General features: G+C 48.6%; 51 protein-coding genes (2 of these 51 cut by a window edge). 30 read left to right on the plus strand and 21 right to left on the minus strand.

Features of this window, described 5'->3' with window-relative positions:
* Window positions 1–1,361: the 5' portion of an MGH1-like glycoside hydrolase domain-containing protein gene (locus tag C5O22_RS04595; protein ID WP_132780153.1), read on the minus strand. The gene continues 61 nt to the left of window position 1, outside the view; the window shows 1,361 of its 1,422 coding nt (coding positions 1–1,361); its start codon is at window positions 1,359–1,361; the stop codon falls past the left edge of the window.
* 125 nt (window positions 1,362–1,486) lie between these two features.
* Between C5O22_RS04595 and C5O22_RS04600 the strand changes: the two genes are divergently transcribed.
* Window positions 1,487–3,880, plus strand: a complete 2,394-nt coding sequence (locus C5O22_RS04600) for an asparaginase domain-containing protein (protein WP_132780025.1) — start codon at window positions 1,487–1,489, stop codon at window positions 3,878–3,880.
* Window positions 3,881–3,990: 110 nt separating this feature from the next.
* Here C5O22_RS04600 and C5O22_RS04605 read toward each other — a convergent pair whose 3' ends face one another.
* Together C5O22_RS04605 and C5O22_RS04610 are read right to left on the minus strand one after the other, a co-directional pair.
* On the minus strand, window positions 3,991–4,737 hold the full coding sequence (locus C5O22_RS04605) for a histidine phosphatase family protein (protein WP_165910402.1): 747 nt from the start codon (window positions 4,735–4,737) through the stop codon (window positions 3,991–3,993).
* A gap of 20 nt (window positions 4,738–4,757) precedes the next feature.
* On the minus strand, window positions 4,758–6,587 hold the full coding sequence (locus C5O22_RS04610; protein WP_132780027.1) for a hypothetical protein: 1,830 nt from the start codon (window positions 6,585–6,587) through the stop codon (window positions 4,758–4,760).
* Between the two features lie 68 nt (window positions 6,588–6,655).
* Here C5O22_RS04610 and C5O22_RS04615 point away from each other — a divergent pair, with 68 nt between their 5' ends.
* From C5O22_RS04615 to C5O22_RS04625, 3 genes are read left to right on the plus strand one after another with little or no spacing between them, the layout of a single operon-like run.
* Window positions 6,656–8,134 (plus strand): tetratricopeptide repeat protein, encoded by a 1,479-nt coding sequence (locus tag C5O22_RS04615; RefSeq protein ID WP_132780028.1) that lies wholly within the window; start codon window positions 6,656–6,658, stop codon window positions 8,132–8,134.
* Between the two features lie 40 nt (window positions 8,135–8,174).
* On the plus strand, window positions 8,175–9,176 hold the full coding sequence (locus C5O22_RS04620; protein ID WP_132780029.1) for a DHH family phosphoesterase: 1,002 nt from the start codon (window positions 8,175–8,177) through the stop codon (window positions 9,174–9,176).
* Entirely contained in the window at window positions 9,173–10,354 is a 1,182-nt protein-coding gene (locus C5O22_RS04625; protein ID WP_132780030.1) for a TraB/GumN family protein, read from the plus strand. The genes C5O22_RS04620 and C5O22_RS04625 overlap by 4 nt, the downstream gene beginning before the upstream one ends.
* A 359-nt stretch (window positions 10,355–10,713) precedes the next feature.
* Here the strand turns inward: C5O22_RS04625 and C5O22_RS04630 are convergent, their stop codons facing one another.
* On the minus strand, window positions 10,714–11,406 hold the full coding sequence (locus C5O22_RS04630; protein ID WP_132780031.1) for a hypothetical protein: 693 nt from the start codon (window positions 11,404–11,406) through the stop codon (window positions 10,714–10,716).
* A 435-nt stretch (window positions 11,407–11,841) separates the two neighbouring features.
* On the opposite strand from C5O22_RS04630, the gene C5O22_RS04635 reads away from it, so the two are divergent.
* From C5O22_RS04635 to C5O22_RS04645, 3 genes are all read left to right on the plus strand, one after another.
* Window positions 11,842–13,065: a hypothetical protein gene (locus C5O22_RS04635; protein ID WP_132780032.1), complete on the plus strand. Its 1,224-nt coding sequence runs from the start codon at window positions 11,842–11,844 to the stop codon at window positions 13,063–13,065.
* 159 nt (window positions 13,066–13,224) lie between these two features.
* Window positions 13,225–14,631: a TrpB-like pyridoxal phosphate-dependent enzyme gene (locus tag C5O22_RS04640; RefSeq protein ID WP_132780033.1), complete on the plus strand. Its 1,407-nt coding sequence runs from the start codon at window positions 13,225–13,227 to the stop codon at window positions 14,629–14,631.
* Between the two features lie 9 nt (window positions 14,632–14,640).
* Window positions 14,641–15,483: a TrmH family RNA methyltransferase gene (locus C5O22_RS04645; RefSeq protein WP_132780034.1), complete on the plus strand. Its 843-nt coding sequence runs from the start codon at window positions 14,641–14,643 to the stop codon at window positions 15,481–15,483.
* Window positions 15,484–15,531: 48 nt separating this feature from the next.
* Here C5O22_RS04645 and C5O22_RS04650 read toward each other — a convergent pair whose 3' ends face one another.
* The 4 genes from C5O22_RS04650 to C5O22_RS04665 are packed head-to-tail and all read right to left on the minus strand — an operon-like array spanning window position 15,532 to window position 18,111.
* Window positions 15,532–15,984: a YbjN domain-containing protein gene (locus C5O22_RS04650; protein WP_132780035.1), complete on the minus strand. Its 453-nt coding sequence runs from the start codon at window positions 15,982–15,984 to the stop codon at window positions 15,532–15,534.
* 55 nt (window positions 15,985–16,039) lie between these two features.
* Window positions 16,040–16,417, minus strand: a complete 378-nt coding sequence (locus tag C5O22_RS04655) for a response regulator (RefSeq protein ID WP_132780036.1) — start codon at window positions 16,415–16,417, stop codon at window positions 16,040–16,042.
* A 22-nt stretch (window positions 16,418–16,439) separates the two neighbouring features.
* Complete coding sequence (locus C5O22_RS04660; protein ID WP_132780037.1) at window positions 16,440–17,363, minus strand: ParB/RepB/Spo0J family partition protein; 924 nt, start codon at window positions 17,361–17,363, stop codon at window positions 16,440–16,442.
* Entirely contained in the window at window positions 17,353–18,111 is a 759-nt protein-coding gene (locus tag C5O22_RS04665) for a ParA family protein (RefSeq protein ID WP_132780038.1), read from the minus strand. Before C5O22_RS04665 ends, C5O22_RS04660 begins: the two co-directional genes overlap by 11 nt.
* Window positions 18,112–18,198: 87 nt before the next feature.
* On the opposite strand from C5O22_RS04665, the gene C5O22_RS04670 reads away from it, so the two are divergent.
* The 6 genes from C5O22_RS04670 to C5O22_RS04695 all read left to right on the plus strand — a co-directional run bounded on the left by C5O22_RS04670 (window position 18,199) and on the right by C5O22_RS04695 (window position 22,121).
* Entirely contained in the window at window positions 18,199–18,717 is a 519-nt protein-coding gene (locus C5O22_RS04670; protein WP_132780039.1) for a gamma carbonic anhydrase family protein, read from the plus strand.
* A 7-nt stretch (window positions 18,718–18,724) separates the two neighbouring features.
* A complete protein-coding gene (locus tag C5O22_RS04675) occupies window positions 18,725–19,081 on the plus strand; it encodes a hypothetical protein (protein WP_132780040.1) in 357 nt (118 codons plus the stop codon).
* Window positions 19,068–20,003 (plus strand): Cof-type HAD-IIB family hydrolase, encoded by a 936-nt coding sequence (locus C5O22_RS04680; RefSeq protein ID WP_132780041.1) that lies wholly within the window; start codon window positions 19,068–19,070, stop codon window positions 20,001–20,003. The genes C5O22_RS04675 and C5O22_RS04680 overlap by 14 nt, the downstream gene beginning before the upstream one ends.
* Window positions 19,993–20,931: a CBS domain-containing protein gene (locus tag C5O22_RS04685; protein ID WP_132780042.1), complete on the plus strand. Its 939-nt coding sequence runs from the start codon at window positions 19,993–19,995 to the stop codon at window positions 20,929–20,931. The genes C5O22_RS04680 and C5O22_RS04685 overlap by 11 nt, the downstream gene beginning before the upstream one ends.
* Window positions 20,928–21,272: a DRTGG domain-containing protein gene (locus C5O22_RS04690; protein ID WP_132780043.1), complete on the plus strand. Its 345-nt coding sequence runs from the start codon at window positions 20,928–20,930 to the stop codon at window positions 21,270–21,272. The genes C5O22_RS04685 and C5O22_RS04690 overlap by 4 nt, the downstream gene beginning before the upstream one ends.
* 132 nt (window positions 21,273–21,404) lie before the next feature.
* On the plus strand, window positions 21,405–22,121 hold the full coding sequence (locus tag C5O22_RS04695) for a PHP domain-containing protein (RefSeq protein ID WP_132780044.1): 717 nt from the start codon (window positions 21,405–21,407) through the stop codon (window positions 22,119–22,121).
* 93 nt (window positions 22,122–22,214) lie between these two features.
* On the opposite strand, the gene C5O22_RS13470 is transcribed toward C5O22_RS04695, so the two are convergent.
* Complete coding sequence (locus tag C5O22_RS13470) at window positions 22,215–22,793, minus strand: GerMN domain-containing protein (protein WP_165910403.1); 579 nt, start codon at window positions 22,791–22,793, stop codon at window positions 22,215–22,217.
* A gap of 500 nt (window positions 22,794–23,293) precedes the next feature.
* Here C5O22_RS13470 and C5O22_RS04705 point away from each other — a divergent pair, with 500 nt between their 5' ends.
* From C5O22_RS04705 to C5O22_RS04735, 7 genes are all read left to right on the plus strand, one after another.
* The gene (locus C5O22_RS04705; RefSeq protein ID WP_243692867.1) at window positions 23,294–24,079 is read left to right on the plus strand and encodes an ABC transporter permease; all 786 of its coding nucleotides are present in this window, start codon (window positions 23,294–23,296) and stop codon (window positions 24,077–24,079) included.
* A complete protein-coding gene (locus C5O22_RS04710; RefSeq protein WP_132780046.1) occupies window positions 24,076–24,855 on the plus strand; it encodes an ABC transporter ATP-binding protein in 780 nt (259 codons plus the stop codon). The genes C5O22_RS04705 and C5O22_RS04710 overlap by 4 nt, the downstream gene beginning before the upstream one ends.
* A gap of 6 nt (window positions 24,856–24,861) precedes the next feature.
* Entirely contained in the window at window positions 24,862–25,989 is a 1,128-nt protein-coding gene (locus C5O22_RS04715; RefSeq protein WP_132780047.1) for an MlaD family protein, read from the plus strand.
* Window positions 25,990–26,135: 146 nt separating this feature from the next.
* On the plus strand, window positions 26,136–27,062 hold the full coding sequence (locus C5O22_RS04720; RefSeq protein ID WP_165910404.1) for a tetratricopeptide repeat protein: 927 nt from the start codon (window positions 26,136–26,138) through the stop codon (window positions 27,060–27,062).
* A gap of 24 nt (window positions 27,063–27,086) precedes the next feature.
* A complete protein-coding gene (locus C5O22_RS04725) occupies window positions 27,087–27,878 on the plus strand; it encodes an MlaE family ABC transporter permease (RefSeq protein ID WP_132780049.1) in 792 nt (263 codons plus the stop codon).
* A gap of 3 nt (window positions 27,879–27,881) precedes the next feature.
* On the plus strand, window positions 27,882–28,652 hold the full coding sequence (locus C5O22_RS04730) for an ABC transporter ATP-binding protein (RefSeq protein ID WP_132780050.1): 771 nt from the start codon (window positions 27,882–27,884) through the stop codon (window positions 28,650–28,652).
* A complete protein-coding gene (locus C5O22_RS04735; RefSeq protein WP_132780051.1) occupies window positions 28,649–30,037 on the plus strand; it encodes an MlaD family protein in 1,389 nt (462 codons plus the stop codon). Before C5O22_RS04730 ends, C5O22_RS04735 begins: the two co-directional genes overlap by 4 nt.
* 96 nt (window positions 30,038–30,133) lie before the next feature.
* Here the strand turns inward: C5O22_RS04735 and C5O22_RS04740 are convergent, their stop codons facing one another.
* The 3 genes from C5O22_RS04740 to xylB all read right to left on the minus strand — a co-directional run bounded on the left by C5O22_RS04740 (window position 30,134) and on the right by xylB (window position 35,028).
* Window positions 30,134–31,957, minus strand: a complete 1,824-nt coding sequence (locus C5O22_RS04740; protein WP_132780052.1) for an ABC transporter ATP-binding protein — start codon at window positions 31,955–31,957, stop codon at window positions 30,134–30,136.
* Window positions 31,958–32,049: 92 nt separating this feature from the next.
* Window positions 32,050–33,396, minus strand: a complete 1,347-nt coding sequence (gene xylA, locus C5O22_RS04745; RefSeq protein WP_132780053.1) for a xylose isomerase — start codon at window positions 33,394–33,396, stop codon at window positions 32,050–32,052.
* A 144-nt stretch (window positions 33,397–33,540) separates the two neighbouring features.
* Window positions 33,541–35,028 carry a xylulokinase gene (xylB, locus tag C5O22_RS04750; protein ID WP_132780054.1) on the minus strand — a complete coding sequence of 496 codons (1,488 nt, stop codon included), beginning with the start codon at window positions 35,026–35,028 and terminating at the stop codon, window positions 33,541–33,543.
* Window positions 35,029–35,129: 101 nt separating this feature from the next.
* Here xylB and C5O22_RS04755 point away from each other — a divergent pair, with 101 nt between their 5' ends.
* Window positions 35,130–35,969, plus strand: a complete 840-nt coding sequence (locus C5O22_RS04755; RefSeq protein WP_132780055.1) for an AraC family transcriptional regulator — start codon at window positions 35,130–35,132, stop codon at window positions 35,967–35,969.
* A gap of 183 nt (window positions 35,970–36,152) precedes the next feature.
* Here the strand turns inward: C5O22_RS04755 and C5O22_RS04760 are convergent, their stop codons facing one another.
* The 3 genes from C5O22_RS04760 to C5O22_RS04770 form a co-directional block, all read right to left on the minus strand.
* Window positions 36,153–36,542: a TrkA C-terminal domain-containing protein gene (locus tag C5O22_RS04760; RefSeq protein WP_165910405.1), complete on the minus strand. Its 390-nt coding sequence runs from the start codon at window positions 36,540–36,542 to the stop codon at window positions 36,153–36,155.
* Window positions 36,518–36,694 (minus strand): heparan-alpha-glucosaminide N-acetyltransferase domain-containing protein, encoded by a 177-nt coding sequence (locus tag C5O22_RS04765; RefSeq protein WP_207895347.1) that lies wholly within the window; start codon window positions 36,692–36,694, stop codon window positions 36,518–36,520. The genes C5O22_RS04760 and C5O22_RS04765 overlap by 25 nt, the downstream gene beginning before the upstream one ends.
* Window positions 36,695–36,882: 188 nt before the next feature.
* Entirely contained in the window at window positions 36,883–37,530 is a 648-nt protein-coding gene (locus C5O22_RS04770; RefSeq protein ID WP_132780058.1) for a peroxiredoxin, read from the minus strand.
* A 193-nt stretch (window positions 37,531–37,723) separates the two neighbouring features.
* Here C5O22_RS04770 and C5O22_RS04775 point away from each other — a divergent pair, with 193 nt between their 5' ends.
* The 4 genes from C5O22_RS04775 to C5O22_RS04790 are packed head-to-tail and all read left to right on the plus strand — an operon-like array spanning window position 37,724 to window position 42,140.
* Window positions 37,724–39,409, plus strand: coding sequence for a sigma-54 interaction domain-containing protein (locus C5O22_RS04775; RefSeq protein ID WP_165910406.1), 1,686 nt, complete (start codon window positions 37,724–37,726; stop codon window positions 39,407–39,409).
* Window positions 39,387–40,691 (plus strand): TrkH family potassium uptake protein, encoded by a 1,305-nt coding sequence (locus C5O22_RS04780; protein ID WP_132780059.1) that lies wholly within the window; start codon window positions 39,387–39,389, stop codon window positions 40,689–40,691. Before C5O22_RS04775 ends, C5O22_RS04780 begins: the two co-directional genes overlap by 23 nt.
* Window positions 40,692–40,701: 10 nt before the next feature.
* Window positions 40,702–41,415 carry a potassium channel family protein gene (locus C5O22_RS04785; protein ID WP_132780060.1) on the plus strand — a complete coding sequence of 238 codons (714 nt, stop codon included), beginning with the start codon at window positions 40,702–40,704 and terminating at the stop codon, window positions 41,413–41,415.
* An 11-nt stretch (window positions 41,416–41,426) separates the two neighbouring features.
* Window positions 41,427–42,140 carry a GNAT family protein gene (locus C5O22_RS04790; protein ID WP_132780061.1) on the plus strand — a complete coding sequence of 238 codons (714 nt, stop codon included), beginning with the start codon at window positions 41,427–41,429 and terminating at the stop codon, window positions 42,138–42,140.
* 130 nt (window positions 42,141–42,270) lie between these two features.
* On the opposite strand, the gene C5O22_RS04795 is transcribed toward C5O22_RS04790, so the two are convergent.
* A complete protein-coding gene (locus C5O22_RS04795; RefSeq protein ID WP_132780062.1) occupies window positions 42,271–43,596 on the minus strand; it encodes a cyclic nucleotide-binding domain-containing protein in 1,326 nt (441 codons plus the stop codon).
* Window positions 43,597–43,676: 80 nt separating this feature from the next.
* Between C5O22_RS04795 and glgX the strand changes: the two genes are divergently transcribed.
* Window positions 43,677–45,830 carry a glycogen debranching protein GlgX gene (gene glgX / locus C5O22_RS04800; protein ID WP_132780063.1) on the plus strand — a complete coding sequence of 718 codons (2,154 nt, stop codon included), beginning with the start codon at window positions 43,677–43,679 and terminating at the stop codon, window positions 45,828–45,830.
* Between the two features lie 32 nt (window positions 45,831–45,862).
* Here the strand turns inward: glgX and C5O22_RS04805 are convergent, their stop codons facing one another.
* Both C5O22_RS04805 and C5O22_RS04810 read right to left on the minus strand, forming a co-directional pair.
* On the minus strand, window positions 45,863–47,866 hold the full coding sequence (locus C5O22_RS04805; RefSeq protein ID WP_132780064.1) for a sensor histidine kinase: 2,004 nt from the start codon (window positions 47,864–47,866) through the stop codon (window positions 45,863–45,865).
* Window positions 47,863–48,978 carry an ABC transporter substrate-binding protein gene (locus tag C5O22_RS04810; protein WP_132780065.1) on the minus strand — a complete coding sequence of 372 codons (1,116 nt, stop codon included), beginning with the start codon at window positions 48,976–48,978 and terminating at the stop codon, window positions 47,863–47,865. Before C5O22_RS04810 ends, C5O22_RS04805 begins: the two co-directional genes overlap by 4 nt.
* Window positions 48,979–49,088: 110 nt before the next feature.
* On the opposite strand from C5O22_RS04810, the gene C5O22_RS04815 reads away from it, so the two are divergent.
* The 3 genes from C5O22_RS04815 (at window position 49,089) to C5O22_RS04825 (ending at window position 52,095) form a co-directional block, all read left to right on the plus strand.
* Entirely contained in the window at window positions 49,089–49,895 is an 807-nt protein-coding gene (locus tag C5O22_RS04815; protein WP_132780066.1) for an ABC transporter ATP-binding protein, read from the plus strand.
* A 134-nt stretch (window positions 49,896–50,029) separates the two neighbouring features.
* On the plus strand, window positions 50,030–50,677 hold the full coding sequence (locus C5O22_RS04820; RefSeq protein ID WP_132780067.1) for a 5' nucleotidase, NT5C type: 648 nt from the start codon (window positions 50,030–50,032) through the stop codon (window positions 50,675–50,677).
* A 20-nt stretch (window positions 50,678–50,697) separates the two neighbouring features.
* On the plus strand, window positions 50,698–52,095 hold the full coding sequence (locus tag C5O22_RS04825) for a B12-binding domain-containing radical SAM protein (protein WP_132780068.1): 1,398 nt from the start codon (window positions 50,698–50,700) through the stop codon (window positions 52,093–52,095).
* A gap of 106 nt (window positions 52,096–52,201) precedes the next feature.
* Here C5O22_RS04825 and C5O22_RS04830 read toward each other — a convergent pair whose 3' ends face one another.
* On the minus strand, window positions 52,202–52,945 hold the full coding sequence (locus C5O22_RS04830) for a methylenetetrahydrofolate reductase (RefSeq protein WP_132780069.1): 744 nt from the start codon (window positions 52,943–52,945) through the stop codon (window positions 52,202–52,204).
* 82 nt (window positions 52,946–53,027) lie between these two features.
* Window positions 53,028–53,825, minus strand: coding sequence for an acyl-[acyl-carrier-protein] thioesterase (locus C5O22_RS04835; protein ID WP_132780070.1), 798 nt, complete (start codon window positions 53,823–53,825; stop codon window positions 53,028–53,030).
* 86 nt (window positions 53,826–53,911) lie between these two features.
* Between C5O22_RS04835 and metH the strand changes: the two genes are divergently transcribed.
* Complete coding sequence (gene metH, locus C5O22_RS04840; RefSeq protein ID WP_132780071.1) at window positions 53,912–57,640, plus strand: methionine synthase; 3,729 nt, start codon at window positions 53,912–53,914, stop codon at window positions 57,638–57,640.
* Between the two features lie 2 nt (window positions 57,641–57,642).
* On the opposite strand, the gene C5O22_RS04845 is transcribed toward metH, so the two are convergent.
* A protein-coding gene (locus C5O22_RS04845; RefSeq protein ID WP_132780072.1) for a zinc finger Ran-binding domain-containing protein crosses the window boundary here: on the minus strand, window positions 57,643–57,671 show its end. The gene runs 424 nt beyond the window's last position; only the last 29 of its 453 coding nucleotides appear in the window; the start codon falls outside the window, past its right edge; the stop codon is at window positions 57,643–57,645.

A 57,671-nucleotide genomic window follows, 5' to 3' on the forward strand; every position in this document is an offset into this window, starting at 1 on the left:
TTCCCTAAAATGTTGATAGTAAAATAATAAAGTTTTTCACTTTCCATGTGGATTTCCCAACCCCGACCACTTTTATTAGAAAGGATGGTGATCATGTTTCGTTTTAAGGAAAGATTTTCTATTCCCATGATTTCCAGGTTGGGAATATACCAATCTACCGTTTTGCGGGGCAAAGAAATCTCGAGTCCAATAACATTTTCGATGGTAAGACAAATGGTAGACAGGGCGGCAAAGGCAAGATAGTTGGGCCGGGGGAAAAAGGACTTTCCTTCCCACATGGCAGGCCCTTCCTTCTTGGGGAGATAGGCTTCCCAGAGATTCCCCTTGTGATGATTACCATCGGGGTTCATGGAATCCAGTACAAAATACAGATGCCGGATGCTACATTCCCGGGCAAGATCCCAGCGCTGATACTTCTGGAGCCCCTTTATCACCATAAAGGTAAGGTAGGGGAACACGCTGCCCCGGTAACCATTTCCCCGTTCTTCAAAGGATGGCTCATTTAAAGCCACTGTGGGAAAGGGATGGGGACTCCCAAAAAAGGTGGGGTCCGTAAGTTTTTCAATAAGCTTTTCCGCCTTATCGTCATTGGGTAATTCGGCGAGCAAGGGCCAGTAACCCGCGATGGTCTTTACTTTTATTCGCTGCTCATTCTTATCCAGATCATAATAAAACCCATCATCCCCATCCCACATAAGAGAATTGATCCGGGTCTTAAGCCCAAAGTACTGCCGCTTATACTGAAAGCTCGCCTCCTTATCATTCAAGATATCCGCCAGGGCCGACATGTACAGGGCATTTACCGCCATCATGGTATTAAAATCTACCAGGTAATAGGCTTCTTGACGGGGAGCATTTTCCATGAGGGTTGCCGACAGGGGTACGGCATACAAACCATTGGGTTGCTTAAACCGGCTATCGATCCATTCCATGTATCGATGGAGAACGGGGACCACTTCCTTAACTCGCTTTTTGTTAGCCGACTTGTGGTACAGGTTAAACTCGGCCCAGGCAAAGAGGGGAAGCCCCAGACCCTCGGGATTTTCAGGAGCAGTGACCGGCGTCCCCGTCATGATGTCATAGGCACAGCGAATTGCCCCCGACGGTTCTTGCCGTTCATAAAAAATATCAAGGGTGGGATGGGCCTGGAAAACCCGATTCGAATAGACCAGAAAAAAAGAGGAAAAAATGGCCTCATGCTGTTCCACCACCGTACTGGAAGGGTAGGCAAAAAATTTTCCTTTAATCGGACTCTTTTCTACCTCCCGCCAGGAGTCCTGTATCCATGCCCAGGTTCTATCATAAATATCTACAAAATCCTGATCATAAAAATGAATTCTTGGAAAATCCCTTTTAAGCACAAATTCTCCCTTATACATAACCCTACAAAATTAGCCTATGCGGCCAGAAATGTCAAATATGGTATTGACAGGCCTGGAACGGGAACGCATAGTATTTTATCCACCTTAGAGAAGGAAGGGCGGGCGTGTTAAAATCTTACATTTTTTTAGAAGTCCGGGTATTGCTCCTTTCCGGAGTAAAGGCTTTCTGTCCTTGCACGTATCAAGCCGATGGGGTTCCCCAATCGTGTCCTGTTTGCCGGGGAGAAACGGGGGCCATCCCCCAACTGAATCCTCTGGCAGCCCAAAAAGCATATACCATCGCACGTTCTCTGGGATGCACCCTTATCCCAGCGCCTCGGTACGAAAAAAACACCACCACCCCTGAGCTGCCCCCTACCTATCATCTCTCGCAACTGTCCTTAAAGATTGGGACCGACGGCTTCATGGATATAGTATTTCATCGTCGCAAAAAACGAATTCGGATCACTGAAATCCGCATCGAAGAAGACGCGGGTCGCCTGACCCATTCGGGCGGAGAAACCCGGATGGATTATTCTACCGCCGGGATGCCAAGCCTTCGGATCCGTACCGAAGCGGACTTTGAAATTGGAGAAGAAGCGGAGGTTTTCCTTTCCGATCTGCGGTGCCGAATTCAGTATCTGGAACTGATATCGGGGGTTCCCGTGGAAAGCGTGATTCGCTGTAACGCCCATGTGGCCCTCGCCCCGTATCCCGAGTATCCCCGTTCATTTGTTAAACTGCGCAACCTGAACTCCTTTAATTTTGTACGAAAGGCTATCAATGTAGAACTAAGCAGGCAAGAAGAGATTATCACCAATGGTGGCACGGTGCTTCCCGAAAGCCGCCTCTGGAATGAAACAAAGAACGCCACCGAATCCTTCCAGAAGAGAAAACAGGAAGCCAAAGCACGTTTCGTGGCCCTTGAAGGGATTCCCCCCTATACCCCGGGTCCGGAAGTTCTGCAGGTCCTGGAAAATCTTACCGTAGAACTCCCTGAAAGCAGACGGAATCGCTTTATAGAACAGTATGGGCTTTCCCTTCCTCTGGCAGAATTCATTTGTGACGAAAAAAGTCGGGCCGATTATTTTGAAGCGGTTACTGCCCTGGGAGTGGAGCCCCGGGACCTTGCCCAGTGGATGAGTTCGTACATCGTAAAAGAATTCCGCCGACTCGGCACCACACCCTTTGAATCGGCCCTCACCCCCGAGCGTTTAGCCAGCATTTTTAAAATGCTCCGAGAAAAACGGATTCACGGGGGCATAGCAAAACAGACCATTACGGCGGTTTTAGAAGAAAAAAAGGACCCCGAAGCTATCATTGGTGAGCGGGGATGGGAACAACTTACCGATAAAGAAATCATTAGCACTATTGTAGATAAGGTTATTCAGGATAATCCTCAAGAAGTTCGACGGGTTCGGGAAGGAGACGCAAGACCCATTCGGTTCCTAACGGGGCGCATCATGCGCGAATCGGGGGGGCTTGCGGAGCCAACCCTTGTTAAGGAAATCCTCAAAGAAAAATTATCCGTCTCATTAGTGTACGTTCTTTCCATGGGGGGGGCCATTTCAGGGAAAACCAGTGAAGACGGCACTGTGGAAAGCGGGGACGAACGAATTCTGCGGGAACTATTGAGTGATAAAATCAGGGACTCCCGCATCCGTTTTGAATCAATCCAGGTGGGACGGATCCTCTCAGAAGAGATAATCCCTTCCGACTGGGCGGCCCTTATCACCACCATTTCAGAACGAATCAATTCCGGAACCGCCAATGGGATAGTGGTGGCCCATGGGACCGATACCCTTCCCTATACGGCGGCTCTTTTGTACTGGCTCTTTGCGGATGCGGGAGTCCCGATTGTTCTGGCCGCATCTTCTACTTCGCCGGACCGCTCACCCGAAGCGGCCCAAACCATGGGAAAGGCTATCCAGCTCGCCATGGAGAAAGAACGGGGGGTGTATGTGGTCTACGGCGGGACGGTCCTTTCACCCCTCAACCTGAAGTTTGAACGAATTGGTTCCGATGGATTTCGCAACTGGAACATGCGGAGCCCCATCTTCAGTGGTTCATCATTGCTTACCGGCCCCCTTGAAGCCGATCAGTACGTTATCACCCAGCTGCTGGAAGAAGCGGTTAATTCCATGTGCATTATCAAAATTTACCCTGGTCTTCGTTCAGATTATCTTACCGTACTGATGGACCAGGGGGTACGAACTTTCTTTTTGGAACTCTACGATACAGGTACTGCGGGTTTCCGGGAAGGGCCCTATTCTTTACGGCGGGCCCTTACTATCGGCCGAAAAAAACAGGTTCGTTTTTATTGTACCAGTCAGCAGGAAGGGCTGGTTGATTTTTCAGGATACAGTACCTCCCGAGAATTGTGGAAAGAAGGGGCGGTCCCCATGGGCGCATACACGACCGAATCAGTGGTAGCCCGGTATCTTGCGGCAAGCATCATCGCCGACAGCGACGAAGAACGGGCAGAACTTATGGAACAGGCAGGACCCGAACTCCTGTAAGAAAAGTAGAGACATCCTTGATCCGTCACAAAAGGCCCCTCATACCGATCTTTCTAAAAGCAGAAATGTTTGAGGACAACTCGTACAAAACCCTTTCTTCTTTTAGGTACTTATTCGAGGGGGCTGTCAAGCTCCAGCCACGAGAGGAGCGCAAAAGAAGGGCTCACCGGTTCTATCCGGCAACGATACAGACCTACATTATGGATCGGTAAAAGGGGAAACCAGGAACGATATCCAAAGGTCACCTTGACGAGCCATTGGAGCATTCCCCCATGGGTGATACAGATAAGGGCCCGAGGAAGAAGGGCCGCGGAAGAATCTTGAGAATCCGCCCCCACTTTTCCCTGCGCCACAGCGCTGAGGTGGGCCCACACCGCGAGGGCCCGGTTATAGAGGGAATCGATCTTTTCTGCCCCAGGCACCCCTTCCCAACTCATATGGCGAAATTGCTCCCATTGCTCCTTTTCTTCTTCCTTTATTCGGCGTATCTGTTGTCCCGTCCAGATTCCCACATCCAGTTCCATAAGGGCATCCAGCACCTCCGGCGGATTAAACCTACAGGTCTCAGAAATAATTTCCGCCGTTTGTCGGGCCCGAGCAAGGGGAGAGGTAAAAACCCGCACCCGTTCCGGCGTCTTATACCAGGGATACTTTTCAAAAGAAGCGGCCCGCCGACGGGCCTGTTCTCGACCTCGCTGAGTAAGAGAATAGTCGCGCCGTCCCTGAAAAATTCCCTCCTGGTTCCCTTCGCTTTCTCCATGCCGAATAAAAAGACACTCCACCGGTTCTAAAAGACCGGCAAACCAATGGCCATCTACCACCATTTGGGGCGAGGTAACACCTGAGGAATTCACCATTAGTTCCTTCAATTTCAATTTTAATAATAAATCCGAATATATTCGGTATTTGTCCGGTGTTTCATTTTCACAAGAAGGGTCTGTTCCGATTCTGAATAGGCCCATCCAGAAGAATCATAGCGTTCAAAACGGGGATCGGTACGATAATCGATGTTATACAGCTGAAGCTTCGTAAAGGACCTGATACCCCGAATAAGCATATAATGGGTTTCTCCTTCGGGAAAATTTACCGCTATGGAGAGTACATTCCCTTCGTAGCTGGCCCGCAGGCTCCCGCCACCAGTCCAGGCCCAGATTCCCCCTACAGGGAGCCCCGGGAAGGCAACCCGTCGTGGATAGTACACATCCTGATCCACCACATAGGGATAGAGACGGGCATACCGCAGTTGGCCCTCTCCTCCGCTCAGGGACATCTCTCCAGAAGCAGGAAGCGGAAACACGGCGGCTATAAAAGAACCTATCTTACTATTTTTTAATACGGAGGCTAAAATACTGGAACCTATATCTGACCATTCTCGCAAACCAGAACTATTTCCATAATTAACAAGGGCCTTGCCAAGGCGACAGTTAAAAAGGATGTCTATCTTTTTGTCCCTTTCGGCAAATACCATGTCAGTTCCCACTTTTACAAGAGCGCCGGCCACAACAAAACGGGCCTGATCAAGCAAGCGCTCGAAGGGATTTTCCCCTCCTGCTTCAAATAGAACACGATTCATATCACCATCAGCAAAGGTTTTCCAATCTACCCATCCTTCAAGAATTCCGCAAGCAAGGGGAAGAGTAATAGAGGGGGGATCTATACTTTTGGCAATGGTAGCCACATCAGAAAGAAGAGCCCGGTTCCCCCGCAGGGCAAGTTGATACACAACGCGCTCTTCTGATAAGAGGTCCGACGATTTTTCGTTTGCAAGCCGGGAAATTTTACTTAAATAGTCCCGTTCATAGGCTGAAAGGGAACGCAAACCTGCATCCAGACGTCCCAAGAATGCACTAGAACGGTAGGTCCTTGCAGTTCCTTCAAGAAACAGGGGCGATATGGTGGCAACCGCTTGCCGATATGTACCGCGTTGCACCGATTCGGTAACGTACGCCAGTACGGTATCCTCATCAGGATTTTCTCCCATCATCCGTTCCCACTGGGTCATCCAGCTATTTACTACCTGGCCCCGCAGGGCGTTAAAAAGATTTTTATCTATCCCTTCTGCTATCGTGAATTCTTGCGGATTAAATCCCTTCCGTTCCGGCAACACCCCATAAAGCGCCAGGGGATCATTTCGTCGAAGGCTCAGTAATCGCTTGCCATAGTCAACCGCTCCCCTGCTAAACACATAGGTTTTTTCACCCTGTTTCACCAGCATGGTGCCCCGTTCACCCGAAACGAGATGGGCTGAACGAATTACCCTAAAGGGGATACGAACCTCCGTATACCCTTCAGGTAAGGTCCCTTGAATAGAAAGAGAAGGAACTCCACTGGAATACACACTCTTAAATCGAATTTCTCCGCCCCTGGTAAGGCCGATTCGAACGTCATCCTCTCCAAGGGTCATGGTTGTTGCCACAAGATCCTGTAATTTTCCCTGTCCATCAAAGCCTTCAAAGCCCTGGTCGGGAAACAAAAGGAATTCTACTCCCCCAAAAACCACCTTTATTCCTTTTTCCAGGAAAAAGGAGACATTTTTGCCCGTCTTTTTCAGTTCCCCCAAGTCTCGATAGTTACCAGAGACCACCATGGCCCCCACCAGGTGAGTAAAGGAGGTATGTTTCACAAATTGAATGAACACAAGACTGATAAAAATGAGTATATAGAGACTGGTAATTCCCAGGACTCTTAAAAAAACATTTCGTTTCATTTATACTACCATCCCTTACTCTTTAAGTTTCACCACAATGTACCGACAAGCTAGTAAAAGGAATTAGTATGGCAGAAGCAAAGAAATTTCAAGACCAGCAAAATAAAGGGATACCCCAAAAAGTAAGAAACACTATGAGAGGTTGTTGCCCCGGCATACCTCTCATCATAATAACCCTCGGAGGGTTTGTTCTGTTTTCCTGCGGGACTACTCCTCCCGAGAGAATACCAGAAAAACCGGAGAAACCACCGGTAGAAGTTCCCAGGGGGCCCCGGAGTAGCAAGGAGGTCCTCCAGGATGTATACCAGGCTCTGGAAAAGGGAGATTTTAAAAAAGCCCTCGCCCTCTTTAAGGAGCTTCCCGAGGAAGAACAAAAAAGCAGGGATATCCAACTGCTACAGGCCAATATTCTTATCTCTGCCGCCCAGTATTCAGAAGCCCGCGAGGTTCTTTCTACCCTATTGAGCCAAAATGCTTCCGATCGGGATGCGCTATACAGTATAGCGATGCTCGAACGAGCAACGGGAAACACCAAGGAAGAAAAGAATCGTTTAGAACAGATAGTTAAGGTAGATCCTGCCTTTGCAGCGGCCTACGCAGAACTGGGAAACCTCGCGTATGAAACCAAAACGTACAAACTGGCAGAGACCTACTATGATAAAGCCCTGAGCCTCGATCCGAAAAACGGAGATGCTTTGGTAGGGAAAGGACGGGTCCGTCGGTACTATCGAGACTACAAGGCCGCGGAAACAGCTTTCAATACGGCCATAGAGGCGTACCCCACCTGGTACAATCCGTTCTTAGAACGGGCCCGATTATACCGAGAAACGGGATTCCTTCTTGAAGCCCAGCGGGATATCGAAGTAGCGGAAAGGCTGTTACCCAACGACTACTGGATCCTCATGGATAAGGGAAATATTTTCCTCGACCAGGGCAAAAAGCAAGAAGCCCTCGCAGCCTATGAAAGGGCGGCATTCTTAAAACCGGATTATTTCTTAGCCTATGTGTACATTGCGGGAATAAAAGATGAATTTGATGACTATGCGGGTGCGGAAAGGGCATACGAAAAACTTGCCCAGTTAAAACCCGAGTATTATTTTGCCTTTGAGGGCCTTGGCATACTCCGCATGAGAGATGGTCGTTGGGAGCAGGCCCGGGATGCCTTCCTTGCGGCTTATAAACAGTCCCCTTCTCACACCAACTATGCTCTCCTGGGGGCCCTCTGCTGGTTACGATCCACAAATACAAAGGGGGCAAAGGAATTTCTGGCAACCCTTTTACCCACCATTCCCCGGGAATCGATTGAATGGTATATGGTTCGCCTGTACCATGACCAGAGTGGGGATACCGACATTGCCGTGCGCATTGATAAACAAACTAACCTCGACACAAAAGCCCGAATGCTCTATTATCTTGCCCAGTATTATGCAATAAAGGGGACCCATTCATTGGCCCAGAAATTCCACCTCATGGTACGCGAAATGAATCGCCGTAGTATTATAGAGTGGCGACTGAATGAATGGGCCCTGGGAGCATATGGATTGTAAAACGGGGAGCTCTAAGTAAAGGAATGCCACGGTATTCATAATGGCACGGGTAGCTTCTTTTGCAACTCTTTTACGGCTCATCGATACAGAAACAAATAAGGGCGCCATTCCGCTTATAATTCAACCCCATGACTTTCCCGATCATGATGCGGTGGCAAGCGCCTTTGGATTACAGCGGCTCTTAGAGGTTCACGGCTATGCGACCCAAATTCTCCATCGCGGAGAACTCCGCAGCCATTCTCTTGTATCGATGATTCACTCCTTTCACATTCCTTTGATCCAGATACAAAAAGAGAAACAGGAATCCATCACCGTAAATTCCCCCTGTATTATCATCGATGGAAGTCCTAATAACGCCAATGCCCGTCCCCTTACCAAAAATCTTCTTGGCGTGATAGATCACCACCCTAACCCGGGAATCCTCGGTTGTTCCTTTCAGGATATTCGCACCAGTTACGGAGCTTGTTCGAGTATTATTGCCGACTACTGGGATGAAGCAGGAACCGTTCCGGATCGGGATACCGCTACAACACTCTTGTTAGGTATCCAGATTGATACAGATTTCCTTTCCCGCCGGGTAAGTCCCGCGGACCTTAACGCCCATCACCGGCTTTTTTTCCGCGCAGACTGGCAATTTGCTACCCGCCTTGCCCGTTCTTCCCTTTCGATTCAAGATTTACCCACCTTTTCCCGGGCCATTCAACAGGCAAGAATCCAGCGGGGCCTTTTTTTTACGGTCCTTTCGGAAGATTGCAGCCAGGAGCTTATCTCCATCATGGCTGACTTTTTCTTGCGATTTAAAGAAATACGGCTCAGTGTAATCACAGAAACAGGCGGTGAAACCTGTCACATTTCAGTCCGGAGTCGGAGCCCCGAAATATCCGCTGCGGCGCTCATAAAACGAGCCCTGGCAGGAATCGGAGAAGGCGGGGGCCATGACCATATGGCAGGGGGAACAATCTATACTTCTCTTTACCCAGGAGAGGAACAATTATTCAAACGGTTTCTAGAAGCCCTGGAAACCATCGAGGAGAATCAATGAATCAAGAAACGCAGGTAAAACTGATGTTGCAAGATCGGGAATTCCTGTTATTGGGAACCGCCCATGTTTCTCAGCAAAGTATTCAGGAAGTACGGGAAGCCATCGAAAGCTACCAACCAGATCGGGTATGTGTAGAACTTGATGAAGGCCGCTACCACGCCATGATGCACCCCGATCAATGGTCAGGGCTCGATCTTATCAGGGTATTCAAAGAAGGGAAGGGCTTTCTCCTTTTAGCAAATCTCATTCTTTCAAGCTTTCAACGGCGGCTCGGAGAACAGCTGGGAATAAAACCGGGAGATGAAATGCGGGCCGCCATCGAAGCGGCTCAGGAACGGGGCATTCCCTTTTCCCTCTGTGATCGGGAAGTACAACAGACACTGAAACGCGCCTGGGCCCGCTGTGGGTTCTGGAGCAAAAACAAGCTTTTGGCGAGCCTTATTGCCAGCGCCTTTACCAGCGAAAACCTGGAAGCAGAGGATATCGAACGGCTTAAACAACAAAACGAACTGGGGGGCATGATGGAGGAACTGGCCGAATACCTTCCCGAAATAAAAGAAACCCTCATCGATGAGCGGGACCAGTATCTGGCGGCTAAAATTTGGGCAAGCCCCGGGAAAAAGGTGCTGGCCATCCTGGGGGCAGGACATCTTGCGGGAGTTCAAACCCATCTAGAAAAAATTGCACAGGGAAACAAATCCGTAGATATCGCAGAACTAGAACGGCTTCCACCCCCTGGCTGGAGTAACAAAATACTGCCCTGGCTTATCCCTGCTGCAATCATTCTGCTCCTTCTTGCAGGGTTCTTCCGTTCTGGAACATCCGCCAGTCTTGATATGTTATTCCGCTGGCTCCTGTTAAATGGTTCCCTGGCCGCCCTAGGAACCGTCATTGCCCTTGGGCACCCCCTGGCAGTACTCGTGTCTTTCGTGGGGGCCCCTATTGCCACGTTAAATCCCTTTATTGGGGTGGGACTTTTTTCCGGGGTCGTACAGGCGTTTCTTCGGCGGCCCCGGGTCCAGGACATGGAAAATTTACACCGGGACTTAGGGAGCCTTCGGGGTTTTTACCGCAATCGCATCAGCCGGGCCCTCCTGGTGTTTTTCCTTTCCTCCCTCGGCGGAGCCCTGGGGAATTTTATTGCCCTGCCGTATTTAGGAAGTCTTCTGTTCCGGTAAAAACCTGCAGAAAATGAAAACAGGCTAAGCATTCATAACGTTTCCAGAAACCCGGAGGTCGCTAAAAAAACTAACAACCAAGACTTCTGCAAAGCTGGCGGCCAGTAGAACCTGCTGACCGCCGATTTTTTATAAAGCTAGCAGCCAGCGAAAGCTGTGGGCGGCCGCTTTTATAAAGTTGGCTCCGGCAAAAGGTGTCGCTCGCTGATTTTACCAAACCGGCACATGGTAAAAGGTGTCGGCCACCGTATTTTTTATACAGGTAGAAAAAGGGGGCCTACACAATTCACCGCAAGGGTTCAGGTGGAGCGGCAGGGCGCCCACACCATTCACCGCGGGGGTTCAGCTGAAACGGCTCTTTACCGCAACCCCCGGCGGAGGGCTTCTTTGTAGAGGGCCCGTACAATGCCTTCCAATTCACCGGCCCCCACAAGACTCATAATCTGCTCCTGAAGGGGGAAATCCTTTCGTACAAGCCCTATATTCAGGTTGCGCACTAAAAGTTCCTTACCTCCCGGGCCCTCTATTTCCTGGAGGAACCAGCCCCCTTCAGCCCCCCCAAGGGTCCCATCGGAATTTACAAAGGACCAGCGGATACACACTTTGTTCTCCGCCGGAAAAGACTCTATCCGGTAATACATCTCATATTCAGAAGGATACACGTATCCCAGAATTTTTACCTCGTATCGGTGCCGAACCCTATATTCAGAGGGAGACCGCTCTAGCACCTGGATTTTTGCCAGACGAGGCATAAAACCTACCTGCCCTTCAAAATCCAAATAAACAGTAAGAAAGGCTTCCAGTGAAAGAGGGAGTCGAGCTTGGATATCCTGGTAGGTTTCTATCCAGGTAACTCCATTTACTTTTTCACGGGTTTTTAATTCAAATCGGAAGGCCTTTGCTTTTTCGGTAAGCTGTACCCCTTTTTCGGGGAAAGCCCAGGGGTCCTGAGGAAGCTGAAACGTAAAAGGGAGCACCGATTCAGCAAACCCAGGAATTCCACGGACAAAAATCAGAGAACAAAAAATGAAAATAAAAAAGTGTTTCCTCATATCTTTTTTATAGCACAAAAAAGGTAATTTTACCTTCTTTTTACCCATTGTTAACTCCTTCGCTTTTATTTTACAGCCCATCTTTTCATGATAGAGAACATATTCCGAGACCAGCGTCGCTGGCTTACCATTTTATAGGTTACTTTTATGAGTAACCTCCGGGAGGAATCCATGAAAAAGTCAAGATTATTTCAAAAGGGCATACTACTCGGTATGCTGTTTGTTTTTTCTTGTACCCACACAGAACCCCGTAATAAAGGGACCCATAATCAGGAAGGAAATTATCAAGGCGGGCCTTCGCCAGCCTTGGGGAATGGCACTCCTCCGGCCCCACCAGAAGGAGGTTTTTCAGGGACCAAGCCACCAGATGGGTTCGGCAAACAACCACCAATGGCACAAGGAAATCCGGGAGGTGCCCCCGGCACACCGGGCCCCATGCCACAGCAAATAGCAGACAAGAACACCATAATAAAACTTATAACAGCCGTTCTTACGGTTACTACAAAAGATTATTATCTCGAAAATACAACCATCACTTCATCAAAAGCAAATACGTCGGCCCTCTATTTTCGGAATAGCAGTAAGGGAATCCTCAGAAACCTGAACCTTCAGAAAATCGGGGGAAATACTACCTCTGAGGAGGGGAGTAATTTTTTTGGGTTGAACGCAGTGTTGTTAGGAACAGAGGAATCCGAAGTTCAGGTTGAAAATTCCCAGATTTTCAGCAATGCCGATGGGGCAAATGCAGTATTTGCCACCGGTATTGGCACCAAAATCTCCCTCAAAGGAGTTAAAGTTGAAACAACCATGAATTCTTCCCGCGGGGTAGATGCCACAGAAGGGGGGTATATTGAAGGAACTGGCCTTGTTATTTCAACCAGAGGTGCCCATAGTGCGGGTATCGCCACAGATCGGGGTAGGGGAATCATTCAGATAAGCGAATCGGTAGTAGAAACCCGTGGAGAAGGATCGCCGGGAATATATTCTACCGGTACTATCGAAGTGAAGAATTCTCGGCTCGTAGCCTATGGTTCAGAAGGAGCCGTGGTAGAAGGGAAGAATTCTATCAAGCTTGAGGAGGTAGAGCTTATAGGACACAAAAAAGCCGGCGTAATGCTGTATCAAAGTTTTTCTGGAGATGCGGAACAAGGTATTGCCCAATTCTCTATGATTGGGGGACAGTTAGAAGCAAAGGAAGGGCCCCTCTTTTATGTTACTAATACCGAAGCACAGGTATATCTGGAGAATGTACAACTAACAGGAACCTCTGGCATCCTTATCAAGGCAGGATCTGATCGGTGGGGGATCCCAGGTAAAAATGGAGGAAACGTCATCATGACTGTCAAGGATCAAGAAATGGAAGGTCTCATAATAGCAGAAAAGGGAAGTAGTATCCTTATAAGGCTTACCGGGAAAAGCCAGTTCAAAGGGTCCATCCAGGGGGCTGCTATAGATCTTGAAGCATCAAGCCTTTGGGAAGTTACCGGAGATTCGGAGGTACGCTATTTTGGATCCATCAATTCCTTCACGGATCTTCAATCTCGTATCCAAAATAAAGGATATACAATCAAGTATGATGCACTGGATACCCATAACAAATACCTTGCAGGCAAAACATACCAACTCGCTGGTGGTGGCACCTTAACACCTAACAAATAACAATTTTTGAGGGGACTGGTAAAAGGGATCGGCCCTTCAGTCCCCATTTTCCGCGGAATATCATGTCTGTCTACAAAACAATATGGGGATATATTTTTCTTGCCATTTCTTACCGGTCATGATAGGATGACTCTGTTTATAGAAACAGGAGGACTATTCATGGCTAGTATCGATAATAAACCCGTCAAGTCTATCCGGGTTGTTTTAGAAGAATCGGAAATGCCCCGCCAGTGGTACAATTTAGCCGCCGACTTTAAGACGCCCCTTTTACCGCCCCTCGGTCCAGATGGGAAACCGGTAAAACCCGAGATGATGGCCGCCATTTTCCCCATGAACTTAATAGAACAGGAAATGTCAACCCAACGCTGGATTGATATTCCTGAACCAGTTCTGGAGATCCTCGCCCGCTGGCGCCCCAGTCCCCTGCATCGCGCGGTTGCCCTAGAACGGGCTTTGGGCACCCCTGCGCGGATTTATTTTAAGAACGAAAGCGTATCCCCTGCGGGAAGCCACAAACCAAACACTGCCGTCGCCCAGGCCTACTATAACAAAGTGGCCGGAGTAAAGCGGCTTACCACTGAAACAGGGGCAGGGCAATGGGGAAGCGCCCTTTCTTTTGCCTGTTCCCTTATGGGGCTGGAATGTAAGGTATACATGGTAAAGGTAAGTTTTGAACAAAAACCCTTCCGAAAGCTTATGATGCAAACCTGGGGCGGAGTCTGCGTTCCCAGTCCTAGTCCTTTTACCGAAGCAGGTCGGGCCGTATTAGCCAAAGACCCCAATTGTCCTGGTTCCCTCGCCATTGCTATCAGTGAAGCCGTAGAAGAAGCGGTAAGCGACAAAAGCGGCTCTACCAAGTATGCCCTCGGATCGGTTTTAAACCACGTGATGCTCCATCAGACCATCATTGGGCAGGAAGCTAAAAAACAACTGGCCAAGATCGGGGAACGCACACCAGACACGGTCATCGCCTGCGTGGGTGGGGGATCCAACTTTGCGGGGCTAGCTTTTCCTTTTGTCAAGGATAAGATAGAAGGAGCTAATATCAATATTATTGCCGTAGAACCCGCCTCGTGTCCCAGCCTAACAAAGGGCGTTTTCGCCTACGATCTTGGAGACATGTCAGGCATGACACCCCTTCTCCCGATGCATACCCTGGGGCACGAATTTATCGCCCCCGCCATCCACGCTGGAGGGCTCCGATATCATGGGATGGCCCCCTTAGTTTCTAAGGCGGTCCTCGAAGGCCTCGTAGAAGCCCGGGCGGTCCATCAGCTTGAATGCTATCAGGCCGCAGTAACCTTCGCTCGAACGGAGGGAATTATTGCCGCCCCAGAATCGAGCCATGCCATTGCCATGGCAATTCGGGAAGCCCTTAAAGCCAAAGAGGAAGGGAAAGAACGGGTAATCCTTTTTAACCTTTCTGGACATGGCCTCATGGACTTAGCAGGATACGACAAGTATTTGAGCGGCCAATTACAGGATTATGAGTTTACCAACGAAGAATTACAGGAATCCCTGAAGTGTATAGCAGGATTCCCTAAACCAGAAGAGGTACGACTGTAGGAGCAGGGGATGCCCTCATCACCCTATGAGGGTATCGCCAGGCCCGGAGGAGAACAGCCTTTCTCCCTTCCTGACCGGGATCTGCGACGGGAAGGGCTTCTTGTCGCAGAGGGACGACTCCTGGTAGAACGGGTTTTGGAACGATACCAAAGGGACAGGGCCCCCAGAGAATGGGGACCTATTGCTTTGTATTGCATCCCCTCCGCAGAAGAGGAGGCTCGGCGGCTGGTGTCGCGGCAGGGGATTCCCCCTCAGGCGTGCCCGATTATTGTCCTTTCTGAACAAGAGCTCAGCACAGCCACAGGCTACCCCTTTCATCGGGGAATGCTCCTTTTGGCCCGGCGGCCCGCTATTGCCTCCCTTGAAACGGAAAGAGATCTCCCTCCACAGGCCCAGCGTCTGGTATACCTGCCGCATACCATTGATGCGGAAAATCTCGGTACCATAGCCCGCACCGCCGCTGCCCTGGGATGGGATGGCCTTTTACTGGGCCCCTCAGGAGCAGATCCTCTGGGCCGCCGGGCCCTCCGTTGCTCCATGGGGGCAACCCTTGTCCTTCCCATCTGGTATGTATCGGAGCCTTCAAGACTTTCTTTCTTTAGTCAAGCGGACTGGTCCATAATCGGCGCATCCCTTGAAGAAGGAGCCCTTCTTCCTTCAGACCTACAAGGGTTACCTCGCCTTATCCTTGTACTGGGGAACGAACGCCATGGACTACCGCCCGATATCCGGTCCCTTTGTCAGGGGGTAGTCGCTATTCCCCAGAAACGGACCCTTCTAGAGGGAATAGGCTCCCTTAATGTAGCGGCTGCCGCAGCAATTCTCCTGTGGGAAGGAATCAAAAAAGAGTAAAAATTCAGAAAAGAGGAACTTTACAGTTCCTCGATTACGGAGATTTGATTAATAAATAAATTCACTCCGCCAACTTACAAACACATCCCGGCAAATTTTTATGAAACTCCGTAGCCGTTCCTGGGTTACCCCTCCGGTTAAACACAGATCCGACTCCAGACAGAGGGCATCTTCATCATCAATATACGAACGGGAAAATTTATGGTCCCGGTTCCAGGCGTTTACCTCTTCCACTGAAACATCTACATCACTAAAAGCCACATAAAAAAGAATTACCGTATTATCATCTTCTAAAAAGAGGTACGTTTTATACCCGTCCTGTTTCCAGAGGATATCTCCATCCTCATCAAGCTGGACCGCATACCCTTCATTTTTCATGAAGTCCATAAGCTGTTCTTTAGTGGTACTCGAAATTATCGAGCCATACTTGGTACTCTGAGCCACTACCAAACTAAGAGAAAACACAGCCATCAATACCACCATCACCCACCGCTTATTCATTTTCTCTCCTCCATCCTACGTTGATTAAACAAGAAGATTCTTGTTTGATTAAATTTTAATTGCAGGTACCCCGCAATGCAACTTCTACGGCTTTAAGAAGTTCTTCTACCGTAAACGGCTTAGATAAAATACAGTGGGCCCCAAACTGGAGAGCCAGGTGTTTAAAAGGACTCGTATCGGTTCGGACCTTCCCTGACATAATAATAACCGGGATACCTGGGTGTTTTTCTTTGAGTTCCATAAGGAACTCCATGCCCCCCTGACCCGGAAGAATGATATCCAGCAAAATAAGATCTATTGGTTGAGTTTCAAGAATATGATAGGCCTCGGAGGTTGTCTGAGCCCGATAGGTGGTGTAATTTTTTTTAGCTAAAATAGCCTCTACCACTTCTAAAATAGTGGTATCGTCATCTATAACCAGTACGGAACTCATGAAGCCCTCCTCCTGCGGTTGTTCACCGACGGCCCTGGGTAAAAATATATAGCAATCGTTCCAGATCTTCCATCGAATAATATTCTATTTTAACAGCACCTCTTTTTAGATCTCCCTGAATAGAGACCTTCGTCCCTAAAGCATCAATAAGTCGTTGCTCTATAGCAGCAAGCTCGGGATCCCGGGATTGTCCTTCTTGTTTTTTTCCCGCCGTTCCGGAAAGATTTTTGGGCTGTGCCGCTCTGCTCCCCCGGTTTAACTCCTGGGCAAGTCTTTCTGCCTCCCGCACCGAAAGGCCCTTTTCCACTATTTTTTCATAGAGGACCCGCTGATCCGCAGGATTGATTACCGAAAGGATCGCCCGACCGTGACCGCTGGTCAGAACCCCTGTGGCAAGAGCCTGTTGCATATCCTCCGGCAATTTGAGGAGCCGCAACGCATTGGCCACGGTGGAACGATTCTTACCAACCCGGTTTGCAACCTCATCCTGAGAAAGCCCCGTTATTTCCATCAGTTTTTTGTACGCCAGGGCTTCTTCAATAGGGTTAAGATCCGAACGCTGAACATTTTCTACCAGGGCAACTTCAAGGCGTCGTTCATCAGAGTAATTTCTGACAATCACCGGGACATCCCGCAGCCCCACAAGGCGGGCAGCCCGTAAGCGCCGCTCACCGGCCACGAGGAGATAGTTTCCCTCAGGGGTTTGCTCTACAATCAGGGGCTGGATAATGCCGTGTTCCCGGATGGAAGCCGCCAGTTCCTGCAACGCTTCTTCATCAAACACCTTTCGAGGCTGGCCAGGATTCGCCTGTATTTTTTCTATCGGGACGCGAACTTCACCGCCCTCACCAGTAAGGGACCGGGATACACCTGTCTCTTGTTTTGGCTCTTCTTCCAAAGCCAACAGGGCATCGAGCCCTTTCCCCAGACCATGCTTAACAGCCACGGGCCAGTACCTCCTCGGCTAAACTTTTATAACTGCGGGCACCCACACACAGGGCATCATACTGGGAAATCGGGAGCCCATGGGAGGGGGCCTCCGACAATCGGACATTCCGGGGAATAATGGTCCTGAAAACGCGATCCTTAAAATAACCCGTCACCTGTTTTACTACATCCTGGGCCAATTTTGTTCGAGAGTCATACATCGTAAAAAAGATACCCCCAATTTCAAGGTGAGGGTTAATGGATTTCTGGATCCGCTTAATAGTCTGCAAAAGCAGAGAGAGCCCTTCGAGGGCAAAATATTCACACTGAAGGGGGATAAGTACCGAATCGGCGGCAACCATTCCATTCAGGGTAAGAATACCCAGCGAAGGAGGGCAATCGATCAAAATGAAATCATACTTTTCCCGCACCGGCTCCAGGGCTCGTTTTAAGAAAAAGTCCCGCCCTTCCTGATCCACCAGTTCAATGGCCGCCCCAGAAAGATTAATAGAAGAAGGGATCACATACAAATTTCGGACAATGGTTTCCTGAATCACCTGGTCAATAGGAGCGGTCCCCGAAATAAGTTCATACACACCGGGCTTGGATCCATCAGCCCCGATGCCACTCGTCAGATTCGCCTGAGAATCAAAATCCACGAGGAGCACCCTTTTCTCTGCCTCCGCAAGATAGGCCCCAATATTGATAGCCGAGGTCGTTTTCCCAACGCCCCCTTTTTGATTCACAAATACGTAGGTCTTTCCCATTATGGCCTTAAGTATATCATACAAATACCATCCAATGCTATTGAATTACTCTAGACATGCGGGTATTCTTTGAAAGAGGAAAGGAGCATGATACACGCTATAGGAAATAAAAGGCCCCACATAGCAGAAGATGTGTTTATCGCCTGGAATGCGGAAGTGGCGGGAGAGGTATCCCTTGGAGCGGGAGCCTCAGTATGGTTCTCCGCCACCCTGCGGGGAGATATCGCCCCAATCATCGTAGGAGAAGGGAGCAACATTCAGGACGGAAGTACCATTCATGTGGATACAAACATTCCCTGCATTATTGGGAAGGGCGTTACCATTGGACATGGGTGTATTCTTCATTCGTGCACGATTGAAGACGGTTCTCTTATTGGTATGGGATCGATTATCCTGAACGGCGCAAAAATAGGGCCCCAGTCTATGGTGGGAGCTGGCGCCCTGGTTACCCCAGGGAAAGAGTTCCCCCCTCGGTCCTTAATTCTTGGGGCCCCCGCAAAGGTCGTACGGGAATTATCGGAAGAAGAAATAGCAAACATCCAGGAAAATGCCCGTCACTACCAAGAGCTGGCCCAAGAGGCAAAACATTCGTACACAGAAATTTGAGGTTTCCATGAAGCTTGGAGATATAGTAGAACACTTACCCGCCCACGTGGTATATCGGTGCAGCCGATTCAACGAAATAGAAATTGAACATGTTGTCGCGAGCGACCTCATGAGTGATGTCCTGGTTCTGGACTACGATAATATTCTCCTCGTTACATCCCTCGCAAGCGAACAGACTATGCGGACCGCCGATATCATCGGGGCCCGGGGAGTTTTGCTCGTGAATGATAAGAATCCCCAGCCTGCCATGAAGAAACTGGCCGAAGAACAGGATATCACCCTTCTTTCCACCCCCCTTTCAATGTTCGAAGCTTGCTGTAGCCTCGGGAAACTCATGGGAGGAGCCTGGTATGACAAACATTAAACTCATCGCCTTAGATCTGGATGATACCCTTTTGCGAGAGGACCTTACGATTTCTCACTATAGCCGGAGTGTCATAAAACAGCTCGAAAAGCGGGGTGTGACGGTAGTGCTTGCCTCAGGCCGTTCGCCTCAAGCCCTCCAAAAATATGCCCATTTCCTGGAAATGAATAAACGGCCAGGGTATCTCATTTGCAACAATGGAACCACGGTTACAGAAAGCCACACGGGGAACATCGTGTATCAGGTGCTGCTCCCCTTAGAACCGGCTCTTAAGGTGTACGATCTCGTCGATGCCGAGGGCCTGCCGATTCAGATTTACGAAGATGATGTTATTTTTGTCTCCCGCCGCAATGAGTACGCCGATCAGGATGTAAAACTCACGGGACTGCGACAGGTGGTGGTTCAAAATTTCCGCTCCCTCCTTGCGCAAGGGGCCACCAAGATGGTTATCCCTGGAGATCCCATGTTGCTTAAACCCTTAGAAATAATTTTAAAAACCTATCTGGGAGATGAGGTTACCATTTTTACCAGTAAGCCCTATTTTCTGGAAATTCTCCCGCCCTGCAGCGGAAAAGGGGAAGCCCTCGCTATAGTAGCCCAGCGCATGGGACTTAGTCCCCATGAGGTAATGGCCTTTGGGGATTCTATGAACGACGAATCCATGCTCCGGTGGGCCACCTATGGGGTGGCAATGAAAAATAGTCAGCCCGCTATTCTGGAACTGGCTCCCTACGTTACCGAATTCACCAATGAAGAAGATGGGGTAGCGCGGTTTCTAGAAAAACATCTTCTTCGGAAGGAGCCCCTTCTCCCTTCCATCTCACAGAGGAACAGGGGTCCCATCGTGACGGCGGAGGGGCAGATTTCATCACCAAGGCGCCCGCAGCCTTCTACTCAGGAGGATAATCCCCATGCAGGATGATATCCCCATCAACACGGTGGATTCCCCTTCGGTAGTACTGGAGCTTATTTTCAAATTAAAAATAAAGGATGTCATGACCACCGCCCTCATTACCGCAAAAAAAGAGGACACCCTGCGGCACATTCAAGCCTTGATGCGGGAAAACTACATTACCGGTGTTCCTATCGCAGATGACCGACGACTTTTAGGTATTGTCTCCATAGACGACATCGTGACGGCCCTCGACAAAGGCTACATTGATGACCGGGCCGAAAATCGGATGACCCGAAACGTGATTGTCCTCGAGGATGACATGCCCCTTTCCTTTGCTATTTCATACCTCAATAAATACCGATACGGTCGTTTCCCGGTGTTAAATAAAAACCGAGAGCTGGTCGGTATTATCACTTCAAAGGATGTGATCCGGGCTTTGTTAGTGGAAATGAACCGGGAGGTCCTCAGGCTTGAAAAAATTCACAAACAGGAAAATAAGGGGCCTTCTACCGCAAAAGAACTGACCTTTCCTACCACCCGTTACGACTTTGAACGGGCAGGCCATGCCTCTACCGAAATTAAAAAGGCTCTGAAACAGCTGAACCTGGATCCCAAAATCATTCGCCGCATCGCCATTGCAAGTTATGAACTTGAAATAAATCAGGTGGTTCACTCCTATGGTGGCACCATCTCCTGTTCCATCCTTCCCGACCGGGTAATCATCACCGCCACCGATACGGGACCGGGAATCGAAAATATCGAACTGGCATTGCAGGAAGGCTGGTCCACCGCCAACGAATGGATCCGGTCCCTTGGGTTTGGGGCGGGCATGGGCCTGGCAAATACCAAGCGGGTCTCCGATGAATTTTCGATCCAATCTACCGTAGGAGAAGGAACCACCGTTGTTTCGGTGGTATATTTAAATTCCCATAAAAACGATGAGGACCCATTATGAACATCCGTGACATTGTAGAACCCCTCGGCGCTACCATAGTGCAAGGCCAGTTTGAAGATCGGAATATACAGGGGGCTTATACATCGGACCTTTTATCTGATGTGATGGCCAACGCCAAGGAAGGGGGAGCCCTCATTACCATCCAGGCCCATAAAAATACGGTAGCCGTGGCAAGCCTCGTAAACATCTCGGTAATTATCGTCTGCAATAACCGTCCCATCCCCGAAGACATGATAGAAGCCGCCCGGGAAGAGGGGATAGCCATTCTTCAAACAAAGGAAAATCAATTTATTACTTCTGGGCGCTTGTATACCTTACTGGGACTCCATGAAAAGAACTAAAGCAAAAGGGGAAGAAGGCCCAGAATTGAGGGCCGCCTTCACAAAGCTGGCTTTCCGGTCGTCGGGGCACTGACGTAAGGATTGGGCCAGCCCTCGTTTCTGGACATACAGTGCTGATATTAAGGATGTACCATGCGGGCAGATTTACATAACCACTCATGCCTTTCTCCCTGTGCATCCCTTGAGATGTCTCCCCGCCGATTGGTGATCGAGGCATCCCGAAAGGGCATCACCATTCTAGCCCTCACGGACCATAACAGCACGAAAAATTGTCCTGCCTTTGAAAAACTGTGCTATGAAGCAAAGATAGTCCCCATTTTTGGTCTAGAAGCCTGCACGCGGGAAGAAGTGCACATCCTGTGTCTTTTTACCGACCTTGATGCCGCCATGAACTTTGGCGACCACTGCTACCGGCTCCTTCCGCCGATTCCCCATAACCCCGAACAACTTGGGGACCAGGTTGTGGTAAATGAAGATGAGGAGATTCTGGAAGAAGTGGGGTATTACCTTGGCTCTGCCCTGGATCTTGGGGTTGATGAAATCGGCCCCCTTGTAGAAAGTGCTGGGGGTATGGTTATTCCGGCCCACATCGACCGACCGGCCTTTTCTATGATAAGCCAGCTGGGTTTTGTAGTAGACGGCCCCTGGGCTGCCCTTGAGTGTATCCGCATCCCACCGGCCTATCCAACCGGCTCATATCCTCTTATCACCGGTTCCGATGCTCATTACGTAGAACACATTGGCCGCCGTTCCTTCGAGCTAGCTGTCCGGACCCAGGAGGAAAAAACCCCTGATAAACCCGATGAGCGCCTTGCGTGGCTTAAAGCATGCTTGGGATCACACAAATAAAAAGACAGAAGATATATTCAAATTTCCTACCACCGGCTCTACCACACATCCTCATCGTGTGAAGTGGTGGTCATGGCAGGGGGGACCACCGTTTTAGAAAGAATCCCGGGAAAGGGGCCTGCCAATGCGAATCCCTTCGCCAAGGTACTCGGTTACCTTACCTTCAATCAGGATTTGCACCTGTTTCACCGTAGGGAATTCGGTGGCGGTCCACACGATTTGTTTAAGTTGCCCCAGGTACCCTTCGGTACCATAGGGATTAAATAAAAATTCCTCGCTGAAATTAAGGTAGGCAATTCCATCTTTAACGAGAGCCGAATACAGGCGAGTGCCTGGCGGGATAAGCGAGGTATAGCCTTTTTGCTTCTCGGTCACCGTAGGCCCCTTCAGAAGACTTGCAATCGCATCCGCCAGAGGGGTGTCGCTAGAAGGAAGACTTCGTTCCACCGACACCCTTGTCACCGTACCATCTTCTTCTACCCGTACTAAATAGAGACGACGAATTCGGGGAGCCGGTTTCTCTGGCGGCGCCGACGGGGAAGTCCCTTTGGGAGATACCACCGTCGTAGGCGAGGTCTTCTCAGGCGAAACGGTTTTGGTCGGTTTTCCTGATACGGATTCATCGGTTTGTGTGGAAGGAAGTTTCCCTGAAGGCGAGCTTTCAACAGGCATAGGGGAACCCTTTTGTTTAGCGCCATCTGAAAGGGAAGGAGTTCTTTCAGGAGCAGAAGGTACTGTTTTGGAAGATATAGGGCCCGTCTCTCCAGGCGTCTGGGGGCTACCCTTCCCTGGTTGTCCCTCTGAAGAAACAGAATGGGCATCCTTTTTAGGGCCCTCAGAAGAGGGGGTCTGCAAAGTATCGGGCTGTTTCTGAGGTACTGCGTCGGGCCCCTGACTACCAGGGCCTTGCTGAGGGAAGACTTTTTGCCAGAAATTCATTTTTTCAAGGGTTTGGCTAACCCGTTCCCTGTTCAACAGAAAAAGCCCTACCACTAGGAGGATAAGGAATAACCAGAACAGACACCCGACGAGGGGAGTATTCCCTTTTTTTCTCTTTTTAGTAGCAGCCCGTGGCATGCCTTGTATGATACGGGGATTTTTTATGCCGGTCAACCGGAATACGTAAGATATACCGTTTACGAACCCCCTCCCTCTACCTTATACTCAAAGATGTGAACACCCTTTCACTAATTGGACGGTTTGTTATAGAAAAGGTTACCGGCCTCCTGTACAGTCTGGGCTTTACCGGTCGATTATTGCGGGAAACCTTTTTCTTTTTCCGACGTCGTCAGGTGGCTTTTAAAGTTCTGGTGATGCAAATCCTCTTTACGGGGGTAGAAGCTCTGGGGATTTCCACGGTCCTGGCGATTGGTATTGGGGCTACCATTAATATTATCGGTTCTTCCATATTGCCCCAGTTTGGACAAGGGCGGCTCATGTATACCCTGCTTATTGCCATCATTACCCGAGAACTGGGTCCCCTGCTTACCGCTTTTATTATCACCGCTCGGTCAGGCACTGCAATTGCCACCGAACTGGGAGGGATGGTCGTTTCCCATGAGATAGAAGCATACATCTCGGTAGGAATAGACCCCATATCGTATTTGGCGGTCCCCCGTTTCCTGGGGGTTACCCTTTCTTCTTTTTTTCTTAATATCTATTTTAATGTATTCGGGTTATTGGGTTCCTACATTGTACTCAGCTATCTGCGGCCCATTCCTTTTTCGGAATACTACGGTGGTCTCATGGATGCCTTCAGAATAATCGATATAGGAACGGGGCTCACCAAAAGTCTTGTCTTCGGAGCCCTCATTTCTATCATTGCCACCTATCAGGGGTTTTCGGTACAACGGGCATCTACTGAAGTTCCCCAGGCAGGAATCCGGGCAGTAAGTTATTCTCTCATTGCCCTGGTTATCGCAGACGGTATTCTTACCATCCTTTCGTATCAGTTATGAACACTATTATTGAAGCTCAGCGAATCAGCGTAACCCTTGCTCAATTTCCGGTTCTTACCGACGTTTCTCTTTCTATTCCTGAAGGGATGAGTACCATTATCATCGGGAAAGCGGGCTCAGGGAAAAGCACCTTGCTTAAAACCCTGGCAGGTCTGGTTGTCCCTGACGAGGGGAAGGTTCTGTACCGGGGGATTGATATTGGCAGGGCATCCCTTGCAGAAGAACAACACTTCCGCAGCGAGAGCGCCTTTGTTTTTCAGGATGCCGCCCTGTGGGCGAATCAGAGTATTTACAATAATCTAATGATTCCCCTATCTATCCATTTTCCTTCTTTGAGCAAAAATGAAATCGACAGTCGCATTCGGGAGATAGTTCAGCGGGTTGGGTATAATGAAAGCTTGGCCTACCGACCAGCGGACCTTTCCATGGGGGAACAAAAATTGATATCCCTGGCCCGGGCACTCATCTATGAACCTTCTGTACTTTTTCTGGATGAACCGACTTCCTCGCTGGACATGGAATCATCCCAGCATATCACGAACATCCTTTTAGAAGAAAAAAAGAAGGGAACCACCATCGTCGCGGTAAGTCACGACAATCGCCTTATTTCCCGCCTGGCCGATTATGTCTGTGTGGTATTCAATGGGGGTATCGCTGACTTTAATACCCTGGAAAACATTGCTCCCCGGCTTGGGAAAGACATCCAGCGATTACTTCGTTCAAAAGGTCAGGAACAGGCCTCTCTTGACGAGACAAGCCGGGACATCTACAGTTAAAAGAGCATGAAATTCCGGATTAAATACGCCGACCAGATTGTGGGCCTCTTTGTTATTCTTGCGGGGCTTCTCCTCGTGTTTATTCTTATCCTCGCAGGTGGGAAGCAACGCTGGTTCTCCCGGGACTATCGGTTTACTTCTCAATTTAATTCGGGAAGCGGCATTCCTGTAGGAACCCCCATTCTTTATAAAGGATTCCAGATAGGAAGAATAGAAAGGATACGTCTTAACCAGATGAATACGGTGGATGTGTCCCTCATTATTTATCAGGAATATCGGGATAGGGTTACGGAAAATTCTCTCCTTGAACTCGTCACAAGCCCTATCGGTTTAGGGAATCAGCTCCTTTTTTATCCGGGCAAAAGTGCTCAGCTTCTTGAAGAAGGGAGTTTTATCCCCTCTTTTGACACCCCTGCGGGGAGGACCCTCGTTGAAGCGGGGCTCGTAGAACGGCCGCCGAAGGACGATACGATTACTCGTCTTCTTTCCAATGTGAATCCCCTAGTGGAAAACATCAACGCCACGGTGGTGGCCCTAGAAAAAACCCTTACCATTCTTAATTCAGCCTTAGAAGGAAAGGGCAGCGGCCCCCTCGCACAAACCGTACAAGAGGTAGCCACATCGGCAGGGGAGATACGGGTCCTGACACAAAACCTTTCCCAAACCGTTCAGGAAGCAGGTCCTGCTATCCGGAGCGCCCTTCAAGAAACGGGGACCCGGATCCCGCAGGTCCTTTCGGACATAGAAAAAACCACGGCATCGCTGGCTTCCATTGGGAAAAACCTGGAAGCCACCTCAGCGGCTCTCCGGGACCCCACCGGCCTTGTTCCAAAGCTTTTAGATCCAAAGGGTTCCCTTAAAACCTTGCTGGATGATAACAATCAGCTCTTTAATCGGATAGATAACTCCCTCGCCCAGATTGAACAGGCCCTTACCAACCTGCAAGGGGCTACTGCCATCCTGGCAAGCCAAATGCCCCGCATAGCCGCCACCATTGACGATGCTCGGAGTGCCATTGTTTCTGCCCAGGATGTCCTTGAGGGACTTAAAAACAATCCTCTCCTTCGCGGAGGCATCCCTGAACGGATAGATCCGAAGGCGGCTCCTACGGGGCTCCGTAACGGGGACTTCTAAAGGAGTTTCAGATTATGCCTCGAGAACCGTTCCAGTTTACGGCAACCCAAAACCTCCTCCAAAAAACTCTTATGGTTCAAAATAGATTTGCTTTTCTTTTTAAAACGGGCCCCTTTCTCCTACCTCACGTCAATTCTTCTCGTAGCATGAAAAAGAGTATCCCTACCGAGAAGAAAAGTTCCTTCTCCAATCCCTTGGTTTTTCTGAAAAAAACCGTATTGTTAGGCTCCCTCTTGGTTTGCGGCATTGTCTATTTAAGCTGTTCCAGTGCCCCCAAAACTCCCGCCGAAAACCGCACCGTTCGAAACGAAGCGGGACGCCTTGTTCAGCTGGGCACTAAGGCGTTGCGGGAAGGACAAATCGCTGCAGCCCGGGGCTATTACGAAGAGGCCTATCGGCTTTTCACGTCCGTGGATGATCCCGAAGGCAGGATCCGCGCGTTGGATGGGCTTGGGCGGGTATACCCAGACAAAAATGAGTACTGGGACCGGGCCCTGACCATTGCCCAGTTTTCAGGGGATCCAGAACTTATTGCCCTGGCTTTGCTCTTAAGAGCAGAACGTCAATTGCTTTCTCAGGAATCCTCTCTTGCAGAAATTCCACAGGAAGGGGAAAACCTCGCCACGGAATTGCGGAATTGCATCAACCTGTTACAACGAAGGCCCATGGATAAAGCCCGGGCACTTCGACTGTATGGGGCTCTTCTTCGAAGCACCGGTCAATACGATGAGGCTTTGAAAGCTTTCAACGAGGCAGCCAGCATCGATCAAAAGGAAAAAGCTTATATTGAACTTGCCTCTGATAACTATTTGATCGCCTCGGTGTATTCAAAAAAGGGAATCTACAACAAGGCCCAAGAATACCTGTTTATCGCCCTTTCGTATGACAAACGGGCAGAAAATTCAGCCGGCATTGGAAACACCTACTATGCCCTGGGGCTGGTAAGCGAAAAAGCAGGAAATATCGAGGCGGCCCGGACTTACTATGAGTGGGCCAGAGCAGTATACGAAGCCATCAAAATGCAAGACCAGGTAGAGGCGATTCAAAAACGGCTTGGGACGCTTGAAAAGTAATTTTTAAATGCCCATACTAGTCCTATGGGAGAGTTGGGCCAGATCATCCTTAAAAAAATAATCCAAAAAATTGAAGAAGCGGGGGTGTTTGTTGCCTTTGTAGGGAAGGTCCTCCGCTATTTTGTTCGTCGGCCTATTCGCTTCCATCTTTTTTTGCAACAGATAGAACTCCTGGGGGTTAATTCGGTTTCCATTATTCTGCTGGCGGGCCTCGCAATCGGCATGATCTTCGCCCTTCAGATGATTATCCTGATTCAACCCTTTCAGGCCGAAATTGGGGTTGGCGCGGCAGTGGCCGTGGCCATGGCGCAGGAACTGGCCCCCATCATCACCACATTGATGCTGATCGCCAAGAATGGTTCCGCCATGGCCGCAGAGCTGGGGACCATGAAGGTCACAGAACAAATCGACGCCCTTGAGTCTATGTCGGTGGATGCAATTCATTACCTTGTAGTGCCGAGAGTCGTGGCATCTCTTTTAATTTTTCCTATCCTTACAATGCTTGCTAATGTAGTGGGAGCACTGGGGGCTCTTTTTATTGCTATAGGATTATATAAGATTGATGGGGCCTCGTATGTAGATTACATGTTTGGCGTTTTACGGCCAGCCCACATTTACATTGGGCTCATAAAGGCAAGCATTATGGGGTTTATGGTGTCCACCATTTGCTGTTTTCATGGTTTACAGGTAACCCAGGGTGCCAAGGGGGTAGGGGATGGGGCCACTAAAGCGGTGGTTACCGCTTCCGTTTCGATTTTGATAGCGGATTACCTCTTAGCCTCGTTCTTAAATCCCCTTTTTTTCGCAGTGAGGTAACCGATGGCCACGTTGATTCGAGTGCGGGACGTGTATAAATCCTTCGGAGAAAACAGGGTTCTTCAGGGGGTTTCTCTTGACATAGAAGAAGGTTCGATTTCGGCCCTCATCGGTCAGAGCGGAACCGGTAAGAGTGTTCTATTTAAAAGCATCATGGGGATGCTTTCTATTGATGCAGGAAAAATTTGGTATAAGGATATTGAATTGACGGCCCTCTCAAAGGCCGAACTTATCACGGTACGACAACATTTTGGGTATGCCTTCCAAAACGCAGCGCTTTTCGATTCCATGACGGTGGCAGAAAACCTGGCCTTTCCTCTGACAGAGGTATTGGGTATCAAAAATCAGGCAGAAATAAAAAAGCGGGTCGAAGAAATGCTCGACTGGATTGAACTGCCAGGCATTGAACAGTTGCATCCGGCGGATCTTTCCGGGGGAATGCGGAAACGGGTAGGGGTGGCCCGGGCTCTTATCATGCGACCGGATGTTCTCTTTTTTGATGAGCCCACCACCGGTCTTGATCCGGTTCTTTCGGATACCATCTATCAGCTGGTGCGCCGGGTTAACAGGGAACTGAACGTTACCTGTATCATCATCACCCACGATATACCGGCGGCGTTCCGGGTGGCGGATAAGATTTCGGTGCTTCATCAGGGTATAATAGTAGCAGATGGGAGTCCTGAGGAGGTAGCCCGATCCAATGAACCGATTGTGCAGGACTTTATCCGGTTGTCTTTTGGAGAACTAAAAGTCAAGGTTGGTGCAGCTTCATGAAATGGTCGAATTACCTTAAAATTGGACTTTTCTTTATCGGTATCGGGACCGCCGGTACTGTCTACATTGTACGCTCCACCGATGGGTTTAATGACCTTAATACTAAGGTATATCAAGTAATTATTGACGATGCCACGGGACTTACTACCAATTCGAAGGTATACCTTGCAGGAGTTCCGGTAGGTAAAATTCAGTCCATTACTATTAAAGATGACAAGGCCATTTTAAAAGTGGCATTTCTAAAAAACGTGGAACTTCGCCAGGATGCGGTAATTCACCGCCGGGCCTCTTCTATTTTAGGGACCTCCATACTGGCTCTTAGTCCAGGAACAGAACTTAGTCCCATCCTAAAAGAGGGAAGTACCATCGAAGCAGCACCCTCCATGGCGGATACCTCTGCTATCATGAATTCGGTGCAAGACCTGAGCCGCCAACTCAACCAGATACTCAAGGAATTCCAGGAACGGCAGATGGCTCTCCTCGCGGTTTCCCTTGAAACCTTTAACTCCATCGCACGGAAGATCGATGCCCAAACAGAACAACAGCTTGAACGGGTTTCCCGTATCCTCGAAGCTTCGGCAACTATTTCGGAACAGGTAGAACGAATCCTCGCAGAACGCGAAAAAGATGTCACTGTTTCTCTCACCGAACTCCGTCAGTCTTTAGAGAACCTACGGGCTATTACCGAAGAAATACGTCAGGGTCAGGGGTCGATAGGAAAATTACTGTACGACGAAGAACTTTACAATTCCTTACTTGCCACAGCCCGCGAAACGGAAGCCGCCGCGGCAAAACTGGAAGCCACAATAGAAAGCATTCAGACCCTGGCGAATAACACAAATACGGTGGTGGTGGATGCGGGGAATTTGGTTTCCCAGGTAAACAGGCTGGAAGTCCAGATTGATAGTCAGGCCCGGTATGCCATCGGGAATGGGACCTTCCAAGGGGGAGCGGCGATTCAACTTATCCCACGAAAACGAGACCGGTATTATCGCATCGGCGTAGATAGCGATCCCACAGGACAACAGTCTGCCCTGGTTTCTGCCGAAATTGGCCGAAAACTTGGCATGGTAACCCTTCATGGGGGCCTTATAGAAAACACCGCGGGCCTCGGTTTCGCCATAGAACCAACTCGATGGTTTCAAATTCGCACGGATCTCTATAATTTCCAGAAAGAAAAACTACCTAACCTTCGGGGGACCATCACGGTTTATCCCCTTTTTGATCCCCACTCAGACAAGTTCTGGAACTGGATATACCTGTATGGAGGTATCCAGAACAGTCTTTCCAGCGAGCGGGATTTCTTTGTAGGAACGGGGCTTCGTTTTACGGACGAAGAAATTCGAAGTCTCGTGGGACTTTTCTCTCTCGCCGGACAAAGATAAAAACTTCATGAGGGAAAAACCAGGGGAGCCACGCCATGTCGGATCACCGGAACTGTAAGGAGAACGGCGCCCCCTATTTCCTCCACTGTAGTAAAACTAATTCCGGATCACCGGCGATTCATCGAGGGCCACCAGTCTGCTAAAAAAGCCATCTTTCTGCACCAGTTCCCGATAGGTTCCCATTTCCACAAGCCGTCCCCGCTCAAGCACCACCACCAGGTCCGCATGGCGAATCGTGGAAAGCCGGTGCGCCACAATCAGGGTGGTCCTACCCCGCATGCTCTGCTCAATGGCGATCTGAACCTGCCGTTCCGAAGCCACATCCAGGGCACTGGTAGCCTCGTCCAGGATGAGAATCCGGGGATTTCTGATCAGAGCCCGGGCAATAGCAATCCGTTGTCGCTGGCCCCCCGATAGCCGGGAACCGTATTCACCAATAGGGGTATCAAACCCTTTGGGTAATTGTTCGATAAACTCCAGCGCATTGGCCATGCGGGCCGCTTCAATCAATTGCTCTTCTGAAAACTCCTTAAGGCCATAGGTTATATTCTCCCGAATGGTCCCCGAAAAAAGAATCACCGACTGGGGAACCACCGACACATGATGCCGGACCGTCCGCATATCCAGTGTGGAGAGGTCCTTCCCATCCAGAAAAATAGCGCCCTGATTTGGTCGGCGAAGCCCGAGGACAAGCTGCATCAAGGTAGATTTTCCTGAACCACTGGCTCCTACGAAGGCTACTGACTGACCCGCGGTGATAGAAAGCGTAAAATCCTGAACCGCATGTTCCGTTGTCCCGGGATACGAAAAATACACATTTTTAAAATCGATGTTTCCCTGAACGTTTTGTACCACGAGCTTCCCTTCGTTTTCTTCTACTTCGGGATCTTCTAGAATTTCTCCAATCGAGTTAATTGCCTCTATTCCCCGCTCAAGTTCGGGATATACATTCAAGATGGTACTTACCGCATTCAGCACTGCCCCATATAAGCCCTGAAAAAGGACCACATCCCCAACACCAATCTTTCCCTGGAGCGCAAAGGGAATAGTAACCGCCAGACACAATACCTGGAGAAGCTGAAAAATAACCCAGTTGATAGCCCCAAAGACGGCACTTACCACATCGAGTTTAACCCCATTTACCTGGATTACCGAAAATTGTTTTTCCAGTTTTGCTATTTCCATCCGCTCAAGCCCATGGGCCCGGGTGACGGGGATCATTTCTATCATTTCCGTCAGGTGTTCGTTCATCTTTTCCATGTCCTGCCGGAGGATCGCATTGGTTTCCCGCATCTTACCCCGGAACACCTTGATTACCAGGACGGCAATAGGCATAGAAACAACAAAGACCACCGTCAGCAAGGGCTGTTTGGAAAGGGTCATCCAGAGGGCAAACAAAAAGGTCACCAGGGCAGGTAAAAGGCTATTCATGCTCAGCATGATAAGGTTACGAATCGACTCCACATCCCGGAGCACCTTTGACTGAATGGCCCCCGAATGGTATCGGTCATGAAACGAAAAAGAAAGCTGTTGCAACTTTCGCACAAGGGAAAGACGGAGGGACCCTTCGATTTCTCGCACCGACGTAGCAAGAAAATAAATAAAAAGGCTCTGGGTCGGGATGTTTTGGAGCACCAGAAACGCAATAACCCCAAGGTTGATAAGTATTACCCGAATTTCTCCAATACCTACCGTCCCCTGGGTTACCGCTTTACTCAAAGCGGTGATGATATTGGCCGTAACTACCGGCATGGCCCACACCGGGGAATGTTTAATAATAAAGAACAAAGCCGCCAGGGCTAGATTCTTTTGTTCCCGATCAAAGAAGTGATAAAAGGTTTTTACCGGATGTTTTTTATTAAAATAAAACTCATGGCTAAAACTGGCGGCCCCCTGGCCTGAACGGTTTAAAATAGACATAAAACCATACTATACAAGGGAAAAAAGAAAGGCAAGGTGCCCCGGAGGAAGAGAAGAAGCACCTTGCCCCAAGAGGAGGCTTGTATGTTGTATTACACTGTTGTCAATAAGTATTGATTCAACAGATTTTCCAGGTATTCCTGTTTGCCACTGGTAAATCCTACCGTGCCGTAATCCTTTGCCAGGGCAGCCAGTTCTTCCAGCTTCATCTGGCCCTTTTCAAAGCGCTGACCATCGGCGGTATCAAAGGAGCTATAGCGATCCTTAATAAAGGCCGCAAGTTTTCCTTCCTGCTGAATTCGGTAGGCTACCTCGAGCCCCACCGCAAAAGCGTCCATACCACCGATATGGGCAATAAAGAGGTCTGCCGGATCTACCGAGTTGCGCCGGATGTGGGCATCAAAGTTAAGGCCGCCGGTGGTAAAGCCCCCTGCCTTAAGAATGGCTAGCATTGCCAGGGTGGTTTCGTAATAACTCATGGGGAACTGGTCCGTATCCCACCCATTGCGGGGATCCCCTCGGTTAGCATCCACGGAACCAAAGAGCCCCATGGCCACTGCGGTCTCCAGTTCGTGCTGGAAATCGTGTCCCGCCAGTTCGGCATGGTTTGCCTCGATATTCATCTTGAAATCCTTATCAAGGCCATAGTAGCGCAGGAAGCCCGCCACGGTTTCTACATCGAAATCATACTGATGCTTGCTGGGCTCCATGGGCTTGGGTTCAATATAGAAGGTTCCTTTAAAGCCCCGGCTGCGGGCATAGTCCCGGGCCATAATGAGGAAACGGGCCAGGTGTTCTTTTTCCCGTTTCAGGTCCGTATTGAGGAGGGACATATAGCCTTCCCGGCCACCCCAGAATACATAGCCCTGTCCATCAAGTTCGATAGTGGCATCAATGGCGGCTTTTACCTGGGCCGCCGCATGGGCCACCACGGCAAAATCGGGGTTGGTAGCGGCCCCATTCATGAAGCGGGGATTGGAAAAGAGGTTCGCCGTACCCCAGAGAAGTTTTACGCCCGTGGCTTTCTGGCGTTCCTTGGCCTTAGCCACAATGGCCATCAGGTTCTTTTCGCTTTCCGCGGGGGTAGCTCCTTCCGGCGCAATATCCCGATCATGGAAGCAATAGAACTCGGCGCCCAATTTGGTGATAAACTCAAAGGCCGCATCCAGTTTGTGCTCCGCCCCTTCCATGGGGGTCTTGGCATCGAGCTTCCAGGGTTGTTTCTGGGTTGCGGCGCCAAACATATCCGTGCCGTCACCACAGAAACTGTGCCAATAGGCCACGGCGAAGCGGAGGTGCTCCTTCATGGTCTTATTGCCTACTTTCTTGTCCGGATTGTAGTACTTAAAGGCCAGGGGATTATCGCTCTTGGGCCCTTCGTACTTTATCTTTCCAATACCGGGGAAATATTCCTTATTTCCTACAAAATACTCTGCCATCGTATACCTCCATAATCTCTATATTGATAGGGGGCTTTCACCCCAGCACTATCCCTTTTTATGGGGCCCCTTTTCTTCAAAGGGTGGCCCCGCTTTACTCATACCGCAGGCGCCCTCAGGCTAGCGAGGCGCCTTTCACCATCCCTACCGATACAACGGAGCCAGGGCCGCCAAATACTTGCTATACTGACCATAGGCTTCGTTGTACGCCTGAACCTGCGCCGGATCGGGTTCTACGGTTAATCCCCCATCGACCCGAACATGGGCGGCACAAAGATCCTTGATGGTGGTGGATAAGCCAGCGGACCGCTCAAGGCACCAGAGGGCTTGAATTGCAGCACCCATAGCTGCAGCTTCATCGCTTTCGGGAACCCGGACCGGCAGCCCCATCACATTGGCCACAATCGACCGCCACAGAGGACTCTTTGCACCACCGCCGATAAGCCGGATCTCCCGGGCTTTAAATTGAAGCTTTTTAAAAGATTCAAGGCCAATACGCATTCCAAAGATAGCCGATTCAAGGGTAGCCCGGGCGATATTCTCACGCCTAAAATTCGCCTGGGTCAGCCCCAAAAGACTTGCCCTTCCGTTGGGAAGGTTCGGCGTTCGCTCCCCGTTAAAGAAAGGAAGCACCACAACCCCCTCAGCGCCAATCGGGGCCGCAGCCGCCACGGTATCAAATTCCCGCACATTCATCCCAAAGAGTTGGCGGAACTCTTCGCTGGCCACGGTACAGTTCATGGTACACAGAAGAGGCAACCACCCACCGGTAGAAGAACAGAAGGCCGCCAGATTCCCCTCGGGATCTACCACAGGACTATCGGAATATCCATAGAGGGTCCCTGAAGTCCCCAGGCTCATAGTTAAAAAGCCGTCTTCCACCGTCCCCGTCCCGATGGCCCCCATCATGTTATCTCCCCCACCTGAAGCAACCAGGGCTCCTTCGGGGATACCATATTTCTTTGCCGCCTCCGCCGAAACGGTTCCAGCCATAGCGTGACTTTCAATAAGGGGCGGTAAATATTCAATAAGATGAGGATCAATAAGGGCACATATTTTTTCAGACCATCGACGATTACGAACATCAAAGAGGGCTGTCCCCGACGCATCACCGTATTCGGCTACATAATTTCCCGTTAAAAGGAAATTAAGGTAATCATGGGGCAACAGAACATGGCGCAATTTCGCATACAGTTCCGGCTTATGCTTTTTAAGCCAATAGATTTTGGGGGCCGTGTACCCCGGTAACATCAAGAGCCCCGTCTCTTTTAAAAGAGCCGCTTCTCCCCCCGCAGCCGCCGTCAGTTCTTCACATTCCTTCGCCGTAGAGGTATCACACCAGAGCTTTACCTGATACAGGGGTTTCCCTTCTCCATCGAGAGGAACAAAGCCATGCTGTTGTCCCGATACCCCCAGGGCGACAATGCTCGCCCGATTTTCGGGGCTAATCTGGTTAAAACACTGCCGCAGGGCATTATCATACCAGTCCGCTTCTTGTTCCCGACTTCCATCGTTGCGGGCTATCAACTCAAGTGGAGCACTCGCTTTTTGGACCACCCTTTTTTGCTCATAGTCGTACACCACCACTTTGCAACTTTGGGTTCCCAAATCAATTCCACAGACCGTTTTCATGAACCATCCCCCTTACTTCCTGGTTATACCATACGGGGCTTTTCGTCAAAACACCATATGTCTGATTGACCTAACATATCTATTATTGATATTTTTTAGATATGAAATTGAAAGATGCGGTGTACGTCTATCGCTTGGTAGGGGGAGACCGCCTCGCTTGGCATGGACGCTATCATGCCCACAACCGGGGAGAATACGAATTCCATGTATTTCTGGAAGGAGATGGAACATTCCTCTGTAACCGGACAAAACATCGCATCGAACCCCGACGGGTATTTATTACCCGGCCCCGGGAATTTCATTCTATTGTCCCCCAGGATGTCAAAAAACCGATTAGTTACTATGCCTTCTTGTTTGAAGGGGATCCTCAATCGCCCCATGACAAGCATGCCCTCAGTGTGTTAGGGAACCGAATACTCCGCAATCGGCCCTTTGTTGCCATTGAAGGGCGGGATCACTTTTTAGCAGAAGAGTTGTATCACCTTTCCCGTTCTTCCGACGAAAGTCGGAACCATGCGGCGGAATATCTATTATTGAGCCTTATCTATCGGTGGTTCGGAGAAAGTCCTGACACAGGGCAAGCCCATCTATCTACAAGCACCGTTTACATCGAAGGGGCCCTTAAGATTATGCAGCGGGAGATAAAACAAAAACTCAGTTCACGGGAAATAGCGGAACACCTGGGGATTTCGGAAGAACACTTTATCCGACTCTTCAAACAGGCCCTGGGGATGTCCCCATTTCAATACTTTACCCGTCTTAAAATAGAAGCCGCCGCAGGGTATCTTTTGCAAACCAGACTCCATATTCAGGATATTTCTGAAACCTTTGGGTTCGAAAATCCCTTCCATTTTTCCCGGGTTTTTAAAAAATGTACTGGTCTTTCCCCTCAGGAATATCGCCTTACTTACACCCAAACCATCGGGGAAAAAAGCAGTTAATCCAAGCACGCCTTTCTCTGGGCCGATATCCCCGGCCTGGGCCGGCAGTTAGGAGCTCGACATCCACAGACTGGTAGCCAGGGCCCGATAGTCAGGACTCAACATCTACGGACTGACAATCAGAACCCGGTATTCCTGTTTTTGTTGTTGAGAAATAACCCTTCCTTTTCATTCGAGAAATATTTACCCCAAATGTTTCTTAACCCCCTGAATTTGATCGCACGGAACCATGACATATACAATGTCTCCCGGTTCTAAGACGGTTCTTCCTTTGGGAAGCACGAGACGGTCCTGCCGGATAATGGCGCTAATCAATCCCTGGTCACCGAGACCGAGATCCGCGATTCTTTTATAGGCCCCCTGGGAATCCTGTTGAATATGAAACTCTAACAATTCTACATCGCTCTCTTTGAGCGAATGGAGTTCCACGATGTGGGAGGGCTCTGCCCGTTTTACGGTAGTAAGGCGCAGCGCCCGAGCAAGGGGCCCCAGAGAAAGCCCCTGGACCAGAGAGGAAATAAGCACCACAAAGAAGACCACATTAAACACTATTCCCTGATCTTTCCCCGCCACCAGAGGGTAGGTGTATTGAACACATCGCTGCCAAAAAGAATTCCAATTCCCAGAAAAATAAGAAGAACCGGAATTCCTATTTTTTCGCTTAAGCGGCTAAAAATCATGGCAATAATAAAAAGAATCCCAAAAAGTAAGAGTATTGTGGCCACCAGAACTCCTTGCTTTAAAGAGATATGACTATTCTATCGGTCAGTCCAGGAATGTCAAGGAAAAGGAAGCTTACAGAGAGAACTAAAATATGAAAACCTTTTAATTTGCGGCGACTCTATTTTTTCTATCGACTTAAAAAAATAAAGCGGAGCCCACAAGGGACTCCGCACCCACTACGATTTATTCGTTATAAACTTTTATGACAGAACCACCAATCATAGCCTTCATACTTCTTGAGTCGTTCTGTCGCATCCTGGACAGTCTTAGGCGGTGGAATAATAACCCGATCCTTAATAAGCCGGTTATTGGGCCAGTTGGCGGGAACAGCCACGCCATTTTTATCAGAAACCTGGAGGGCCTTTACTGCCCGCAGGACCTCATCAATATTCCGGCCAATTTCCTGAGGATAGTAAAGAACAAGACGTACTTTCCCCTCGGGGTCTACCACAAAAACGGCCCGAACCGTATTGGTCCCTTTGCCAGGATGTAACATGCCTAACTTATTCGCAATTGCATCGTTCGCTGCGGCCACAGGGAAGGTAATTTGAACACCCAGCTTTTCTTTAATCCATTCCACCCACTTAATGTGGCTAAACACCTGATCCACGGACATCCCAATGAGTTTTACCCCTAGTTTTTCAAACTCACCGGCCACATCCTGAAATGCTACGAATTCGGTGGTACATACGGGCGTAAAATCGGCGGGGTGACTAAAAAGAACAAACCAGGATCCTTTAAGATCCTTCGGTAAATTCAATACCCCCTGGGTTGTTTGAACGGTTATCTCGGGAAAATCATCTCCCAAGAGGGGCATGTGAAAATTTTGTGGTTCCATAGATACTAACTCCTTACCTTATTTGTTAAAAGCCTCTAACAAGGCACTTTATATATTGCAAAAGCTGTGCCAAAACATTCCAACCATCAAGAAGAAAGTAATTCATATTAAAACAAGAAAATAAATAAATGAAACAAAAAATCTTACCTGATAGGGCTTGCAATTCACCGAAATATCGATATATCATACCGCTATGACGGTGAACAACGATATTTCAGTTTCATCAGAAAACACCAAAAACACAGAGAGTCCCCTAGTGGTGCCGCTCCTTACCCCAGAACGAACCATGGAAATCGTTCTCCAAGCCCTGGGGGAACTCATTGAATATGAGCTGGCGGTGGTCTTAAGTCTTGAAGACTACAAACAATTACGGGTCCGCAAGGCAGTAGGCCCCCTCTACACCCCCCGTTTAGAGGGATATACCATTCCCCTTTCTCACCGACGGGACCTCCAGGAGATCCTGGAACAAAAAGAGCCCCACCTGTTCGACGAAAGCGCAGAACATCTTGATACCTATTACGACATTCTTGATCTTCCTGAAGGGCATTCCTGTTTGGTGGCTCCCCTCTATGTGGACAGCCAACCGGTAGGCTTACTTACGCTGGATCATCGCCAGTGCGGCAAATTTACTCCGGGCATAGTTCGTTTTGTTCGAACCATTTCAAAGCTCATTTCAGTTTCCATGGTGCAATCCGATACCTCCCGGGTCTTTTACAGCAAAGTACAGAACCTACTTCATGAACGGAACCGCCTGCTTCAAGGAAACACGGACATATTTAAAGATCTGGTCGGAAGTTCCACCGCCTGGCAACGGGTGCTCGATATGATTCGCCTGGTGGCAGCCACGGAAGTTCCCGTCCTTTTGCTCGGAGAAACCGGCACAGGGAAAGAACAGGTGGCTCGAAAAATCCATCAACTCTCGGCGGTAGCGGATGGCCCCTTTGTAACGATGAATTGTTCCGCCCTGGCCCCAACCCTGGCGGAAAGCGAACTATTCGGCCATGAAAAGGGAGCCTTTTCCGGTGCCGTGGCCCAGCGACGGGGACGCTTTGAAATGGCCCATGGGGGCAGCCTTTTTCTGGATGAAGTGGGAGATCTCCCCCTCGAATTACAACCTAAATTATTGCGGGTCCTGCAGGAAGGAACCTTTGAACGATTGGGAGGGGAACGAACTATTTCGGTAAAAGTACGGATCATCGCAGCCACAAATGTATCCCTTGAAAAAGCCCTCGCAGAGGGCCGATTCCGGGAAGATCTCTATTACCGCCTTAATGTATTCCCTATTATATTACCCCCCCTGCGGGAACGCGACCAGGATGCGGTTTTACTGGCCGATTATTTTGTCTCCCTTATCAGAAAACGAACGGGCTTCGAAAAACTTCGGTTATCTCCCGCTGCGCTGGAATACATCTTAGCCCAGAGTTGGCCTGGAAATGTCCGCCAGTTACGAAACGCCATTGAACGGGTAGCCATTCTTGCCAGGGGAGGACTCATAGAACCTCTTCACCTGACCGTAGAGAATCCTTCTGTTTTCCCTTCACGGTTCTCAAAGGAGGCAGAAACCCGTGGAAACCAAGCCTCTCTCACAGGAAAAAAGGAACCCACCGCGTTCGGTCCAGACATTGGATCAGGAAAAGAAGGACCACAGGAAACATCTGGCACTCCTTCAGTCCTACCGACACCCTCTTACGAACCCAAAACAGTGTCTCCTCTCGATGAAGCCCTGAGGGCCCATATTCTCCAGGCCCTCAAAGCGAGTGGCGGGAAAATTTACGGCAGAGGTGGCGCGGCGGAGATCCTCGGATTGAAACCCAGCACCCTCCAGAGTAAAATGAAAAAACTAGGGATCCACACCTATGAAATCAAACACCGCTTCTGATGCCTGGAATCTCGTGTTCTTTTTTCTGCTCCTCATCGGAATAGGAACCGCTCTCCTTCTTTTACCAGGCCTCGCCTTACGGAACAAAAGCACCCTTTCTTTTGTGGACGCCCTTTTCACGATTACCAGTGCGGTGTGTGTAACCGGCCTCGTTACAGTGGATACTTCTCGGTTCTCTTTGTACGGCCAACTGGTAATTCTTCTTTTTATTCAACTGGGTGGGCTCGGAATTATAACCTTTACCTCAATTCAGATGATTATCCCCGGAGCCCGGTTACCCTTACGACGACTGAACACCGTAAAAAGCTACTTTATCGAAGGCGTAGAATATCGGCCGGAACGAATTCTAAAAACGATTCTACTCTATACTCTGGTCATCGAAAGCGGGGGTGCCTTTTTTTTGGCCCTTCTTTTTCGCGCTGCCGGAGAAAAAAACTGGATGTATGCGGGGATTTTCCACGCCATCTCCGCCTTTTGCAACGCTGGATTTAGCCTCTTCCCCGACAGCCTTACCCGATTTCGAAACAACCCTTTCATTTTGGGGGTTGTTATGTTTCTTATTATTAGCGGCGGCCTTGGTTTTATCGTTCTTCAGGACATTATGCAACGGTTAAAAGGTAAAAAGCGCTATCTTAGCTATCACAGCAAGGTTGTCTTGGGCATGACGCTTCTTTTCATAGCAGGGGGAACGGGTCTGTTTTACCTTTTAGAATACCCCCGGGGCATAACCTTGTTAGAAGCACTCTTTCAATCCATCACCCCCCGTACGGCGGGTTTTGATGCAAGACCCCAGGTGATGTACTCAACCCCTTCAAAAATACTCACCATCTTTTATATGTTTATTGGGGCAGGGCCCGGCTCTATCGCCGGCGGTATTAAGCTTACCACGGTATTCGTAATAGCGCTCCTCATTGGTCGCAAACCCGATTCCCAGGGAGACATCATATTCCGCCATCATCGAATTCCTGCAAACACCCTTCACAATGCGATGACCTATTTTTTAAAGGCCCTTTTGCTTCTGATGGCGAACATCCTGCTATTGAGTATCATCGAAGGGCCCCGAGGACTTGATTTTGATGGCATTGTGTTCGAAGTTGTTTCAGCCTTTGGGACCGTAGGACTTTCTCTGGGAATCACAAGTCAATTAAGCGACATGGGAAAACTGGTAATTATCTGTACCATGTTCGCTGGTCGTCTTGGCCTTGTAGCCATGGCCTTTCCTAAAAGGAAACAAAAGGAATATCCTATCAGTTATCCCGTTGGACAGGTATTACTAGGATAGGGAGGAAAAAATGAAACGAATAGCTATTTTGGGACTAGACTATTTTGGAAGAACCCTTTTAGAAGAAATAGCAGATTTAGAGGTAGAAATAATTCTCATTGATAGGAATCGCGAATTAATCGATGAATATAGCAACATGGTTTCTGCTGCGATTGTTATGGATATCGTAAACGGAGAAAATCTAAAAAAAATCCTCCCAGAGAAAATTGATGCGGTGGTCATCGATATGGGAGATAGCCTGGAAGCTTCGATTTTAGCTACCAGCTACTGTAAAAAATTGGGGATCCCCCTTATCGTTGCCCGGGCAGAAACAGAGGCCCATGGAGAAATCCTGAGTATTGTAGGAGCCCACCGTATCATTTTCCCGAATAAAGAAGCGGCTAAACGGGTAGCACCTCTTATAATCTCAGATACGCTTTTAAATTATTTACCGGTGAGCGATGAATTAGCTATTGCAGAAGTAGAAATCCCTGAGAGTTTTACAGGGAAAAATGTTTTAGAGCTAGATTTTAGGAAAAGATATAATTTGAACCTTATTGCTCTTAAAAATGAAAAAGGTCAATTTGGCTTCTTTACCGACCCTGATTATCGCTTTCAGAAGGGGGATATTGCTCTCGTCGTAGGGGCACCCCAATCTATTGAATCTTTTACCGGCGTACTGAAAAAAGAAGTCCGCCCTTCAGTGGGCCGCATCTTTAAAAAATTCTTTGGAAACAAGAAATGAAGGTGTAATTGATGTATTACCTGGAAGAAATTCCCGCCTATCTTATCGATGCTCGAGATGAACCCGATGGGGTCATAGATTACCTTATCGCCACCTCTTCTGAGGAGGAATTCTGCATATGTCCTACCATAAATGCGGAGTATCTAAAAAAACTTATCTATAGCGGATTCCTTATCATGTCCATGCAAGGACAAATACAAACTCCCGAGGGAGATAAGGATCACATCTTTTTTATTCCCAAGATCCATTACCTCCGGTCTGTGTTACATTGGGAGAACCTGCATATTACCCGGACGACCCGTCGTCTCCTCAAAAAATACAGGTTAACCACCGAGGTGCCGCTCCGCACCATTATGGACCTCTGTGTAGAAACCCATGGATCTGACTGGCTTACCCCCCCACTCCTCGATATGTTAGAAAATTTGGGGGCCGAAAAAAACCATCATCAGCTTTCTATGATGGCCTTTGGTTTATATCGGGGCAATGAACTGGTGGCGGGAGAATTTGGGTCCCGGGTTGGTAAGATATATACCAGTTATTCTGGTTTTTACCGGGAAAACTCCGCGGGTACGGTCCAGATGGTTCTGACCGCCCGGTATTTGCAAGACCAGGGATTCGCCTTTTGGGATCTCGGCATGCCCCTCCCGTATAAGGATAGCCTGGGGGCCATAAATATTACCCGAGATGAATTTGTGGAACTTTTTCGTCGCTATCGAAATGCCTAAAACTCACTCAACAAAGGGCCCCAGTTCCTTTTTTAGGACTTCTGAGCCCAACAGATAAACACAAAAATCTTCTGCAGTCCTGCCGCGCTCCGTTTTGTCGCCTTAGACAGCACAACCTCAAAAGACCATCTCAATTCGTTTTTTTTTCGTACTTTTCTTTCAGCTTCAGATACTCCGCATTCAGACGGGATGTTCTGGCATTAAGACGACTCAACCGTTGCGCAAGAAGACGGGCTAAAAAGATACCATAGTGGGGATTCTTTTTAATAAGATCCACAAAATCCTCTTTTGAAACCTTGATACAAGTACCCCCATCCTTTGCAACCACCGTAGCGGTCCGCTGGTTTGAAAGTAGAAAGGACATTTCCCCTATGAACATATCATCTGGCGTAAGATAGGAAACACAGCGATTCTGGGAATACACAAGATACCTTCCTGAAACAATATAATACAGGTAATCCGAAGAGTCCCCCTCTCGCATCACGATCTCGCCGGGTTTAAAATGAACCTCTTCCTGGTTTGTAAAGATTCCGGGGACCTCATTGCTTTCATCTTTTTGATGAGAAATCCGAAAGCATACCTCATTCCCTTTTTCATTGTATTGCAGATCTTCCACATAAATAAGACTCATGCGGATTCCCATCCCATGGAGCCCAATACTTGGCTGGCTCGAAAGACGGGCCCGCCAATCAAAACCGTCTCCTTCGTCAGTAATGGTAAATCGGGAGCCCTCCGGTCCAATGGTATAACTTAATCGCACTTTTTTCGCCGCGATACTCGGATCCTTATTTTTCTCCCGGATGAGTTCCATCATATTTTTGCCTGACTCAAGCCAGGCAGTCTTTTCTTCAAAACTAATTTTGCAGTTACCGTGTTCTATAGCATTCACCAATAGTTCCTGCAGAGCCACATGGAGCTTCTCTTTATTGTCCCGGTTTATAAGGTTAGCATTATACAAATAGTTGGTAATAAGGTTCGTATACACGATAATATCGAGGGGATCATTATCAATAATGAAGGTCCCCGAAATAGTGCGCATCAGGTGTTGCTGGATACCCCGCTGAAAAAAGAACTGGCGGTTTTGCGCAAGAATCCGTAAAAGACGCCCCACGTTATTCGTAAATTCCTGATAGCTAATCACGGCGATAACATTGGAATCTCGCAGCTGTTCCAGTAGTTCCTTATCATTACTTTTGTGAATCGCAATAATACCACCGTAGTGGAGCCAGGGATCTTCTCGAATAGCCGCAAGAATCGCCTGGGCATCGGGGTCAAAGGCGCTTCCAAGGGACGTATCAAGGATCTTAATTTCTGGTAATTCGTATTTCAGGTACTCGATAACCCTATCTACTTTATTCAAAAAGATCGGTTTTATGGGCAGCTTAGAATTTTTTATAGTGGTCTGGATAAGGTTGGTTAACTGACTATCCTTAGTAACTACAGGGATTCGCAACATTATCAGCTCCTAACTTTTCTTTTTCGACAACGCCACGCATATTATATGCGAAAAACTCCTTCCTGTGCTAGAATAACAGCATGAACATGAATAATTATAGCATGGAAATCGGGAAACCTCTGCCCCTCGGCGCAGAACTTACCGAAACAGGGGTAAATTTTGCCCTTTTTTCCCGCCATGCCACAGGGGTAACCCTGGTTATTTTCGAAAATGAACAGCCCGACAGTCCCTACGAGGAATATATCCTTGATCCCCATAAACACAAAACAGGAGACATCTGGCATTGCCATTTACGGGGACTTTCTGCCGGCGCTTACTACCTATATCGAGTCGATGGGCCGTACATCCCCGAAAAAGGGTATCGTTTTAATCCAAACAAGCTGCTCTTAGACCCCTACGCAAAGGCCCTTACGGACCTTTCTAAATGGGATCTCAGTACCGCGGTGGCCTACAACCCCAACATGCCGGATCAGGACCTTTCATTTTCCTATCTGGATGATAGGGCCTATCAACCTCGCTGCATCGTGATTGATGATACCTTCGATTGGCAAGGGGACAAACCTCTCAATTATCCCCTTCGCTTTAGCGTCCTTTATGAGACCCACGTCCGGGGTCTTACGATTCATCCAAGTTCAGGAGTAGAACATCCTGGTACATACCGGGGAGTAATCGAAAAAATCCCCTATTTTAAGGAACTCGGCATCACCGCTCTGGAATTAATGCCTATCCAGGAATTTAACGAACAGGAAATCCCCCGCATAAATCCCCGTACGGGGGAACGGCTAAAAAACTATTGGGGGTATTCTACCGTCGCTTTTTTTGCACCTAAGGGTTCATACTCGTCAGACAAAACACCGGGAGCACAGGTACGGGAATTTAAAGAGATGGTGCGGGCCCTTCATCGGGCGGGAATCGAAGTTATACTAGATATCGTATTTAACCATACCGCCGAAGGGAACGAGTTAGGCCCCACCTTTTCTTTCCGGGGAATCGATAACACTATTTACTACATGCTCGATGAAAACAAACGGTACTACAAAAACTACTCTGGCTGCGGCAACACCCTGAACTGTAACCATCCGGTAGTACGAACCTTTATTATCGACTGTCTTCGGTACTGGGTGGTAGAAATGCATGTGGATGGCTTCCGCTTTGATCTGGGCTCCATCCTCGGACGGGACCAACAAGGGCGACTCATGGAAAACCCACCCATGCTCGAACGGATTGCAGAAGACCCGGTCCTGCGAAACACGAAGATCATTGCCGAAGCCTGGGATGCAGGAGGTGCCTACCAGGTAGGATGGTTTCCCGGCGGTCGGTGGGCCGAGTGGAACGACCGGTTCCGGGACGATGTCCGCAAATTCTGGAGAGGCGATCCCCACGAGGTTCGTCATTTTGCAACCCGTCTTTCCGGGAGCTCCGATCTTTACCTTCGGGACGGGCGAAAACCCTTTCACTCTATCAATTTTATTACCAGCCATGATGGATTCACGTTAAAAGACCTGGTTACCTACGCAGAAAAACACAATGAAGAAAATGGCGAAGATAATCGGGATGGGCATAACGCCAATTTTAGCTGCAATTATGGCTTTGAGGGCCCCACACAAAACCCCCGCATAGAACGGATCCGGCTCCGGCAGATGAAAAATTTCATGGCCACCCTTATGCTTTCCCTGGGGACCCCCATGATTTTAGGGGGAGACGAGTTCGGAAGAACCCAGCAGGGAAACAATAACGCCTACTGCCAGGATAACGAAATTTCCTGGTATGACTGGACCTTACTAGAACGGAACAGGGATTTTTTCCGCTTTGTTCGGGAAATGATTGCCTTCCGAAAGCGGCACCCTGCTTTTATGCGACCAGAGTTCTTCACAGGGAAAGACGGCAACTATAACGCTATCCCTGATATTTCATGGTTCGACGAATTTGGTAATAGCCCTGATTGGTCCACCATTGATAAAAAAATAGCCTACATGCTCGACGGCAGCAGGGCCGATATATTCTCCGATCGGGACGATAATGATTTCTATATCATGGTAAATGCGTCGGTGGAAACGGTCACTTTTAAGATTGCCAGTCCATCGCCAGGAAAACTATGGTTTCGAGCCATCGACACCTTCCTTGATTCGCCCCACGACATCGAAAATCCCGGTTACGAGCAATTACTGGAAAACCAAAGAGAATATCCCGTAGGGGATCGGAGTATTGTTGTGTTGGTTGCCCGGCCTGTATAAAATACCCCTTTTGTTATAGCTTACTTTAGGTTTTATTCTTTGGCGCGGGGTAATGTTACGGTAAACACCGTACGGCCCTCTTTGCTTTCAAACGTAAGGGTACCCCCATGTTCTTCCACAATACGTTTACAGAGATCCAGGCCAAGCCCCGGCCCTTCATTCTCTTTATACAGCGTGAAAAAGGGAGTAAAAACAAGGGCTTTATCTTTTTCGGGGATACCCCTCCCCGAGTCTTCTATCCGAACAAGGATATACCCTGATACCGGGGCAGGTTCTATAGAAACAGAAATAGTCCCTTTCTTTTCAATAGCCTGAATGGCATTGGAAATAAGATTTATCCACACCGCCCTGAGTCGATCCGGCTGGGCCTTTACTATTCCTGGTTCTTTAAAAGAAGTAACCAGACGAATACGGTTTTTAATCTGGTGTGTATAAATTGAGAATAGTAATTCTATTTCCTTCTGAATTGAAATAAGCTGAACACCTGATTCATGAGAGGCAGTCCAGAGATACAATGACTGGATAGTCATAGCAGCTCGATCAATCATTTCAGGAATCAAGGAAAGATTATGAAACAGTATCTCATAATGGTATAGAATATGAACTATTTCTCCAAAATGAGAGAAGTTTTGCCCATACTCAATAATTTTTTCATCTAACACATTAATGCCTAAATCGATAAGATCATCAAGGATTTCCTGGGAAAATGGCAAAGCTCCATCTGGTGTTTTCAATCTTTCATACAATTCTTTTTTTTCTTTCCGCGTATAGGAATAAGTATGCAAATTATTGACTAAGTATTCGATACAGAGTTTTTGTTCGGGGTAGTTATTTTCTAACATAGAGCGAAATACGCTTCGAAGATAGTCTAAAGATACGGCTGAAGATTCGGCGGTAGATTTTATAGCTGCCAGGGGTGTATTTATAGCATGGGCGATGTTTGCCGACATAGATCCTAGCACAGCCATTTTTTCAGAAACAATCAACTTATCTACTGTCTGACGGAGAATTGAATTTTTTTCCTGCAGTTGATTTTCCAGATTTTCATTAAATTGCTGAATTTGGTAGGCCTTCGCATAAAAGGTTTCTGCCATCTCCCGTATTTCTTTGATATTTTCTATCTTTTTCGAAAGCGGTGGGAGCGGTTTTGTAGTATCCCAAGCAGCGATAGAATCGATAAAAGCACTTAAGGGAGATAGAAGCATTGTGTGGAGCAGAAAAAATCTTATGGCCAGAATTCCCGCAAAGATAAGGATAGCCAATTGACTTAAGAAAATGGTGGGAGAGATAATCGCATCTCTGTTTTCAACAGGGGTCAACAAGAAAATAGGAATCCCTAACCAGATGTTTTTCGTAGGGGTTACCACAAATTTTTTCCCCTGAAGAGTGAGGTTCTGCAAGGAAAAAGAAAAGACGATGTTAGAAATGTTTCCCCCCATACTGGTAAAGGGGATTCCCTCTGAAGAGGTAAAAACCACAATACTTCCATCGTATCGAACTAACCGCAGTATTTCATTCCCAAGGGTTTGAAGCTCTAAACGACCTACCAGTAATTTTTCTTTAACAGGATAGGTATAATAAACACTGGGTTTTTCATTTTCCGGAGCCCTTATAACGGAAGATCGCCGGACCGTCGAAAAATAGTGGTTCCTCAAAAAAGAGGAAAGGGGCGGCTGAGAAAAGGTGAATCCTACAAAAACCGCTGAAGAAGGGGATTTTTTTATGATCCCCTCCACTCTCAGGTTAGAAAGAACATATACATCAGAAAAAAGAGAAAGATGCCGTAAAGTTCCAGCGAAATAGTTATCACCCAGTTCTTCAAGTTGAAGCGCCGCAGTAGTCAGTCTTTCATTCAGTATAGAATCAAGAGAGATCAACTCCTGTCTTCGGCGATGAGAAAAATCTCGATAGGCTACACGAACCACCGTTACAGAGATAGCCACAAGGAAAAGAATACTTACGCCCAGCGTAATACTATCTAAAATGACAAATATTTGCCGCAATTTATAAGGATTTTTCTTTCTACTTTCTTTCATTTGAATTCCCGACGGATATCCTTAATCACATAGTAGGGACGGTCTATAACTTCACCGTACCTATCAAAGGTTATTGAACCAAACATCGTTTTGTGGGGTCCCTGGATAAGAAGCCACTTTTTTACCGCTTCCGGCGTAGTGGCTCCCGACTCAACCGCCTGTTCAAGGAGTTCAAGGGCCACATACACATTAAAACTCAGAATAGTAGGACTTACACCGTAATTCTCTTCTATGGTGCGCATATAGGTTTCTACTACAACATTTTCTGTGCGAGAGGGGTACAGAGAGGGAATAATAAAACGCTGAATAGCAGGGCCTGCTCCCATGATAAGGTCCACATTATTCATCCAGGGAGTAAACAAAATCGGTGTCTCGGGATGAAACTGATAACTTAACTGGGCAATGTTGCCCGCTATATTCTTATATCCGCCGATAAGCAGATACAGGAAATCATACGAAGTTCCCTTAAAAAGAGGTTCAAGCGAATCAATAGAAAACTTTCGGGTATCAATATCATGGACCAGGAGGGAAATTGCAGGATCTGCCGCATGAAGGGCCTTGCTAAAAATATCCAGGGCCGGCACTACATAGGCAGGATTCGCCATATCCCGGATAATAAGCATCTTCTTTGGATTGTTTTCGAGGGCTATACGCACAAGAGACAGCTGTTCCTGATTCACATCGGGTACTACCCGAAAGATGTTATCATCTTTGGAAGAAAGTTCATTCGTAGTAGCGCCTGTTATAATAGCAAGCACCTTTTCCTGGTTAATAGACGGCGCTATTGCAAGAGCACAGGTTGAAGTATGACTGGTAATTAAAAACGAAATCTTCTGCTCTCGGATATGTTTATACGCCGTGATGGTTCGTTCAGGATCCCAGCCATCATCAAAGGGATACACCACTAAACGACTCTTGGGGTGGTGCTTCTCATACAATCGAACAGCCCCAATTTCGCTGATCCCGATAATGGAGCCCGCTTCTAACTTTGTCATCAAAGCTACAGAAACCTTTGGGGCCGAGCACGCAGAGACTATCAAAACACTTCCTAAAAGTATCTTGAGAACAAACAAAGAAAGGAACGGACCATACCACTTGTTACCGCTTTTCATACCAGGTCTCCCGGGATACAGTACCCCTTTTACTTTTTATGTATTTTCCCGACCAACCATTGCTATTTTAAGTATAGGAGAGAAAGGCTGTTCATGCTAGAATAAAGGGTATGAAAGAGGTAAATTCTTTTGTTCATTGCGATTCCATATCTTTTACCTATCCAGAAGGGGAACACCCCATATTCTCTGATTTTACGGCGGACTTGCCCGGTGGCTTTGTGAGCCTTGTGGGGCCTAACGGTATTGGGAAATCAACCCTCATGCTCCTGGCAGCGGGGCGTTTGTTTCCTCAGAAAGGACACATTTTTCTGCTCGGCCGAGACACGCGCACCTTTCAGGACGAGGAAGAACGAAACCGCTATGCATCTTTTATCTACCAGAATATGGAATTCGAAACTGAAGAACCTCTGGAGTCGCTTCTTGAAACCGTGTATGCCGGTGGATTCCATCCCCTCAAAGGAGAAGACTTTTACCAAGAAGTTTTATCCGTTTTTGAATTGACCCATCTCCGAGAGCGGCCTCTGGCACGGCTTTCTAAAGGGGAGATGCAGCGGGCCCTTTTAGCCTTTGCAGCCCTGTATGGATCCCGTTCCATCTTTATGGATGAACCGGTTTTTGCCATGGAGGACCGCCAAAAAGAAAAGGCCCTAGAATTTTTCCGTTCCTACCATGAGCGAACGGGAATAACAATCTATCTATCCTTGCATGAACTGGATCTCACCAAAAAATATGCCAAAACCGTGCTGTTGTTCAAAAAGAACCAGACCATCGAGATCGGACGCCCCTTAGAAATTCTTACTCCCCAGAACCTGGAAGAAGCCTACGGAGTTCCCGCAGCGATGCTCAAGCAGAAAGAATACCTTGATCGAACCAAGCTTAAAGAAGAAGCGGAACTTTGGGGAGAACACAAGGGGTAGCGGGCTAAACAGGGGAAAGACCAGAGCAATCAAGCAAAAGGTAAAAATCTTCCCCTTAAAAAGGTAGGAGCAGACAAAGGGTGGCCCCTTTCGGGCCCCCAGCAAGTCAAACAGGATGAAAAGGAAAAACCACCATGGATGAGAGTAGTTTTATTTTAGGGGTAGATCTTGATGGCGTGGTAGGAGATTTTTATGGGGCCATTCGAAAAATTGCGGCCGAATGGCTCCATAAGCCCCTTGAATACCTTACCCCCGAAGTTTCCTTTGGTCTACGAGAATGGGGTATAGAAGAATATGGCGGTTATGATCGACTGCACCGTTTTGCGGTAACCCAGCGAGACCTTTTTCGCATCATGGAGCCCATCACCGATGCCCCAGCGACTTTACGAAAACTCTCTTTAAAGGGAATTCGGATCCGGATCATCACCCATCGTCTGTTTTTAAAATACTCTCATAAGACAACCATTCAACAAACGGTAGATTGGCTCGATTACCATGATATTCCCTACTGGGATCTCTGTTTCATGAAAGACAAGGGCGCCGTCGGTGCCCATGTCTATGTGGATGATTCCCCGGAAAACATCAAAAAACTCCGTCAGCAGGGCTGTCGTACCATCGTTTTTACCAATTCAACCAATCGAAGCCTTCCGCCCCCCCGGGCCAACAATTGGCAAGAGGTAGAACAGCTGGTACTGGAAGCCTATGAAGAATGGAAAACCGGAACCCTGAACCTCTTTGGGGCAGAAGAATTCCCCTTTTCCCCCTCTTCATCGGGAAAGTAAAACCATAAGCGAACAGCGCCATGACCACGATTCTCCTAACCACCATTAACGCCAAGTGGATCCATCCAAGCCTGGCCCTTCGTCTTTTAAAAGCCAATCTCGGGACCCTCGAAGAAAAAACAAAAATCCTGGAATTTGCCCTTCGTCAACCCCTCGAAGATAAAGTACGGGCCATTTTACAAGAGCGCCCTCGTATTCTTGGTTTGTCCGTGTATATCTGGAACCACCTGGCAACGTTGCGTCTTATCGAAGCCCTTGAAGAAGCCTGGGCACAGGGCATAGCCCCCCGGCCCATCATCATCCTTGGGGGACCGGAAGTCTCTTTCTGTGACGATAGGAGCCCCATCATACAAAAGGCCGATCTCGTTATCCGGGGGGAAGGGGAACTGGCTTTTCGGGAGCTCTGCGAGGGACTCCTTACTGATAGTTCCTGGGAACAAAGTCCCTCCATTCGTCATGTAGCGGGAAAATGTATATATACCCATCCCACACCTCTTGATACCATAGACCCGGGCTATCGCCTGTATACAGAAGAGGATCTCTCCCAAAAAATCACCTATGTGGAAGCAAGCCGCGGTTGTCCCTTTGGGTGTGAGTTTTGTCTCAGCTCTCTCGATAGAACCGTTCGGGAATTTCCGCTGGAACCTTTTCTTTCGTGGATGGAGCATCTTATCCAGCGGGGCGCAAAAACTTTTAAATTTCTGGATAGAACCTTTAACCTGGATATCGACCGGGCGCGACGCATCATGGAGTTTTTTCTCGAACGTTTGCAACCCGGCATGAATGTTCACTTTGAAATGGTCCCCTCAATTTTTTCTCCCCAATTACAGGAAACCCTACGGCGCTTCCCTTCGGGAAGCCTCCGCATCGAGGTAGGTATTCAAACCTTCACGGACCACGTAGCTCGCCGGATTGGCCGTCCCAGCAATCCTCACAAAGAAATGGAAACCCTCAGTTTTTTACGGGACCATACAAAGGCCATCGTTCACGCCGACCTTATTGCGGGGCTCCCCGGAGAAACCCTTGAGTCCTTTGCAGATTCCTTTAATCAGCTGTGGACCTGTGGCCCCACGGAAATTCAACTGGGGATTTTAAAAAAGCTCCCGGGGACCCCTATTGCACGACATGACACCGAATGGGGCATGGTATACGAGTCCAATCCACCCTACGAAGTGCTGGAAACCCGAACGATGAGTAAACCCAGCCTGGACCGCATAAAAAACATGGCCCGTTTCTGGGAACTTATCGTTAACCGGGGACATTTTGAAGATCTTCTTCCACGACTCTTTCCTGAAAAAGAGCCGCCCTTCTGGCCTTTTCTTGAACTTTCTGACTATTTGCTTTCCCGGTTTGGCCGAAACTGGGGTATCGAACGCAGGTCCCTTCGGGAAGCCCTGGAAGAATATCTTTCTCAGTGATGCCGTATAATCAATACCTTTTTACCATAGGTGAAGCGGCTGAACCCCTTTAAAAAATACTCTTCTCAGGAAAAGCGCTCTTCTTTGTATCGCCGATGAGGTTTGTTCACCCCAACAAAGCCTCTAAATAAGAGGTAAGGTCCACTTTAATGGGCATCACGTACAAATCAAAGCCATGGGTTTTACAGAAAGCAATCACCTTTTTGCCAAATCGTACATTCCACTCGAGGGTAGGCTCGAAATTTTTAGGGAAAATGGCCCGATTTCGTATTTCCCAGTAGGTTTTACTTCGTTCTGAAAGAACCGGCGAAATACCCCAGAAAACCCGTTTGTTTTCCAGGTATTCCGCGTATATTTCCAGCAATCGCTCATCAAAAAAGGGCTGACTCATAAATCCATCGGCCCCCGCATCTTCCTTTGCAAGAAGATAATCGAGCTCATAGCGGATGTTGGCCCGATAGGGGTCAAAGGCCGCATACACCGTTAAAGAAGGCAATTCGTTTTTCAGTTTTCTAATCAATTCGGTGGTTTTCGTCGGATAAACCCGACGACCCATATCCTGAGGAGGATCCCCCGCAATAACCAAAACGGTTTGGATGTCATGCTGCATGAAAAACTCTTTGAGCGGAAAATCCCGTCGCATATCAAAATCTATGGCCCGTATATGAGGAATCACCGGCAAAGGTACGTTCTCTTGATGTAAAAGAGCGGCCCCTTCCCAGGAACGGAGGGGAAAACGCAGCAGATCAGGAATATTGATATGGGTTATGCTTTTCCATTTTTCACAAAGTTTGGCTTCTCTAACAAGCTCGTCTTCATTTCGGGGAACTATTTCGAGGGAAATTCGCATACCTCGTTTTCACCTTCCTTCTTTCTTTTTTTGTCTGAGCATGTGCGGTATCGCCGTACCAGCCGTGTTATGGTTTTTCAATCTATAATCCAAAACGAAGCTCCGCCCGAAAAGCAGGTTGCTGCGTATCCTCATGCCGTCCTTCTATAAAGGTGATTCTCCCTACCGGCCAGGGGCAGGAGATATCCCTTGTAGAAGCGGGGACCTCTTCGTTACCATTTTCTTGAGTATCCTTTCGATAGAGGGCAATACGCTCTCCCGGCTTTACCTCAGAAATATAATTGATATCAAACCGAAGCCGTTCCACATCCTGCCAGCGATCAAGGGAAAAAATATCCTGGATCCATTGAATATAGCGGGCATTATTCACGTGGCCATTATAATCGATGTCCGAATACAGGGCCCGTCGTGTTTCCACTAACTCTAGCGCTTTCCCATCGCCTAAGGTGGGAAGGCCGTCTTCCAAGGCAGGTTTTTCCTGGTTTGTCGGAAGCCCTTCCGTGACTACCTGCGGCCGCAGGGGCCGCATCTTTTCCACATCGATCAAAAGCCACCCGCTGCGGGCCTGGGCAACGGGAGCACCCATTTCATCGGTAATGGCATAATCCCGGACCGCAAAAAGCTTATTCGTTCCCCGCGGCCAGGTTTCTACTATAATTTTTTCCCGCCAGGAGGGGCGACGAAACAGAATCACCGACATCCGGGAAAGCACCCAGGCAAGATTTTTCTGCTGTAACAGATCCTTGCCTACCCCCAAACGGGTAGCATGCTCCCCCGCTACTTCTTGAAAATAATTAAAAACCGCCGCCATGGTAAGACGATTTTTATAATCCACATCCCAGGTACATACGGTAAATTTTTCTGAATATGTGGCTTCCATGGGAACCCATGGTGACAAAAGGTCCCATAAAGGTCAATACGGGTATCCCCTTTATTCGAAGAAGTCCCATCATGTACAATACAACCATGAAGATACGGGAACAATTGGACAGGTTAGCGGAAGAACGGATCCTCATCCTGGATGGGGCCATGGGGACCATGATTCAAAGTTTTGGCCTGGAAGAGAAGGATTTTAGAGGGGACCGTTTTAAAGATCATCCATCGCCTTTAATGGGATGTAATGATATTCTCTGCCTTACCAAACCAGAAATCGTAAGTTCTATTCACCAGGCATATCTTCGAGCCGGGGCAGACATTATTGAGACCTGTTCTTTTAATGCTAACCGTCTTTCCCTGGCGGATTATCATCTTTCAGAATTGGCCTATGAAATTAATGTGGCCGCCGCTCGTATCGCCCGGGAAGCGGCAGAACGTTACAGTACCCCTGAAAAACCCCGTTTTGTAGCGGGGATCCTTGGACCGACAAGCAAAACCGCCAGCATCTCTCCCGATGTGAATGATCCTGCCCTGCGGGACGTTACCTGGGATGATCTAGAAACCGCGTATTATGAAAGTGCCCGGGGTCTCGTTGATGGGGGCGCCCAGCTTCTCATGGTGGAAACCATTTTTGATACCCTGAATGCCAAGGCAGCGGTTGCCGCAATTCTTCGTCTCACTGAGGAACGGGCAGCCCAAGGATTGGAATCAGATATTCCCATCATGATTTCAGGAACCATTGTGGATGCTTCGGGACGCAACCTTTCAGGTCAAACCGTAGAAGCCCTGTATATTTCTCTGAAACATGCCAAACCCTGGTCTTTTGGACTTAACTGTTCCCTCGGGGCAGATAAACTCTACCCCCATGTGGCAGCCCTTGCTGACGTTGCCGATTGTTGGGTAAGCGCCCATCCGAACGCGGGACTTCCCAATCAATTTGGACAGTACGATGAAACACCCACCACAATGGCCTCCCATATCGACGCTTTCCTGCAGAACTCTTTAGTGAATATCGTAGGAGGTTGCTGTGGTTCCACTCCCGCCCATATTGCAGAAATAGCCCGAATTGCTTCGCAATACGCTCCCCGCAAGCGGAAAGAGACCGATCGACGAACCTGGCTTTCCGGTCTGGAACCCCTCTGTGTTGATAGAAAAAATGGCTTTATCGATGTGGGAGAACGGACCAACGTGGCAGGGAGTCGTAAATTCCTTCGCCTCATAAAAGAAAAAAAATATGAACAGGCCCTTCAGATTGCCCGCGAAATGGTAGAGTCCGGGGCGGCCATCATCGACGTCTGTATGGATGATGCCCTGTTGGATGCCGCTTACGAAATGGAACTCTTTTTACGGGATGCCCTTTCGGATCCAGCCATAGCCCGGGTCCCCATCATGCTTGATAGTTCCCGCTGGGATGTCCTGGAACGGGGACTTAAGTGTCTTCAAGGGAAGGGCATCGTGAATTCCCTGAGCCTCAAGGAGGGAGAAACCGTTTTCCTTGAGCGGGCCCAAAAGGTACATCGGTATGGGGCAGCCATCGTCGTGATGCTCTTTGATGAAATCGGCCAGGCCGACACCTATGAGCGAAAAATCGCAGTGGCTGATCGAAGTTACCATCTTTTAGTAAAGGCCGGCATTCCTCCCGAGGACATTATTTTTGATCCCAACGTGCTTTCAATTGCTACGGGCATACCAGAACATGATCGTTACGGTCTGGACTTTATTCGGGCCTGTGGATGGATCTCGCAACGGTTCCCTCGCTGTCAGATCTCAGGGGGGATCAGCAATCTTTCTTTCAGTTTTCGGGGAAACGACACTGTGCGGGAGGCGCTCCACGCGGTTTTCCTGAAATACGCCATAGAAGCAGGCCTTTCCATGGGAATCGTCAATCCGGCAACCTTGCGGCCCTACGAGGAGCTTGACCCAGAGTTGCGGGAAGCCGCAGAAGACGTGCTTTTCCTGCGCCAGGTCGAGGCCACAGAAAAGCTGTTAAAACTTGCAGAAAAAATGAGAGATGCTACTTCCGGCAAAGACGGAGGCAACATTCCGTCCGGGTCCAGGGGATCATCTGATAGTTCTTCCGTTTCGAATTGGCGAGAACTTCCCCTGGAAGAACGGGTTGTGTATGCCCTTGTAAAGGGTATAGATGAATACATAGAAGAGGATGTCTTAGAACTGAGAAAACACTATCGACGCTCCCTGGAAATTATCGAAGGTCCCCTCATGAAAGGCATGAATGAGGTTGGCGATCGTTTTGGCTCAGGTCGTATGTTCCTCCCCCAGGTCATCCGGAGTGCCCGGGTTATGAAAAAAGCGGTAGCCGTTTTAGAGCCCTTTATTCAAGAAGAAAAACTTCTCGATGCCAATGGGAAAAATCAAAAAGAACAAAAAAAGATTGTGCTGGCCACCGTAAAAGGGGACGTGCATGATATAGGGAAAAACATTGTAGGGGTAGTGTTGGGCTGCAATGGCTATGAAATCATCGATTTGGGGGTAATGGTTCCTACCGAAACAATTCTCGAACGAGCCCGGAAAGAAACGGCCGCAGCTATTGGACTTTCAGGGCTTATTACGCCTTCCCTGGAAGAAATGGTCCGCACCGCCCGAGAAATGGAACGACAGGGTTTTACTATCCCCCTCTTAATTGGCGGAGCCACCACCAGTGAAGCCCATACGGCACTCCGCATTGCCCCCGAATATTCCGGGCCTGTGGTGTATGTAAAAGATGCGAGCCGGGCCGCAGGGGTGGTCCGTTCGCTGCTTTCTGACCAGGAACGGCCCCGTTTTCTGGAAAAACTTGACAGTGCCTATCAAGAAGCACGTCTCCGCCATGAGCAGCTACAAAAGAAAACTCCTCTCATCTCTCTCCAGGAGGCGCGTTACAATAAACTCGCCACAAACTGGTCTTCCTTTAGTATTCATAAACCCCGCAACCCGGGGATTCATGTGTTTCAAGAATACCCCATAAAAGAAATAATTCCTTATATTGACTGGTCTTATTTCTTTTACTCCTGGGATATGGGCCATGGGTTTGAATCGGTTCTGTCAGACCCCGAAAAGGGAGAAACGGCTCGACGTCTTTATGAAGAAGCTCAAAACATGCTTGCCCTTATTGTAGAACAAACGCTCTTACAGGCCCGAGCAGTGATTGGCCTTTTTCCCGCCGCATCCCAGGAAGATGATATCCTTATCTTCAATAATGCAGGAAAGGAAATAGGTCGTTTTTCATTTTTAAGAAATCAAGAAAAAAAAGGTCTTGGCCGTCCAAATCTTTGCCTTGCCGATTTCATCGCTCCGGCAGAGACGGGCCTTACGGATTGGATAGGTCTTTTTGTACTTAGCACTGGTTTTGGTTTAGAGGAATTACAGGCCCACTATAAAGCGCAACAGGATGAATACCGGGCCCTTCTTGCCCAATCCCTTGCGGACCGTCTTGCAGAGGCTTTCGCGGAAGCCCTCCATCAACGGGTACGAAAGTACCTGTGGGCATACAGTCCTGAGGAAAACTTGACCCCCGAAGAATGTATTAAAGGAAACTATCAAGGGATTCGACCGGCCTTTGGGTATCCGGCCTGTCCCGACCATTTTGATAAACAGCTGGTCTTTAGTCTTCTCGACGCAGAAAAACACTGCGGCATCCATCTTACCGAATCAGCGATGATGGTTCCTTCCGCATCGGTATGTGGGATGTATTTTTCTCATCCTGCCAGTTACTACTTCGGCGTAGGACGAATCGGAGAAGATCAACTGGCCGATTGGGCACAACGAAAGGGCCTTGATATCGAAACCGCCCAAAAGAGACTGGGTCCCATATTTCTCTAACCTTATAAGGGCTTACCGCAGTTAAAACATT

Source organism: Treponema sp. J25, assembly GCF_004343725.1.
Taxonomy (GTDB): Bacteria; Spirochaetota; Spirochaetia; order Treponematales; family Breznakiellaceae; genus J25.

Coding starts and splice junctions, on each gene's coding strand:
- C5O22_RS04605 (WP_165910402.1), bottom strand. CDS start 4,737: ATGGTGAATTCCTCAGGTGTTACCTCGCCCCAAATGGTGGTAGATGGC.
- C5O22_RS04610 (WP_132780027.1), bottom strand. CDS start 6,587: ATGAAACGAAATGTTTTTTTAAGAGTCCTGGGAATTACCAGTCTCTAT.
- C5O22_RS04615 (WP_132780028.1), top strand. CDS start 6,656: ATGGCAGAAGCAAAGAAATTTCAAGACCAGCAAAATAAAGGGATACCC.
- C5O22_RS04620 (WP_132780029.1), top strand. CDS start 8,175: ATGGCACGGGTAGCTTCTTTTGCAACTCTTTTACGGCTCATCGATACA.
- C5O22_RS04625 (WP_132780030.1), top strand. CDS start 9,173: ATGAATCAAGAAACGCAGGTAAAACTGATGTTGCAAGATCGGGAATTC.
- C5O22_RS04630 (WP_132780031.1), bottom strand. CDS start 11,406: ATGAGGAAACACTTTTTTATTTTCATTTTTTGTTCTCTGATTTTTGTC.
- C5O22_RS04635 (WP_132780032.1), top strand. CDS start 11,842: ATGCCACAGCAAATAGCAGACAAGAACACCATAATAAAACTTATAACA.
- C5O22_RS04640 (WP_132780033.1), top strand. CDS start 13,225: ATGGCTAGTATCGATAATAAACCCGTCAAGTCTATCCGGGTTGTTTTA.
- C5O22_RS04645 (WP_132780034.1), top strand. CDS start 14,641: ATGCCCTCATCACCCTATGAGGGTATCGCCAGGCCCGGAGGAGAACAG.
- C5O22_RS04650 (WP_132780035.1), bottom strand. CDS start 15,984: ATGAATAAGCGGTGGGTGATGGTGGTATTGATGGCTGTGTTTTCTCTT.
- C5O22_RS04655 (WP_132780036.1), bottom strand. CDS start 16,417: ATGAGTTCCGTACTGGTTATAGATGACGATACCACTATTTTAGAAGTG.
- C5O22_RS04665 (WP_132780038.1), bottom strand. CDS start 18,111: ATGGGAAAGACCTACGTATTTGTGAATCAAAAAGGGGGCGTTGGGAAA.
- C5O22_RS04670 (WP_132780039.1), top strand. CDS start 18,199: ATGATACACGCTATAGGAAATAAAAGGCCCCACATAGCAGAAGATGTG.
- C5O22_RS04675 (WP_132780040.1), top strand. CDS start 18,725: ATGAAGCTTGGAGATATAGTAGAACACTTACCCGCCCACGTGGTATAT.
- C5O22_RS04680 (WP_132780041.1), top strand. CDS start 19,068: ATGACAAACATTAAACTCATCGCCTTAGATCTGGATGATACCCTTTTG.
- C5O22_RS04685 (WP_132780042.1), top strand. CDS start 19,993: ATGCAGGATGATATCCCCATCAACACGGTGGATTCCCCTTCGGTAGTA.
- C5O22_RS04690 (WP_132780043.1), top strand. CDS start 20,928: ATGAACATCCGTGACATTGTAGAACCCCTCGGCGCTACCATAGTGCAA.
- C5O22_RS04695 (WP_132780044.1), top strand. CDS start 21,405: ATGCGGGCAGATTTACATAACCACTCATGCCTTTCTCCCTGTGCATCC.
- C5O22_RS13470 (WP_165910403.1), bottom strand. CDS start 22,793: ATGCCTGTTGAAAGCTCGCCTTCAGGGAAACTTCCTTCCACACAAACC.
- C5O22_RS04710 (WP_132780046.1), top strand. CDS start 24,076: ATGAACACTATTATTGAAGCTCAGCGAATCAGCGTAACCCTTGCTCAA.
- C5O22_RS04715 (WP_132780047.1), top strand. CDS start 24,862: ATGAAATTCCGGATTAAATACGCCGACCAGATTGTGGGCCTCTTTGTT.
- C5O22_RS04720 (WP_165910404.1), top strand. CDS start 26,136: ATGAAAAAGAGTATCCCTACCGAGAAGAAAAGTTCCTTCTCCAATCCC.
- C5O22_RS04725 (WP_132780049.1), top strand. CDS start 27,087: ATGGGAGAGTTGGGCCAGATCATCCTTAAAAAAATAATCCAAAAAATT.
- C5O22_RS04730 (WP_132780050.1), top strand. CDS start 27,882: ATGGCCACGTTGATTCGAGTGCGGGACGTGTATAAATCCTTCGGAGAA.
- C5O22_RS04735 (WP_132780051.1), top strand. CDS start 28,649: ATGAAATGGTCGAATTACCTTAAAATTGGACTTTTCTTTATCGGTATC.
- C5O22_RS04740 (WP_132780052.1), bottom strand. CDS start 31,957: ATGTCTATTTTAAACCGTTCAGGCCAGGGGGCCGCCAGTTTTAGCCAT.
- xylA (WP_132780053.1), bottom strand. CDS start 33,396: ATGGCAGAGTATTTTGTAGGAAATAAGGAATATTTCCCCGGTATTGGA.
- xylB (WP_132780054.1), bottom strand. CDS start 35,028: ATGAAAACGGTCTGTGGAATTGATTTGGGAACCCAAAGTTGCAAAGTG.
- C5O22_RS04755 (WP_132780055.1), top strand. CDS start 35,130: ATGAAATTGAAAGATGCGGTGTACGTCTATCGCTTGGTAGGGGGAGAC.
- C5O22_RS04770 (WP_132780058.1), bottom strand. CDS start 37,530: ATGGAACCACAAAATTTTCACATGCCCCTCTTGGGAGATGATTTTCCC.
- C5O22_RS04775 (WP_165910406.1), top strand. CDS start 37,724: ATGACGGTGAACAACGATATTTCAGTTTCATCAGAAAACACCAAAAAC.
- C5O22_RS04780 (WP_132780059.1), top strand. CDS start 39,387: ATGAAATCAAACACCGCTTCTGATGCCTGGAATCTCGTGTTCTTTTTT.
- C5O22_RS04785 (WP_132780060.1), top strand. CDS start 40,702: ATGAAACGAATAGCTATTTTGGGACTAGACTATTTTGGAAGAACCCTT.
- C5O22_RS04790 (WP_132780061.1), top strand. CDS start 41,427: ATGTATTACCTGGAAGAAATTCCCGCCTATCTTATCGATGCTCGAGAT.
- C5O22_RS04795 (WP_132780062.1), bottom strand. CDS start 43,596: ATGTTGCGAATCCCTGTAGTTACTAAGGATAGTCAGTTAACCAACCTT.
- glgX (WP_132780063.1), top strand. CDS start 43,677: ATGAACATGAATAATTATAGCATGGAAATCGGGAAACCTCTGCCCCTC.
- C5O22_RS04805 (WP_132780064.1), bottom strand. CDS start 47,866: ATGAAAGAAAGTAGAAAGAAAAATCCTTATAAATTGCGGCAAATATTT.
- C5O22_RS04810 (WP_132780065.1), bottom strand. CDS start 48,978: ATGAAAAGCGGTAACAAGTGGTATGGTCCGTTCCTTTCTTTGTTTGTT.
- C5O22_RS04815 (WP_132780066.1), top strand. CDS start 49,089: ATGAAAGAGGTAAATTCTTTTGTTCATTGCGATTCCATATCTTTTACC.
- C5O22_RS04820 (WP_132780067.1), top strand. CDS start 50,030: ATGGATGAGAGTAGTTTTATTTTAGGGGTAGATCTTGATGGCGTGGTA.
- C5O22_RS04825 (WP_132780068.1), top strand. CDS start 50,698: ATGACCACGATTCTCCTAACCACCATTAACGCCAAGTGGATCCATCCA.
- C5O22_RS04830 (WP_132780069.1), bottom strand. CDS start 52,945: ATGCGAATTTCCCTCGAAATAGTTCCCCGAAATGAAGACGAGCTTGTT.
- C5O22_RS04835 (WP_132780070.1), bottom strand. CDS start 53,825: ATGGAAGCCACATATTCAGAAAAATTTACCGTATGTACCTGGGATGTG.
- metH (WP_132780071.1), top strand. CDS start 53,912: ATGAAGATACGGGAACAATTGGACAGGTTAGCGGAAGAACGGATCCTC.